Source organism: Dryocola clanedunensis subsp. sulfonylureivorans, from assembly GCF_016756775.1.
Classification (GTDB): domain Bacteria; phylum Pseudomonadota; class Gammaproteobacteria; order Enterobacterales; family Enterobacteriaceae; genus Dryocola; species Dryocola clanedunensis.
Window position 1 is genome coordinate 57,672 of record NZ_JAERMU010000013.1, and the last position, 57,671, is coordinate 115,342.

The following is a 57,671-nucleotide window of genomic DNA, read 5'->3' on the forward strand; positions in this document are numbered from 1 at the left end:
TAAAAGCAATCTAACTTTTCAAGAAGAGTGTTACTTGAATAAGTCTCAATTCTCAAACGACTATTCGTATAGGATAAAGGCGCATAGTTTGAAATTACAAGGCTCCCGCAAGACATCGCTTCAGCGCACGGATAATGAAATGCACCATCCTCAACCAGGCCTACAGCAATAATCAAATCATTACTGCGATAGAAATCAGCTAATTCTACATCATTATTCACACTAAAAAATTCATAAGGGATATTATGGTCATCAATTAATTTTCTTTGATTGTCATCTAAAAAAATTGCGATGTGTAGGATTACTTCGTCTTTTTTATTCCAATTCAAGATAGTATCAATTATTTCATTGGTGCCCTTATGTTTTTCTTTCCGTCCAACGACACCAATTGTTATCCTTTCCATTCGATTACTTTTTCTTTTTAAATAGAATATTTCCGGCTCAATTCCAGGAGGAACAATGGCAACATAGTTATTAACTTTTTTAGGGAGTAATCCTTCGTGATTGACAATTTTTTTTAACGGTAAAAGATATGTTAGGTATGCTATAACCTGTCGTCTCCATTTGTTAAAAAAAACAACTTCATAAGCCTGTATATAATAATACTTACTTACACCTGCCGGTAATAAAGCCACTAAATATGCTGTTAAATGGTAATTTGCTATAACAACATTAGCTTTTAGTCTTTTACATTCCCGCCACAAATAAAAAAAATTAAACAGAGAATTTAAGATTTTACACCGACTCTGAATTCTTTTGCTACGAACTATTTTGGCTGTTGTTTCATAGTAAGGACATGTATCTTTATCTGGTGCAACAAAATATACATCATGCCCATGCTTAATTAGTTCATTAGCTAATTTAGATAGTACGCGATAACCACCAGCCTTTCCGAAGCCAATAACTGGTATAACAATTTTCATTTATTCCTCATTTTTGTAAAAAAACCTGACATTAATAAAATTTGTAAATGTGAAAGCAAAAATAAAATATAATAAATAGTTAAACAAATAGGCAATATTTGCCCCTTGAACTCCAAATTGCTGTATTAATATATAAGCAAGTACGACAAAACTAAACGAAAATATAATTTCAGATATGATAAAAACCTTCACCCTACCCTGGGCTATAAGTGGATAAGCATAAATAAACCCTGCTATTTTTATTACATCACCTAAAAGTTGATATAAGAATAAATTTCTTGCCCCCTTGAATTCAGATGTAAAAAGCAAATTAAGGCTGAGATCACGGCAAAAGTATATAATAGCTGCCAAGCACGAAGTTAATATAATGATATATATACTTGTACTATTAACTTCCTTTTTAATTAATTTGCTGTCTTTTAAAATTGATAACTTAGGTAAAAAATATGTACTTAACGCTATTGTAACAACACCAAGGTATACCTCTGATATTTTCCACACGGCCTGCCACTGACCAGCAGAATTCCAACCAACCTCATTGATAAGTAATTTTCGGACCAAAAGGATCGCAGTTGGCATTGATAATGCAGTTACTAGCCCCATGAAAGAATAACCTAAGATATTAATAATATGCGTCTTGTATACAGGACCGAACCAATATTTATAATTGAACCATGCTTTTTTTATACAAAAAGAAATCAATACTATACCTGCAACTGCGCTATTAAGAGCGGTTGCCAACAATGCACCCTTTAAATTAAAGTTAACTATCAAAGCGATTAATATTAGAGTAGTAATAACAACTGACATCATACACAGTGATATATATTGCCTATATAATTGCTGTCCATTCAAAACAGAAGCAATTAATGTATTTGCTACTGCAAATGGTATGACACCACATGCTATAATTATAACCCATGCATATTGTTCATCCAAAAAAATACGCTTTGAAAGAAAGCCAGCATTGATAACTAAAAGCAATGAAATTATTACATATATTATAGATGATATTCTTAATGCGGCACGCCACCACGGAGCGCAGCTATCAAATCCCGAGAGATGATGCTCCGATGTATATCTTACAATACCAGAACCAACCGGTGCAGTTGCAATCCCATTTATTATGCCTATAACACTTTGTAATTGTCCCAGCATTGCGATACCGGCTGGTCCTGTGTATATAGCTACAATTTTACCTACGATAAAACCTAAACACATTCTTATTAAGGTTAATATTCCAGATAATATTGTAACTTTGAAGAACTGTTTCATTTTCTAATATTCGTTCATAACATTAATTATATGCTCAGTTTGCTCTTGACTCATTACCGGACTGAGTGGTAATGAAAGCACTTGATCATGGATCATTTCACTTATTGGTAGTTCAAGGGAGTTATATTTTTTATAAGCTTCTTGTTTATGCGGTGCAATAGGGTAATGAATTAAGGTCTGTATACCATTTTTCAAGAGATGGTCTTGTAATTCTTTGCGATTTTCGGTTCTGATTACAAACAAGTGCCAAACATGTGTCTCTTTACCATTAACATTTGGTAAAATGATTCTTGGATTTTTAATTTCATCAAGAAATTTTTCCGCAATAGCCTTCCGAATTTCAGTGTCATGATCCAAATGATTTAACTTTACATTTAAAAAAGCCGCTTGAATTTCATCCAAACGACTATTTACGCCACATATGATATTTTCATATTTTTTATGAGAACCATAATTTCTTATAGCACGTAATATCTTATCTAACTCTTTATCATTCGTAGTTATTGCTCCAGCATCTCCAAGAGCTCCTAAATTTTTACCGGGGTAAAAACTAAATCCAGAGGCATCACCCCATGCGCCAGATTTAACTCCCGCAATCTCTGCTCCATGAGATTGGGCAGAATCTTCAAGAATTAATAAATTGTATTTTTCAGCAAGGCTCTTAATCGTAGGCATATCACAAATTTGCCCATACAAATGTACAGGTAAAATCGCTCTGGTTTTACTTGTAATTGCTTGTTCAATTTTAGTCACGTCCAAATTGTATGAATCAAGACTTGGTTCTACAAAAATCGGTTGCAATCCATTTTCAGTAATTGCAAGAATTGAAGCTATATAGGTATTTCCAGGAACAATAACTTCATCTCCCTGTTCAAGTTTACCCATTTCTTTCCATGCCCTAATAACTAGTATTAAAGCGTCTAATCCATTAGCCACACCAATACAATGTTTAACACCACAGTACTTTGCAAATTTCGCTTCAAACTGTGAGAGTTCCTCACCCATGATGTACCACCCAGAATGTAACACGCGAGTAAAAGCCGCTTGTAACTCATCTTCATGTGCAATATTAATTTTTTTTAAATCTAAGAAGTCAATCTTATTCATCTTCATTAATCCATTCAACAATTTTTGCAGGATTACCTATGACAACTGCATTGGGGGGTACATCTTTGGTTACGACACTTCCAGCCCCAACAATAGCTTTCTCACCAATCTTAATTCCTGGTAAGACAGTCACATTTGCACCTATAGAAGCTCCTCTTTTGATAATAGTTTTAAGAAATGCCGATGGGTATTGTTTTGAGCGTGGCCTCTTATCATTTGTAAATGCCACACAAGGACCAATGAACACATTATCTTCAACAATTACTCCATCCCATATATATACCCCACTTTTAACTGTAACATTATTTCCTATGATAACGTCACTTTCAATTAAGCAATGAGCACAAATATTGCAATTGTCGCCTATAACGGCCCCATCCATGATAACTACAAATTGCCATACCTTTGTTCCCGCACCAATATTTTCACTTTTTACGTCACTGAATTTATGAATATTCATATTTTACCCCAACCAAGAAACTCCTGATAATTCCTTATATAATCCGACTCATCATATAAGTCATCCGCCAGCACCATCAAAATACAATCATTACTAAAATCATACATTTCATGCCATATGCCAGGTTCAATCATTAGCCCTTGTGCAGGATTATCTAATAAAATAGATTTTTTTTCGTTTCCATCATCAAACAAAAAAGTGCAAAATCCTTTCATAACGATTGCCAGTTGCCTTGTTTTTTTATGGGCATGGAAACCGCGCCTAATTCCTTGTAAAGTATCATACATATAATAGACTCGCTTAATATTAAACGGTATATTACGACCTTCTTCAAGAGCGACAAGCAGGCCACGTTCATCGCCATGCTGCTGTAAAGAAATTAATTCTATTTTCATATTATCTCGAACTATAAATATATCTACTTGACAATTGCAACATGAGTCACAACTTAATCATTTTTAAAAGATATTGCCCATAATCATTCTTTACTAATGGTGCCGCTAACTTTTTCACCTGCTCCGCATCAATGAACCCTTTCCGGAAAGCGATCTCTTCTGGACAAGCGACTTTCAGCCCCTGACGCAGCTCTATTGTTTGAATAAAATTACTCGCTTCGATAAGGCTTTGATGCGTACCGGTATCTAACCAGGCATACCCACGCCCCATCATGGCAACAGACATACGGCCCTGCTCCATGTAGATGCGGTTAATATCCGTAATTTCCAGTTCACCGCGTGGTGATGGGTTTAGGCCTTTAGCCATTTCTACAACGCTATTATCATAGAAATACAAACCGGTAACTGCATAATTACTTTTTGGATCAAGCGGTTTCTCTTCCAGAGAAATAGCTTTACCATCTTTGTCGAATTCCACAACGCCATATCGTTCAGGATCATGGACATGATAGGCAAAAACCGTGGCACCTGATTCTTTAGCAACCGCATTTTCAAGCTGTTTCTGTAAATCGTGGCCGTAGAAGATGTTATCTCCCAGTACTAGTGCGCAATCATCGTTACCGATAAACTCTTCACCGATGATGAATGCCTGCGCCAACCCGTCAGGACTTTCTTGTACTTTATACTGCAGGTTCAGACCCCACTGGCTGCCGTTGCCCAGCAGCTGCTCAAAACGAGGGGTATCTTGGGGGGTGCTGATTATCAAAATGTCACGAATCCCCGCCAGCATTAAGGTACTGATCGGGTAATAGATCATTGGCTTGTCATAAATAGGCAAAAGCTGCTTGCTGACGGCCATGGTTACTGGATACAAACGAGTGCCTGAACCACCAGCTAGAATAATCCCTTTACGCTTAGTCATATTAATATCTCAATTTTTATACCCAGAAGCAGGATAATTAACAATCGTTATTAGTTATTCGCTGCGGAAAATAACTCGGTAAGCATTCGCTTTACACCCATTTCCCATGCAGGCAAAGTCAGTCCAAAAGCCGCCTGGAACTTACTGGTATCCAGTCGTGAATTACTTGGGCGACGTGCTGGCGTTGGGTAAGAAGAGGTAGGAACTGGATTGGTTTTGTTCACAGCCAGGATCAAACCGGCCTGCTTTGCCTCCGAAAACACCAGATTGGCGTAATCAAACCAGGTTGTCGTACCGGAAGCAACTAAGTGATAAAGACCTGAAACCCGAGGATCTCTTCTCGCAGTAGTGATGGCATGCGCAGTGCAATCCGCCAGCAGTTCAGCACCGGTAGGTGCACCAACCTGATCATTAATGATCGATAGTTCCTCACGATCTTTTGCCAGACGCAGCATAGTCTTCGCGAAGTTATTGCCTTTCCCCGCATAAACCCAGCTGGTACGAAAAATGAGATGTTTTGTACAATATGTCTGTACAGCAATTTCACCCGCTAACTTTGTTTCGCCGTAGACATTTAGTGGCGCGGTGGAATCGGTTTCTTGCCAGGGTTTATCTCCATCCCCAGGGAACACATAATCCGTAGAGTAATGTATGAGCCAGGCGCCTAGTTTTTCAGCTTCTTTAGCGATGGCTTCAACGCTAGTGGCATTCAGCAATTGAGCAAAATCACGTTCGCTTTCCGCTTTATCAACAGCAGTATGAGCGGCTGCGTTAACGATCACCTCTGGCTTAATCCGACGTACCGTTTCAGCCACGCCCTCAGGATTGCTGAAATCACCGCAATACTCGGTTGAATGTACATCGACGGCAATAACATTACCTAAAGGTGCCAGGGAACGTTGCAGCTCCCAGCCTACCTGACCCGTTTTACCGAACAGAAGGATATTCATTATTTGCGTTCCCCATAGTTCTGTTCGATCCAGTTTTTATAAGAGCCGCTCTTAATATTCTCAACCCACTGCTGGTTAGCCAGGTACCACTGAACAGTTTGACTAATACCGCTCTCAAAGGTTTCCTGAGGTTTCCAACCCAACTCGCGGCTGATTTTATCTGCATCAATCGCATAACGTCGATCGTGACCCGGCCGATCAGCTACATAGGTGATTTGATCGCGATAAGAGTTGGCCTTAGGCACAATTTCATCCAGCAAATCACAGATGGTATGTACGACATCGAGGTTTTGCTTCTCGTTATGTCCACCAATGTTATAAGTCTCGCCAATCGCACCTTTGGTCACTACGGTATAAAGTGCACGTGCGTGATCTTCTACATAGAGCCAGTCACGAATCTGGTCGCCCTTCCCGTATACAGGTAGGTTTTTACCCTCAAGCGCGTTGAGAATAACGAGTGGAATCAGTTTTTCTGGGAAGTGATATGGGCCGTAATTATTAGAACAGTTGGTCACAATGGTCGGGAAACCATAAGTTCTTAGCCACGCACGTACCAGGTGATCGCTGGAAGCTTTTGAAGCAGAGTACGGACTGCTTGGCGCGTATGAAGTCGTTTCTGTAAACAGTGGCAATTCTTCGCCTGCTGGACGTTCATCCGGATGTGGTAAATCACCGTAAACTTCATCGGTGGAAATGTGATGGAAACGGAACGCCGCTATGCGCTTTTCATCAAGCTGTGACCAGTACGCTCTTGCAGCTTCAAGGAGCGTATAAGTGCCAACAATATTCGTTTCAATAAACGCTGCTGGCCCTGTGATAGAACGATCTACGTGGCTTTCTGCCGCCAGATGCATCACTGCATCGGGTTGATGTTTAAGAAAAATTTCTTCAAGCGCGCTTCTGTCGCAGATATCGGCCTGCACAAACGCGTAGCGCTCACTGTCGGAAACTTCCGTTAAAGATTCCAGATTACCTGCATAGGTTAATTTATCGACGTTAACGACGCTGTCTTGAGTATTATTTATAATATGACGGACGACCGCAGAACCGATAAAACCGGCACCACCAGTGACAAGAATTTTCACGAAATATTCTCTCTATAATTATGGAGTGATTATTTTCTTAAACAACATTTAAGATTTTAATCTTGAAGAAATGGAAATAGTAAAAATGGCTCGAAGGTGATTGCCCCACGCTACCGCCCCTGGCTCGACAGCTACCAGAGTACTGATTTTGTACATTCACAGATTTGGCCTCGGCAGGCTTCCGCTCGAGGGGAACACATTAGGATAAGTTATGTTACCTGTTGCTCATGACCTATTCTAATGGGCTCGAAGATAATCGGATAATGCTAACTTTTTAGCCAAAAAAAACGGCAGCAAGTCCCAACGAAGCCGCATTTCGCAAGCTTGTCGCCACTTTCCACTGCCGTTCTTCTCATCAGGCTTGTTCTGTCATTGACAGCTAAATCAACGAGCCAGCATCTTCTGGATGCTATCCCTGAACTTCTGCCCTTCTTTGTGGTTACGCAGGCCATACTGTACGAATGCCTGCATGTAACCCATTTTTTTACCGCAGTCGTAGCTGTCGCCCGTCATCAGCGCGGCTTCTACCGGCTGCTTTTCGTTCAGGGCGGCGATGGCGTCCGTTAACTGGATGCGGCCCCATGCGCCAGGTTCTGTATTTTCCAGTTCCTGCCAGATATCCGCGGACAGAACATAGCGACCGACGGCTGCCAGGTCTGAGTCCAGGGTTTGTGGCTGGTCTGGCTTCTCAACGAAGTTAACAATGCGGCTAACCTGGCCGTCGTTATCCAGCGGCTCTTTTGTCGTAATGACAGAGTACGCGGAGATATCTTCGTTAGGCATGTGCTTCGCCAGCACCTGGCTGCGGCCCGTGTCGTTAAAACGCGCCACCATAGCCGCTAAATTATAGCGTAGTGGGTCTGCGCTTGCGTTATCGAGCACCACATCTGGCAGTACAACCACAAACGGATTGTTCCCTACTGCAGGTTGTGCACACAGGATGGAGTGACCAAGCCCAAGCGGTTGGGCCTGACGGACGTTCATGATGGTGACGCCCGGAGGACAGATAGACTGCACCTCTGCCAGCAGCTGACGCTTAACGCGCTGTTCCAGCAGGGCTTCCAGCTCGTAAGACGTGTCGAAGTGGTTCTCAACGGCGTTCTTGGATGAGTGGGTAACCAGCACGATCTCTTTGATGCCAGCAGCAACGATTTCATCGACGATATACTGGATCATCGGCTTATCGACGATCGGCAGCATCTCTTTCGGAATCGCCTTGGTGGCGGGCAACATGTGCATTCCTAGCCCTGCCACCGGAATAACTGCTTTCAAATTAATCATATTCAGTCCCACCTCAAAATGGTTGAAGGATTATAGTCTTTTCGTGCTCTGATGCCAGCATGAATTGATCACCAAAATTTGTTCTTCATCTTATCCCCCCTGCAAGAGGAGATAAAATAGAAAAGCCCTTATTAGTTGCCATAAGGGCTCAGAAAACTCGCAAAGTCACTTGATTGATTATTTCCCCAACGCCGGTAGCGCAAAGTTCAGTCCGCTGGTGTTCACATGCACCTGATCTACCCGGTCGATGTCTACGGAGCTCTGCCCTTTCTCGTTGACGGCATGCACGTTGGCAAGCGACAACAGCGTGTCCTCCTTCGCCATGAAGCGGCCCCGCACGTCTTTGCGCAGGTCGAAGTGCAGCTTCAGCGCCGGGCCAACAGCGGCATGCTGCATCACGTTCACGTTTCTCAGGAACAGATGCTGCGGCTTGTTATGCAGCTCAAGCGTAGCGCCTTTTATCGTCATATTGGTGATGGCGACAAACGAGGTCGCATTTCCAGAAGAGACCTGAATGCCGCGAGCTTTATACGTCATGCGGGTGTTATCAAGGGTGATATTATTTAGTTTAAAATTTTGTGGGATAGATAAGTAATTACCTTTAATGGTGCCGTAACCAATCAGAAATCCCGCGCTATTGACCATATCGACATTATCTATGACGAAATTATCACAGCCGTAAATAGCCACCGTAGCGTTATCAATTCCCGCCTTCTTGCTAAATGTATGATTAATATTTCGCGCTTTCACATTGCGAATAATAAAATGTTTGCCGTTTTCGACGTGCACCAACTGCCGACAGTTGCTGCCGGTGATATTCGCCACAACAAAGTTTTTTACCGCCTGGTCTTCAGGGTAGTCATTGTTATAGGTGCTACCCGCAAGGCCGATACCGATACCCCAGTTGATCTTACCGTTGGTGCAGTCAATGTTATCAATCACGTGGTCGGAGATCAGCAGGTCGTGGTCGTTAATTGCCACGTTCCACTCGATAGCATCGCCCTGCAGGTGGCTGAACCGCCCGTTGGTGATACGAACGTTTTCCATGCGGTTATGGAAGCCCTGCCGCAAAATGCCGTAGTTGGCGTCATGAACGGTAATGTCATCGATGACCAGGTTACGCATGGTGCGTTTACCTCTGCCCCCAATGTAGATCTGCATCACCGGCACCAAGCCGCTCATGTCGATACCTTTAATGGTGATATCGGAGCCGCGCACGTCAAGGATGATGTTGTTGAACCTTCCGCCCTTTTCTCCCAGGATTTTACAGTCGTCCTGCAGGACAAAGCGCCCTTTACCGTTCCCCTTCAGGCCACCGGCAACTTTCAGCGTTTTGCCTTGCGGCATGAAGATAGCGGTATTGAAGTTGTCGCAAACCAGCCCGACCGGCACAACGACCGTGTCGGCAGAATCAAAGGCTTGTTTGAAAGCGGCGATCCAGTCGCCGCTGTAGAATTTCTGGACGTTGACCTCGCCTTTGCTGGCGGCCAGCACCGCGCGGGGTAACGCTAAAGGCACCGCGGCCAGCAAGGAGCTGGCCCATAACATCTTACGGCGGGAGGGGGAAAATGGCAGGATTGTGGATTCAAATCTTTTTCGCATACGTCCTCGTGAAGCTTCACTCGGTGGGTTTACAGCGTATGGAGCTGATGGGCTAACTGCTGGTAGATCGTTTTCTGGTTGAATTCGCTTTCGACTTTCGCCCGTGCCAGAGACAGCATCGGCCTGAGCTCGTGCTCTTCAACATCAGCAAAAGCCTGTAGCTGGTCTGCCAGGGCAACGGCGTCATACTCCGGCACCAGCCAGCCGGATTCACCGGCGTCGATAAGCTCGGGAATGCCGCTATGAACGGTTGACACCACGGGGATCCCCACCGCCATCGCCTCCATCAGCGCGACCGGAATGCCTTCCATATCGCCATCCTCACCGGTCACCGACGGCAGGAGAAACAGATCGGCTTCATCGAGCATCGCTTTGACTTCGTGGTTAGGTTTAAAGCCCGGCATGAAAACAACGTCGTCGAGCTGATTTTGCTCAATAAGCGTTCGCAGACGAATTTCCCACGGGCCAATGCCAAGAATGTTGTAACGAAATGGCACGCCGCGCTCTTTCAGCAGGCGGCAGGCTTCAATCGCCACGTGCAGCCCCTTCTTCTCGGTCAGTCTTGCAACGGAGATGATATCCAGCGTTTTTGCGGGCGCTTTTACCGGGCGCACCGAAAAGCGATCCATGTCCACGCCCATGCGAGAGACGGCGATTTTATGCGTCGGGCAGCCCATCTTTTCAAGCCGGCTGGCCCAGAGGTTGCTGATCGGCAGCATCAAATCGCCACGCGTAAACAGCTTCTGATACTCCGGCGTGTAGTGCGCCAGCGCCTCGCGCCCTGAAATATCAATGCCATGGAAAACGGTCGCTATTTTGCCTTTCAGCAGGCCCAGCTCCCGCAGTTTGGCGGCGGTAACGCCCGCCGGGCCAAAATGAGCGATATAAACATCCGCCTGTAAAGGCCGTGGATTACGCCCACAGATAGCAGACAGAATAAGATTGCGGGCCTCGTCACCGTAGCGCTTCGCATTCAGCGCGCGCCATGTGCGCGGGCGTAGCGATCCGCGCAGCGTATTCAGCGCGCGGGATTGTAACTTAGCGAGTTTGCCTGCCGGTTCGTCCATCAGCCAGGTGGTTTTCTCCGCCAGGCGATACTCCTTGAACGCCGCGTGGGTATTGGTCAAATCGCCCTTTTGTATCGCGACGATCTCCACCTCGTAGCCCATATCGATAAACGCCACGATCTGATTCAGGACGAAGGTTTCGGAAGCAACGGGAAACTTGAGCAGGAAGAAACCGACCTTCATTTCTCCTCCTTTACTCGCGCCAGCACGGACTCAACCATGCGCAGCCCGGTTTCACGCTCGGCCTGGACGGCAAGCGACAGGCGCTCGTTGATGGCCGGCAGCTGTCCCAGCACGTCGCTCACTACGCTCTGCAACGAACCATCCAGAAGCTGGCGGATATCAATGGCCATTTCCGGCATGCCCAGCTGCTGCATGATGCCCGCAGATTTGTGTTCGTAGTTGATGGCGATGGCTGGCGTACCAAAGTTCATGGAGATGATGGCGGAGTGCAGGCGCGTGCCCACGGTCAGCTCGCATTCGGCCAGAATTTTCCCCATCTCCAGGTCGTTCAGCTCATCCATCACCACGTGGTACTGGTCCGGCTGATTCACATACTGCCTGAGGTTGAGCGCGATCATGCGGTCATCTTTGTTATAGCTGTCGATGCCGGTACAGGTAGAGAGCGCCAGCACCTGATAGCCCTGTTCAATAACCCGGTTGACCACGGCGGCGAAGGCCTGCTCGTAGGCCTGCTGCGTTGTCCCAAGGCGTTTGTCGAAAGGTGCCAGTTCACGCAAGGTAATGGCGACGGTTTTTTTACGCTTGATCGTGTCAAACCAGTGGCGCACGGCGTAACTCGGTGCAAACGTCTCGTTGTGATGTTCAACCAGCCAGGCCGTATCTACCCCCATTTCAACTTTGCTGGTGTCGATATTGCTTTGCTTCATTAAGTCGAGGCTCACGGATTCACGCAGGATCAGCGTTTTTGCGTTACCGAACGCGTAGCTTGCCAGCTGGTTGAACTGAGGATCCTGAAACGGCCCAACGCTGTGGCCGATCATGTACACCGGTTTTTTCGCCATAAAGCTGCACAGCGCGTGTTCAAACTGAGAGACGCCGTACAGATCGACAAAGAACGAGCCGCCAACCTGGATAATCGCATCGTAGTTATGCAGCGATTTGACGAAATCAATAAAGCCCTGCGGAATGGAGATGTTGCGCAGGCGACCGCTTTCGGTGGCTTTTGCCATCAGCACCTGGTGCTGATATTTGCGGCGCAGCACCTTCTTCACGCGTCCCATCAGCCCAACGGCGTTGTTGTGCTGCTTCATCTGTTTGTAGAGGCCGTCGCCCAGAACCGGGCGGCCCAGCAGCCAGGCGGAACTCACCGGGTAGCGGCTCATCACATCCACCTGCACGCTGTCGTCAACGGTGGTAATGGCATCAATCAGGCCGCGTAAAATGGCGCTGTCACCGCGGTTCCCACAGGTGTGGTTACCCAGAATCAATAATTTCATACAGACCTCTTCTTTAAATTGGGTTCTTAGCTCGCGCGAAGAAGCGCCTTCAGGCGATCGCTGCGGCAAAACTGGCGCTTGAGCTCCACCACCAGCGCGTTGCGGGAAAGCGCGAGCATGACGATAAAAGCGGCGGCACCGGCAGCAATCTGCACGGCAAGCAGAGCGGCTAGGGGTAAATGGCCCTTCAGCGCCACGCCAAGTGCGGCGCTGACCACAAGCGTTGGAATCGACAGATAAAACGGCAGCCAGATGCTGGCAATGTACTGGCGATAACTCGATCCCAGCACCGGTTTAATCATGATGAAGTAGCTCAGCACCGTGTTGACCACCTGCACAAACAGGAAGCCCAGGGTCACGCCCAGCGCGCCGGCCAGGTGTCCGCCGACAATAATCGCCGGAATAAACAGGCAGGTTTTGAAGACGTTGAATTTAAAGCTGATGTCCATGCGTGCTTTCGCCATCAGCAGTGAGCCAATCGGGTTGCCGATGGAACGCAGCAGGCCTACCACGCACAGCAGCTGCAGGATGGGGGTAATGAAGTGCCACTTTTCGCCGAACACCAGCGGCACGAAGTTATTTGATACCACCAGCAGGCCCAGCAGCGCGGGGAAGTTAATAATGCCGACAATCGACAGCAGCTTGTAGAAGTTGATACGCAGCTTGTCGGTATCGTCCTGAATCTTGGCAAAGGCCGGGAACAGCACGCGGGTAATTATGGGGTTGAGCTTCATCGGCGGGATCACCGCCACGTTGTAAGCCAGGTTATACCCCCCCGCCACGCCCGCGCCGAGAATACGCGCCAGCACCAGGGTCGACAGGTTGGTATTCACATAGTTAATGATGCTGTCGGCGGTCAGCCAGGCACCAAATTTCAGGTTCGAGCCAACGGATTTCAGCGAGAAATGGAGGCCCGGACGGTAAATCTTGCGGCCAAAGAAGCCAAACAGAGAGGTACGCACCACGGTATTGACCAGATAGCCAATAATGGCCGTCATGGCGAACGGGTAGAACATCGCTGCACTCACCGTGACCGAAAAGCCCGCCATCACGGAGATAGTTTCAATAGAGCCAATCTTTGAAAACTCCAGCTCCTTTTGCATCAGCGCACGGAACTGCTGGCCGTGGGGAATGATGATAAAAGCAAACGACAGCGTTTTAACCAGCGGCGCAAGCGCGGGCGTATGCAGCACGGCGGCAATAAAATCGCTGAGCAAAAACACCACCGCAAAGACCACCAGCCCCAGCCCGACGTTCAGCCAGTACAGCGTGGTCAGCTCCAGGTGGCTTATCTCTTTGCGCTGGATAATCGAGTTGGCGATGCCGAAGTCTGACAGCGTATCCGCCAGCGCGATAATCACCAGCGACACCGTCAGCAGGCCAAACTCATGGTTATCGACAATTCTCGCCAGCACGGTCATCTGTACCAGCCCGAGGCTGATAATGATAACCGTGGCGATAGCAGACCACTTGGCGCCGCTGATGGTTTTTTCTCTAAGGCTCATGGCAGCTTCACTCAATAGGCGGCTTTGTTAACAAAGCCTTTGAAAATGGTCAGGAAAACGATTTTGATGTCGAACCACAGACTCCACTCGCGGATATACTCCAGGTCGAACTCGACGCGTTTCTCCATTTTCTCAAGCGTATCGGTTTCGCCGCGCCAGCCGTTGATCTGCGCCCAGCCGGTAATACCTGGCTTAACCTTGTGGCGCAGCATGTAGCCCTCGATCAGGGAACGATACTGTTCGTTATGGGCCACCGCATGCGGACGAGGGCCGACGATTGACATGCCACCCAGCAGCACGTTGATAAACTGAGGCAGTTCGTCAAGCGAGGTGCGGCGCAGGAAGTTGCCCACTGGCGTAATGCGCTTATCGCCTTTGGTGGCCTGCACCACTACCGCGTCGTTCTCCATCACCTTCATAGAACGGAATTTCCACACCTTGATAGGCTTGCCGTCCATGCCGTAACGCGTCTGACGGAAGATAACCGGGCCGGGCGAGGTCACTTTTACCGCCACGCTGATAGCCAGCAATACCGGGGAGATAAGCAGCAGGATCAGCGACGCCAGAACGATATCTTCCAGGCGTTTCAGGATGCGGTTAATCCCGTTGAGCGGCGTATCAAACAGCGGCACGACCGGCACGCCGTTGACCTCTTCGGTGCGGGCGTTGAGGATGTTGAACGTAAAGACATCAGGGATCAGCAGGACGGAACAGGTCGTATCCGTAAGGTCGCGCACCAGCTTCTTAATGCGGGACTCTTCGCTCATCGGCATAGCAATGTAAACGTTATCGATGCGGCCAGAGCGCGCCTCTTCAATCAGCTCGGCGAAGCTCCCGGCGTAGTCACCGTCTACCGTCTCAGGCTGCAAATCATCGAACACACCGATGACCTCGAAGCCTAACCACGGTTCGCCGCGGAAGCTGGACGCCAGCCTGCGCCCAACCGGCATTGAACCGGCGATAGCAATCCGGCGCGTGTTGTAGCCCATATTGCGCAGCCAGCCCGCGCCAAAACGAATAAACGAGCGGCAGACCACCAGACCGAAACCAGTCAGCACATACCAGGCCAGATACACCCAGAACGAGCCGTCAAAATCAGGGTTGAACGCCAGCAGACCGGCGCTGAAGATCAGCGCCAGGGTCCAGTTTTGCAGCAGCAGCGTCAGCTCGCTGGCAATTTTCACGCCGCGCCAGGAGCGGTAAAAATCGGTGATACCGCCAATCATCTGGAAGACAGCCAGCGTCAGCAGCGCCATTAACAGATGCATGTAGATAAACGGCAACGCGTTGACTTTGCACACTACCCACAGCCCGACAAACATGATGGTGATGTCGGAGAAACGCTGCACCATTGAGATTAACGATGCGTTCGTTTTTGGCAGCTCGCGCTTTGTTAGATTTGTCATCGTTTTACCTTTATTGAAAGGATCCCGGCTATCTCTGCGCTTCGACGTAGGGTGGATAAGCGACGTGCCATCCACCTCCGCTGTTCCCGAAAGCGGCGGATGGCGCAAGCTTATCCGCCCTACAAAAATCGCGAGATTGCCGATCCCAAATTACTGATTCAACAGCGCCATGATTTCCTGCGTTCGCGCCTGCATCAGCTGCTCGTTGCTGCGGGACTCCACGTTCAGGCGCACCACCGGCTCGGTGTTCGAGCTCCTCAGGTTGAAGCGCCAGTCGCCGAACGCCATGCTCACGCCGTCCGTGTTGTCGATTTCGTCGGCGTGCGGCGCAAAGTGCTGATGTACGCGCTCAATGGCGACTTTTGGGTCAGCCAGCTTGCTGTTGATTTCTCCGCTCGCGGGCCACGCCGCCATGCGGTCGCGCACCAGCTCGCCCAGGGTTTTCCCCTTCAGGCACAGCAGCTCCGTCACCAGCAGCCACGGGATCATCCCGCTGTCGCAGTAGGCGAAGTCACGGAAGTAGTGGTGGGCGCTCATCTCGCCGCCGTAAATCGCGTCTTCCTGACGCATGCGCTCTTTGATAAACGCGTGGCCGGTTTTCGACATCACCGGCGTGCCGCCCGCGCGCTCCACGATATCCACCGTGTTCCAGGACAGGCGCGGGTCGTGAATGATTTTTGCGCCCGGCTGTTTCTCAAGGAACGCCGCCGCCAGCAGGCCAACGATGTAGTACCCCTCGATAAACTGCCCTTTCTCGTCGAACAGGAAGCAGCGGTCGAAATCGCCGTCAAAGGCGATGCCCATGTCCGCACCGTGTTCGATGACCGCGCTGCGGGTGTCGTCGCGGCACTCCGGCAGCAGCGGGTTAGGAATGCCGTTCGGGAAGTTGCCGTCGGGCGTGTTGTGCACCTTGATGAAGGTCAGCGGCACGTTCATCGCCTTAAAGCGCGCTTCGATGGCATCAACGATCGGGCCGGCCGCGCCGTTGCCGGAGTTAATCACCAGCTTCAGCGGCTTAATGTTCTGCACGTTGATGTAGGAGAACAGGTGGTCGATGTAGGCCTCCACCACGGAAATCTTCTTGTAACTTCCGCGCTTCGCTTCGTTCACCGGCGGGAAGTCGTTCGCTTCCGCCAGGCGCTGCACGTCGCGCAGGCCGGTGTCGCCGCTGATTGGGCGCGCGCCCTCGCGCACCAGCTTCATGCCGTTGTAATCCATCGGGTTGTGGCTGGCGGTCACTTCAATGCCGCCGTCAACGTCCAGATGCCAGGTGGCAAAGTAAATCTCTTCGGTGCCGGACAGGCCGATATCCAGCACGTCCACGCCCGCATCCTGTAAGCCGCGCGCCAGCGCCAGCTTCAGGGATTCACTGGTCAGGCGCACGTCGCCGCCCAGCACAATCGTTTTCGGCTTCAGGTACTCGCCGTAGGCCCGGCCAATGCGGCCCGCTATTTCTTCGTTCAACTCTTCGCCCAGGCGGCCACGGATGTCGTAGGCCTTAAAACAAGTTAACTTTTCCATGATTACCCCTTCTTCAGGCAACGGTTCGCCCTGACCCCGCAGGGCCATATTGAATAAATTCGTAGGTCGGATAAGCGCAGCGTCATCCGACAAAGTCGGTAAAGGTCAGACGCGCCCGTACCGGTCTTTGAAACGGACGATGTCGTCTTCTTCGAGGTAGGTGCCGGAACGCACTTCAATCAGGTCGAGCGGGATCTTGCCGGGGTTTTCCAGGCAGTGGGTCATGCCCAGCGGGATGTAGATGGATTCGTTTTCACCCAGCAGCTTGATCTCGTCGCCCAGCGTCACTTTTGCGGTGCCCGCTACCACAATCCAGTGCTCGGCGCGGTGATGGTGCATCTGCAAAGACAGCCCCTCACCCGGCTTCACGGTGATGCGCTTCACCTGATAGCGCTCGCCGGAATCAATCGAGTCGTACTTGCCCCACGGACGGTACACTTCGCGATGGTTGTGGTGCTCGTGACGGCCATCGTGTTTGATCTGCTCGACGACTTTCTTCACGCTCTGCACGTGGTCGCGGTCGGCGATCAGCACGGCGTCTTTGGTCTGCACAACGATCAGGTCTTTGACGCCAACCGTGGTCACCAGGCCGGACTCGGCGTAGATATAGCTGTTTTCGGAATCAACGCTGATCACGTCGCCGTGGTGCACGTTACCCTCATTCGTTTTAGCGCTGATGTCCCACAGGGAGGACCAGGAGCCCACGTCGCTCCAGCCCGCGTCCATCGGCACCACCACCGCATCGGCGGTTTTTTCCATTACCGCGTAGTCGATGGATTCGTCCGGACAGGCCAGGAACGCGGCTTCGTCCACGCGCACAAAGTCCAGATCCGGGTCGACGTTCGCCATCGCGTTTTCGCAGGCCTGGAGAATATCCGGGCGGTATTTGCCCAGCTCTTCCAGGTAGCGGCCAGCGCGGAACAGGAACATGCCGCTGTTCCAGTAGTATTCACCGCAGGCCACGTACTCTTCGGCGGTTGCCAGGTCCGGCTTCTCAACAAACTGCGCCACGCTGAACGCCAACGCGTCCACACCCGCAGATTCGGCCTGCCCGCGACGGATATAGCCGTAGCCGGTTTCCGGCTGGTCAGGCACGATGCCAAAGGTCACCAGCTTACCCGCCTCGGCATGCGGCAGCGCGTTACGCACCGCGTCACGGAAGGCATCTTCGTTCTGGATAACGTGGTCGGCGGCGAGGATCAGCATCAGCGGATCGCTGTCCGGCTGGTTGCGTAATGCGGCAAGCGCCGCCAGCGCAATAGCGGGCGCGGTGTTACGACCGGCAGGCTCCAGCACGATGTTCTCAGTCAGCTTGTTAAGCTGGCGCAGCTGTTCGGCAACGATAAAACGGTGCTGCTCGTTGCAAATCACCACCGGGCTTTCGCATTCCACGCCGTTCAGGCGATTAATGGTGGTTTGCAGCATGGTCAGCTCCCCTTTCAGGCAAAGGAACTGTTTCGGATAGAGGACGCGGGACAGCGGCCACAGGCGGCTGCCGTTTCCGCCAGCCATAATGACCGGATAAAGCTGGGAATGACTCATGGTTTAACCCCGACATCTGGTGCTGATAAGGCAGCGATAAATTGACTCAGCACGTTCTCTTTCTCGAGCGTGCGTTCGGCGTATTCACGGGCGATGGCGTTGTCAGCCGGCAGCTGCAGGCAGCGAACGATGCCGTCGCTCAGCGCGTCGGCGGATTCAGGCTCCACGCAGACGGCAATTCCTGGATACAGCTCGCAAAGCTGGCCGAGCTCGGTTTCCGGCTCTGCGGTAATCACCGCGTTTCCGCCCACGGCCAGAATGTTCGTTAGCTTGGACGGCAATACCGCATCGGCAGCGCCGCGACGCTGGATAACTAAATGGCAGTCCGCCAGCTTCAGCAGCGCGGGCAGCGCGTCATACGGCTGCAGCGGATGGAATACCACGTTGTGCAGATTGCGATCGGCCACCAGTTTTTCGAGGCGGGTTTTGCCGCCGCCCTGGCCGACAATCACGAACAGATAAGGCTGGTCGCTGAAGCGGGCAGCGACCTCAATCACCGTCTCCAGGCCCTGCTTTTCGCCGATGTTGCCTGAATAAAGAATGATTTTTTTGTCGGCTGGCAGCCGCAGGCTTTCACGCACGGCCTGCACGTCCTGCGGCGCGATGTCGCGAAAACGCTCTACTTCCGACCAGTTCGGGAAGAAGATCACGCGCTTTGGATCGACGCCTTTCTCGATGGCTTTGTTCATCATCGAGCGGGAGATGGTCGACACGTTGTCGACGTTGTGCAGGCAGCTTTGTTCAAAGCGCTGGGCGAGCTTCGCCACTTTGCTCGTGCTGCCGCCCGCCATGCCGAGGCCCAGCATCGCGTCAACTTCGTAATCCTGAACGTGCAGCAGCGTGCGCGCGCCGCTCAGTTTTGCCAGCAGGCGCATGCCCGGGACGCAAAAGAGCGTCGGCACCACGCCAATAATTTGGTCCGGCTTCCAGCGGCGCTGCGCCATCAGCGGGAAGAAAGAGCTCAGGGCAAAGCTGCCCAGGTGGATCAGACGCTTTAAAGTTGAAGGCTGCTTTGGAACGTAAAGCGGGCAGCGCCAGACGGTAGCCGCGCCCTGCTCTTTTTTGTACTTCCAGCCCGAGTAGTCAGGATGCACTTCCCAGACCGGATAATATGGCGGTGCGGTGATGACCCGCACTTCGTGGCCCTGGCTGGTCATCCATTCCACCATCTCACCCGTGTATTTCCCGATGCCGGTGAGCTCCGGTGAGTAGTTAATGCCGTAGACCAGAATCTTCATAATCCGATTACCTTATCTGCCGGCTCCGCGAGGAAGTAGGCACGGCTGTTGTCGTGCACGTCTTCGCTTTCCAGCAGTTCCGCGGCGCTCTGCCAGCGGTATTCATTGTGCTGTTCCATCGGCAGCTGCAGCTCGTCCGCATTCACGCGCAGGCGGAAGCCCAGCACGACGTAGTGCGTGGAGAAATCCTGCCCGGAGAAGTTGTCGTCGTAGAAATGCTGCCAGACGCCGTAAAACTCTCCGTCCTTTAACGTAAAGCGCTTGCCTAATTCTGCTTCGGTTAAACGCGCAAACGCGTCGGCAAGCCGCTCGTCTTTCTGCACGCGCCCGCCCGGCACGAACCAAAAGCCCTGGGCAGGGCGATTGGTTCGTAAACCAAGCAGGTATTCACCCGCCTGGTTTTCGACGACCAGGTCAATGGAAATCAGCGGCGTAGAACGCACTACGGTGGTGAAATCTTCATGACTCAGGAACATGCTTACCCCCGGAACCGGGACTGGTTTTCGAGGAACCACTGGTAGGTGCTGGCAAGGCCAAGCTCCAGGGCAATCTCGTGATACCAGCCGAGGCGGCGCAGGCGGGTGACGTCCAGCAGCTTGCGCGGCGTGCCGTCAGGCTTAGAAGCATCGAACACCACGCGGCCACGGTAGCCCGTCACTTTCGCGATGGTCTGCGCCAGCTCGCGGATGGTGCAGTCCACGCCGGTACCGACGTTAATATGCGACAGCATCGGCTCGGTGTTTTCGCCCCACACTTCCGGGTCCAGCTCCATCACGTGAATGCTGGCCGCGGCCATATCATCCACGTGCAGGAACTCACGCATCGGCGTACCGCTGCCCCACACCACCACGTCCGGCGTGTTCTGCTCGGTTGCTTCATGGAAGCGACGCAGCAGCGCAGGAATCACGTGCGAGTTGCTCGGGTGGAAGTTGTCGTGCGGCCCGTACAGGTTGGTCGGCATCACCGAGCGGTAATCGCGGTCAAACTGGCGGTTATAGGATTCGCACAGCTTGATCCCGGCGATTTTGGCAATCGCGTACGGCTCGTTAGTTGCTTCAAGCGTGCCCTGCAGCAGTTCGCTTTCGGCAATCGGCTGCTTCGCCATCTTCGGGTAAATGCATGAGGAGCCGAGGAACAGCAGCTTATTCACGTTGTGCGTGTGCGCGCTGTGAATAATGTTGCTCTCGAGAGTCATGTTCTCGTAGATGAAGTCCGCCGGGAAGCTGTTATTCGCCACGATGCCGCCCACCTTGGCGGCGGCCAGGTAAACCTGGTCGATTTCCGCTTCGGCAAAGAAGGCGTTCACCGCCGCCGCGTCCAGTAGGTTCAGTTCATCACGGCTGCGCAGCACAAGCTCAACGTCATCGCGCTGCTCAAGCTGGCGGACGATGGCCGATCCGACCATCCCGCGGTGGCCGGCAACAAAGATACGTTTCTTATTCATGCTCAGGACTCCAGCGCGATGGCGACCTCGTAGCCGTGGGACTTCAGCAGGGAGTGCTTCTTCGCCGCTTCCAGGTCTTTGGCAACCATCTCGCCGACCATCTCCTGCAGGGTGATCTCTGGTTTCCAGCCCAGTTTTTCGTGTGCTTTGGTCGGGTCGCCCAGCAGGGTTTCTACTTCGGCAGGACGGAAGTAGCGCGGGTCAACGGAGACAATCACGTCGCCTGGCGCAACGCCCGGTGCATCGTGACCGGTGACGGAAACCACAATGCCCTTCTCGTCAACGCCGGTGCCTTCAAAGCGCAGTTTGATACCCAGCTGCGCGGCAGCCATTTCCACGAACTGGCGAACGGAGTACTGCACGCCGGTGGCGATCACGAAATCTTCCGGGTTTTCCTGCTGCAGCATCATCCACTGCATTTTCACGTAGTCTTTGGCATGGCCCCAGTCACGCAGGGAGTCCATGTTGCCAAGGTACAGGCATTTTTCCAGGCCCTGAGCGATGTTGGCAATCGCACGGGTGATTTTGCGGGTCACGAAGGTTTCGCCACGGCGCGGGGATTCGTGGTTGAACAGGATGCCGTTACAGGCATACATGCCGTAGGATTCACGGTAGTTAACGGTGATCCAGTAGGCGTACAGCTTCGCTACCGCATAAGGAGAGCGCGGGTAGAAAGGCGTAGTTTCTTTCTGCGGAGTTTCCTGTACCAGGCCGTAAAGCTCGGAGGTGGACGCCTGATAGAAGCGGGTTTTCTTCTCGAGGCCCAGGAAGCGGATAGCTTCCAGCAGGCGCAGGGTCCCCATCGCATCAACGTCAGCGGTGTATTCCGGGGATTCGAAGGAGACGGCAACGTGGCTCATCGCGCCCAGGTTGTACACTTCGTCCGGCTGCACTTCCTGCAGGATACGGGTCAGGTTGGAGCTGTCCGTCAGGTCACCGTAGTGCAGGTGGAATTTCGGGTTGCTCGTGTGCGGATCCTGATAGATATGGTCCACACGCTCGGTGTTAAAAGAAGAAGCGCGGCGCTTAATGCCGTGTACTTCATAGCCTTTTTCCAGCAGGAGTTCTGCCAGGTAGGAGCCGTCTTGTCCGGTTACACCCGTGATGAGCGCTACTTTAGTCATAATGGATATTTCCTCTGTTAAACCTGTTTCTGATTTGTGGATCTGTAGGTCGGATAAGCCTGCGCCATCCGACGTTACGGTGGATGACACTGCGTTTATCCCCCTACGCACCTACATACCTACAAAGCTCGATCGCGTATTTTTACAGCTGGGTTTCCCCGGCAAACGGCATTTGCCGGTAATGATTTATAAACGCTGCTGCGCGCGCCGACGACGGTGCCGTCATTAATCGTTACGCCGGGCGAAACGAAGACGTCGGTGGCCAGCCAGCATTTTTCGCCAATAACAATGGGCGTGGCAGTAATATCAAAATGGTTGCTCATATAATCGTGCGAGCCGGTACATAAATAACACTTTTGTGACACAACAGAATTTGCACCAATGGTTATTTCACCCAGGGTATATAACACCGCGTCATCGCCTACCCAGGCATAATCACCGAGCGTTAATTTCCACGGATAGGTTATTTTTACCGAGGGGCGAATAACCACTCCCTTACCAATCTTTGCCCCAAACAGACGTAATAAAAAGGCGCGCCAGCGGTATAAAACCTGCGGCGACCAGGCAAACAATGTCGCCTGCACCGCCCACCAGAGCTGGACTTTTATTCCGTTTGCGCCGCGAAAACCTTTCGGTACTGAGAAACCACTTAATTCCTGCATAAGCATCTCTTATTTCTTATTGCCGGATGACGCTTGCGCTTATCCGGCCTACAAATTAATTTGCAGTTGCGGGGATGGATCATTCACCTTACGCTTTGTTATATAACGCTTTGGCTTTGCCCGTGGTACGCATACGAAGTTTATATGACAGCTCGGCAATAAATCCCGGAACACCTAATATTTTGCGCTGAACCTTTCTGGCATCATGGCATAGCTCAATATTATTGCTGGTGGAAACACCGCCCATCGAAAATTCAGAGACCAGCCCTTTAATGCGTTTGAAGGCGTAGCCGCTTTTATACATTTTGGCCGCCAGCGCGTAATCAGAGGAGACTTTGTACTGCAAATCGTAAGGGTATTTGCGAAGGCCAGACAGCGGGAAAAATATCGCCTGATGGCTGGCCGGCAGGCTGTGATAAATATACCAGCCCTGCTTTGCCCGGCGTTCGATTTTTGTGCCGTCGCCGAAATCCAGTAACGCATCGCCAATAATCATGGCGTTATCTTTGGCTGACGCAGAGGCTAACTGGTGTACCACGTTTGCGATATCCTGATGGAAGATATCACCGGAGTTAAGGAACAGTGCATAGCGCCCCTGCGCCATGGCAATCCCCTTATTCATCGCGTCGTAGATGCCGTTATCTTTCTCGCTGACAAAGCGTAAGCTGTACTGACCGTTGAGGTTTTCCAGGAACTCGGCGGTACCGTCCTGCGAGTTCCCGTCCACCACAATCCACTCAAAAGAGATGTCATTTGCCCGCGCAAGGTGTGCCAGAGACTGCCAGGTTTTCTCGATACCGGCTAAATTTTTCCAGGCGACCGTAATAACACTTAATAACATGATTGTGGACCTCAATAATCAGGTATGTGTAATCTTGAGTGCCTTGCGCAAAATAAATGGACAAACAATCAAGAAAGCATATTCCGGGCTAAAAATTGAACCGGTAAAAAACAGTGATACGGGCGTAAAAAGCCAGAGCTGTACGCGGAAATTTTCATTATTCCCAAAGGCCGTACGCATCATTTTAAAGACTTTCCACATATACCAGACTGTCAATAACACTGCGAACCATGAGAAATAAATAATCAGCAGATACAGACCATTGTCTACTGTTTTACCGACATCCGCACCGTTAAAGATTCCGAATGATGCAACATATTCATATAAAGATCCGAAGCGCACCACACCGTCAACATTGGTCAGAGAATATCCCACCATAGCCAATGGGCCGATAATACGATAATACGATGACGAACCTTCCGTCCCTAAATCACCCAGTCGTGTAGCGATATAAGGGAAGGCGAAAATCAACCCTACTAAAAACACGGATAATGAGATAATAGCCAGCGGCAACTTTTTCTTTATTGCACTTTTATTAAGATACTGGAACGCCCATTCGAGAAGATAAAACAGGATAAACGTCATTACCCCTGAGAACGACCCGGAGAGGATTATCCCTAAAAGAATCATACCATCTGTTTTCGGGGTTTTGATACCAAACTGTTTGATGCTGAGCCAAATTGAGATTAGTGCCAAAGCAAAAAACGCCGGTTCAAAATAAAGAGCCGTAGTACGCTTACCACCGAAGCTAATAAAGTTCAGAACATAGCTGTTGCTGTAAATAAGAAACTTCGAAATTTTTTCAATCAGGCTGCTGCCGCCGGTGAGAATAATCTGTGCCATTTCCGCTGCGGCGATAGTCACGATAATTCCCACGACGATAAAAAATAACCGCAATATTTTTCGGTGATTACGCGCAGAGATTGTTTTGAAGCGGCAGCTCCAGGTCATCGCCAGAATCAGCACGATATAAATAAACAGCAGCGTCGAGGTGACGTACTTGCTGGGATCGAGCGACTGGCCAAAGATATAGTTGAACGCCGTCAGCACCGCCCCCACGCCAAGAGCAATCATCAGCTTCTTGACGCTGATGCGCTCGATATACAGAAACAGAATGGCGGGCAGGAAGGTCACGATGGTGATGGGGAAACTTTCTCCCAGCGAGGCCAGCTTGACGTTCACCACCAGGTAGATAAACGGCAGCAGCAGATAGCTACAGATTCTGATAGAACGAGACATACTCCTCCAGCATCTGTTGTCCACTGAATGATTTGCGGCTGGCGGCTTTAAAAGTCGGCAAGTCCATGGCAAAAACCTGCTGCGCCAGCTCGGCCTTTGCCATTTTCACCAGCTCAGGCACCTGCGCCTCGGTGAACGTTTTACCGCCTACTTTGCGCAGCACTTCGTCCGCCGCGTCGCTTTGAGTGGCGATAACCGGAACGCCAATGGATAACGCCTCACAGAGAATCAGCGGGTAATTATCCACCCGCGAGCTGAACACCAGCGAATCCATTTCGTTAAGCTCGCTCATCAGCGCTTTTTTATCGGTCATGTAGCCGTGGTTAACCACGTTCGCCCCGTTGAACGGCGAAAACTTGCCGAAGGTATGCAGCTCAATGTCATCCCCCAGCGCCATCAGCGTCTCAACCAGCTTTTGATTGGTTTTGCCGTCGTAGCGCAGGTCATGGGCGACCACCGCCACCTTCGGTCGGCCGTTGCTTTTCTGGGTTAACGGCAGTTCGGCGAGAATGGCTTCCGTCGCCACGTCGATACCGTTGTTGATGATCTTGCAGCGCCCTGCCCCGTAGATATGGTTGAACGCGTCGGCAACGTGCTGGCTTGGCGAGATAAACTGGCAGCCCAGCACCAGCATTTCACGCAGCAGCTGGCGCTTGGTGTCTACCAGCAGGTGCGCCCGGTCGACCTTAACGGGCGGATAGTTGTTCAGCGACGGACATTTTCCGCAGCCGGTCTTCCAGCCTTCGCAGCCGTCGGTAAACGCGCAGCGGCCGGTGATGCTCCAGTGGTCGTGAAGCGTCCACACGAAAGTGACATCATTTTTGTGCGCCTTCACGCGCAGACAAAACTCAACCATCTTTTCAAGATTGAGCCAGTAGCTGTGCACAACGTGGAAGTGCAGCACAACCGGGCCGTTCTGGCGGGTGATTTTACGATAGAGGTTATTCAGGTTGCCGAACGGGTCGCGGTTAAAAAAGCGGAACAGCACGATGTTGGCAATGGAGGTCAGGCGCGGCGTATGTTTCTCGACGGCCTGATACTTATCGTGGCTGGCGCTTTTTTTACCGCCCTTACCGTAACCATAAATAAAGCGGGAGGACATTCCAGCCAGGCGGGCGCGCTGATGAAGATCGAGCGCCACGCCGGCAGCCCCGCCCTCAGCCAGCCGCACGTTGAATTGCATGATATTCATTTAAGTACCTTTACTCGCGCTTTCTCACCTACCACCAGCGCGTTGTCCGGCACGCTGTCCAGCACGACGCTGCCCGCGCCAACGGTGACGTTATTCCCTAACGTGATATCGCCAATAATAATGACGTTGGCCCCCAGCTCGACGCCGTTGCCGATAACCGGACACGCCAGGCTCTGCCCGCGGTTACCGATGGTCACCCCGTGGCGAATAGTGAAATCGTCTCCGGCAACCACGAACTTGTTGATGACCACGGCGTAACCGTGGTGGATCACAAAACGACGTCCGATAGTCGCTGCCGCCTGAATTTCATAGCCAAACAGGCACTCGGTGATAAAGCGATAGGCCAGCAGAACGGGAGCCGCCCACAGATTATTCATGACGTTTTTTTTGCGCCATACCGAACAGAAATGGGCGATGCGGTAGGCCAGTACCATGCAGCAGGGGCGCAGGCTCCAGGAGTTGGCTCGCAGATCTTCCAGCACCATTATTTCCCCCGCAGCCCGTCAGCCAGGCGCTTGGTGTTACGCACGGTCAACAGCGCCATCAGCGTGCGCAGCGACATGCGCTTGTTGCGGATCTGATAGAGGGTAAACAGCTGGTATTTCTTGCTGGCGCGGTCAAATTTATCTTTATGTTTGCGGTAGAAATGGAAGTAGCCGGCAAATTTTTTCGGGGATTTGGTTATCTGCATTTCACCGTGGTTGATGTGCAGGATCTGCGTGGCCTCTTCGACCTTCCACGGCTGGCCGAACTCCACCACCATGCGCAGGAAAATATCGTAGTCCTGAGCGGCCGCCAGATGCGTATCGAACAGGCAGTGCTTAAAGCGCTCGGCGCTGGTAAAGACCTGGTTGCCGATAATATTGCGCTTGTAAAACAGCTTCAGGGAAAACGGTGATTTCGGGTACAGCGGCAGGCTGGTCGGCTGGGAGTAGACCTGCCCTTCGCAGACATAGTCATTGGCATACAGAAACGCATGGGTGACCAGCTGATGTTTGTGCGCAAGGAACACGGACAGGCGGTCCGGCGTCCATTCGTCATCGTCATCGATACCGGTAATAAACTCTCCGCTCGCCTGCCCAATCGCCTGATTGCGTACCGCGCAGGCGCCGGAGTTAAAGTCATTGCGGGTATAGCGCACACGCTTATCACCCAGCTCTTCGACAAACTGCTGAAGCTGCTCGTAAGAGGAGGAGCAGTCATCGACGATGAACATTTCCCAGTTATCGAAATCCTGGCGCAGCACCGATTTAATGGCGCGGATCGCCAGCTGCTGGCGATTCCAGGTCGGCATATAAATAGAAATTAACGGGCGCGATGCGGTGGTATTCATGACAGTCCCCAAAAAAGTCTCGTTGATGAGAAAAGTACAGCGCTGCTGTCTGATGGTGGATGGCGCTGTCGCTTATCCACCCTACCAGTGCGAAACTTAGGGCGGATAAGCAGCGCGTCATCCGCCGCCCGGCACAGGCTTATTTAGAGTCAGATTTATATTCGTACTCGTAGTAACCGTAATCCTGATACCCCGTCGCACGACGGAAGATGGAGTTCAGGATCACCCCGCGCACGTGGATGCCATTCTGTTCGAAGCGGCTCATACTGGTTTCGACTTCTTTAAGGGTATTCACCGCGTAGCGCGCCACCATCAGCGTGGTGCCCGCGTGGCGGCCAACTATGGCGGCGTCGGTAACGGCCAGGATTGGCGGAGTATCGATCAGCACCAGGTCATAGTTCTGGCTCGCCCATTTCACCAGCTCGCCGAAACGGTCGCTCATCAGCAGTTCTGAAGGATTCGCTGGCACCTGGCCACGCGGGATAAGATCGAAGTTCGGTACCGAGGTTTTTTGCGTACAGCGCGTGATATCTCCCAGGCCGGAAAGCACCTCCGCCAGTCCGTTGACATTGGTCGTTCCCAGCAGCTCATGGGTGTAGCCCTTACGCATATCGCAGTCGATAAGCAGGACGCGCTTATTGGTCTGGCTGATGACCGCGGCAAGGTTGGCACAGACAAACGTTTTACCGATGGACGGGCTGACCCCGGTCAACATCAGCACGTTGTTCGAGGCCTGCATCATGGCGAAGTGCAGGCTGGTACGCAGGCTGCGGATGGCTTCAATGGCCAGATCCGTCGGGTTACCCACCGCCAGCAGCTGGCTTTGCTTGTTACGTCTGGCCCCTTTGACGCCCAGCACCGTGGCGTTGTCGCGGGATTTCTGCCATTCGGACAGCGGGATGCTGGCATAGACGCTAAGACCCGCCTCTTCCAGTACCGCCGGGCTTTCAATGCCACGGTTGAACAGGGAGCGCAGCAGCACGCCGACAATGGACAGAATCAACCCAAGAATAATGGCCCCAAGAATGATTAACGCCTTTTGCGGCTTCACAACCCCTGGCTGAGTAATCGCGGAGTCGACGATGCGGACGTCCCCGACCGTGCTGGCCTCGGTGATTTTCAGCTCCTGCTGTTTGTTCAGCAGCTGCATATAAACCTGCTGGCCGGACTCCACGTCGCGGGTCAGACGCACGATCTCCTGCTGCGTTTTTGGCATCTGGGTGACGCGGCCGTTGAGACGAGCTTTTTCATCTTCCAGCGTCTTACGCTTTTCCAGCAGCGTGCGGTACGCCGGGTGCGCTTTGGTGTAGAGCTTGGAGATTTCGGCCTCTTTGAAGGTCAGCTCGTTGAGCTGGGCATCAATGTTGACCATGGTGTCGAGAACGGATTTGGCCTCAAGGGAGAGATCCACCGAATCCTGCTGCTGGCGGTAGGCGTTCAGCTTGTTCTCCGCGTCGTCAAGACGGGTGCGGACGTCCGGCAGCTGCTCGGCAAGGAACTTAAGGCTCTTCGCCGCCTCTTCGGATTTGCGCTGAACGTTCTGCTCGAGGTAGTTGCGGGTAATGCTGTCGAGGATAGCGCGGATCTGGTCTTTGTCTTCACCGGTATAAGAGAGGCTAAGCACGCCCGTATCTTTGCCGTTTTCAGCCACGGTCAGGTTGCCCTGAAGCTGGTTTATCATGCCCAGCGTGGAGTATTTAGTGACGGTAAAGGTATCACCAACCTGAGCTTTAATGGCGTCAACCGCCATCGAAATGCCCGCTTTTTCCAGCGGCTGGCCAACCTGGCCTTTGGCGCTGAAGCCGTTATCGCTGGTCAGCAGGTACTGGGTCGGGCTAAGCACTTCGACGGTAAAGGTGTCTTTGCCCATACCGGCGGGCAGATTGAAGCTGCTGACCTTTACCGTGTCGTTCTGGCGCCCGTGCAGGCGATCCCAGCCCGCGCCAAACAGCCAGAAGGTGTTTTTGACGACCGAAATATCCAGGTTAAGGTCATCAACGGTTTTGCCCATCACCAGGCGCGACTGGATCAGCTGCATTTCGGCAGCGGACGCAGGCGGCTTGTTGGAGAGCGCCGAGTTAATGTCGTTAACCAGGGAATTCCCGGCGTTCTGTTCGATCTGCACCAGCGCATCCGCTTTATAGATAGGCGTAGCAAACAGAGCATAAACCGCGGCCAGCAGTGCAAATACCGCAGTAATGCCCAGCACCCACCAGCGGGCTTCAAGCACGGTGCCAAACAGACGGCCAATATCAATTTCGTCGTTGCCCTCGGTCGAGGCGCTCGAACGGTGTACTTTGTCAGTCATTGTTATCCCTGATGAGCGTTGAGTGCGTTAGCCCACTTCTGGGCGGAAAGGTCGAGAAGCTCGTAAACCGCTTCGAAAGCGTCGCGGCTTTTGCGATACGGGTCCGGGATCTCCCGCTCCGCATCCCAGTGACCAAACAGCATCACTTTGCCGCGCATCTCGGGCGCCATTTCGCAGATGGCGGAAATATGACGCTTCTCCATCGTCAGGATCAGGTCGTAATCGCGGCACATACGGCCTGAGACCTGGCGGGCGCAGTGCCCATCCAGAGAGAGATTGTGCTGCTGCGCCACGCGAACGGCACCGTCATCGGCCCCCTTCCCGACCAGCGCACCAAGCCCCGCAGACTCGACGGTCAACCCGGGCTGATACGTCCTGAGCAGGCGTTCTCCCGTAGGGGAACGGCAAATGTTCCCCACACACACCACAAGAATTTTGTTAAACATAGCGCGTTACCATGTATGCAGATCGCTGGCGGTATCCGTCATATAACGAACGCCGCTGATGGTTGGCAGCAGCTGGTTGATCAGGCGGTTCCAGCGGGTGACCGGTGCGGTCGTGACATAGACGACGTCGTACGGCTGCAGCTGGAACTCGGTGCCCATCACCAGCGATGTCGCATCGGACATATCCAGCTGATAGATATTGGCGATTTTGCCGCCCTGCTTCTCTTTCAGCGGTCGAATCACGAAGATGCCGCTGGCATTGGAGGCGGTCATGTCCAGCCCTTCCGCTTGCCCCAGCGCTTCGGTCAGCGTCATGCCGCTGAAGTCCATCTTCAGGGTGGTCTGTTTCTTCACTTCACCCATCACGAACACTTTCAGATCGTCGTTGCGCGGCACAAACAGGATATCGCCCGGATAAAGCAGGTGGTTCTGGCTCAGATCGCCGTTCTGCATCAGGGCCTGTAAAGAGATGCGTTTTTCCTGCCCGTTGTGGGTCAGCACCACGTTGCGCCAGTCGGCGAGATCGGTCAGGCCGCCTGCGGCGTTAATCGCATCCAGAACCGTTAACGGCACGTTGGTAATAGGCTGTTGGCCAGATTTGTTTACCTGACCTGAGACATAGGCTTTCTGTGAGCGGAAGGCGGCGATATTAACGTCCACCTGCGGGTCAGCAATGTACTGCGCAAGGCGGCCGGTAATATCACTACGGATCTCGGCAAGGGTTTTGCCGGTCACTTTTATCTTGCCCACGTACGGGTAGAACACGGTGCCGTCGGACTGCACCCAGTTACCCGCATCGCTTGAGCTGCGGTACTGACCGGCAGGCGTGGTCAACTCAGGGTGGTCCCAGACGGTGACGCTCAACACGTCACCCGGCCCGACGCGATATTGATATTGGGAGATTTCCTGATCCAAAGACATATTCGGCTGTGCGACGGCAGGACGCACGCGTAATTGCTCAACGAGACGCGGCGTGAGGGGATAAACATTAACCATGCGATCCAGATCGAAATCTGCATCCTGTTGCTTAATCACATCTTTCCCCATCGTGGACATATTGCTTCCGGGAAGAACTGTGCAACCGCTCATCAGGGTTACGGATACCAATAAAGGCATCAATTTAAGTTTGTATTTTATCATTGAGTATTTATCACTATGGCAGAGTAATTATCCTGAGCGAATAAAATATGCGACCCATTATCTCGCGGACGCACCAGAAAATTGAACATACTGACCGCAAAAAATAACGGGTATCAGTCTTAAATCTCGCTTATTTCCTGACATCTTATAGACAGAATAATTGAGGCGTAAACTCTGGCTGTCAGGCAGGCTACCGCCCTTGGCTTACAGTCACCAAACTACTGAAAAGAAAGCAGATAATAAGAGGACTCCGAAGCTAAGATAAATCTGTAGTATTTATCTGCCCGCGGGAGTTACGAGTCATGAAGCGCTTAAGTGCCACACCAATTAATTATAAAAAATACATTCCTTACCAGACACTGATATCGATTGTTACAGCTAAGCCAGGGACAGGCAAGGCAGCAAATGACAAGAAACAGACTTTTAAGATTAATATTAAGCTCGCAAAACCTGTGTTTTAAGATTTTCTTTATATTGACAGCCTTTATATTAACAAGGGCATGGCCTTATACAGATATATCTTATATATATAACAAGCCGCATTATTTATTTAGCACCACAAGAAGTGTTCATTTTTTAATTATTTACCCTGGTTATTGCGCGGGAATATAAAAAACTCCGGCTCATTAATGCATCTTTATAAGATTAATCGCAGGGTGATATTGCATTTTAGTGAAGGGTTATCCATTCTTTCATTGTGGCAAAGCCTGGAAAACATCCGCTCGCCGCTGTGTTTCACTCACGACTTTGAGGATGCAAAACGCCGTATGGAATGGATTGCCGATCCTTCAATCTGGGCAGGCCTGGTCACGCTGATTGTTATCGAGCTGGTACTGGGTATCGATAACCTGGTATTCATTGCGATTCTTGCCGAAAAGCTCCCGCCCGCCCAGCGGGATAAAGCGAGGGTGACAGGGTTAGTGCTGGCGATGCTGATGCGCCTGCTGCTGCTGGCCTCCATCTCCTGGCTTGTCACCCTGACGAAGCCGCTGTTTCAAATAGCCAGCTTTGGCTTCAGCGCCCGCGACTTAATTATGCTCGGCGGCGGTCTGTTCCTGATATTTAAGGCGACCGTAGAGCTGAACGAACGGCTGGAAGGCAAAGACAGCGAAGCGCAAAACCAGCGCAAAGGGGCACGATTCTGGCCCGTCGTGGCACAAATTGTGATTCTCGACGCCGTATTTTCACTGGATTCGGTGATCACCGCGGTGGGGATGGTTGACCACCTGGCGGTCATGATGGCGGCGGTGATTATCGCCATCAGCCTGATGCTGCTGGCCAGTAAATCGCTCACGCGCTTTGTGAACAATCATCCAACGATTGTGATCCTCTGCCTGAGCTTCCTGCTGATGATTGGCTTTAGCCTTGTTGCGGATGGCTTCGGCTACCACATTCCAAAAGGCTATCTGTATGCCGCCATTGGCTTCTCGGTGGCGATTGAATCCTTAAACCAGCTGGCGATTTTCAACCGCCGTCGTTTCCTGTCGGCAAATCAGTCGTTACGTCAGCGCACCGCCGAGGCGGTTTTAAGATTGTTGAACGGGAGAAAAGAAGAGGCGGAGCTGGATGCGCAAACGGCCTCGCTGATTGCTGACCACAGCCCGGAAGAGGACATCTTTAACCCGCAAGAGAAGCTGATGATAGAACGCGTGCTGAATCTTAACCAGCGTACGGTCAGCAGCATCATGACCTCGCGTCACGATGTCGAACATCTGAAGCTGAGCGATTCAGAAGCTCGCACTCGCGAGCTTCTGGTAAACAATCAACATACCCGCATTGTGATAACCGACGACGGGGATGAGATCCTCGGCGTGGTACATGTTATTGATTTACTCACCCAGTCGCTCAACGGTGAGCCACTCAACGTCGAAACGTTGATTCGTCAACCGCTGGTCTTCCCGGAAATGCTGCCGCTGCTGCAGGCGCTGGAGCAGTTCCGCAACGCGCGCACGCATTTTGCTTTTGTGGTGGATGAGTTTGGTTCAGTGGAAGGCATTGTCACCTTAAGCGACGTAATGGAGACTATCGCGGGCAACCTGCCGAACGAAGTCGAAGAGATAGATGCCCGGCACGATATTCAGAAAAATGCGGACGGCAGCTGGACGGCGAACGGCCATATGCCGCTGGAGGATTTGGTGCAATACATTCCCCTGCCGCTTGATGAAAAACGCAGCTATCACACCATTGCAGGCTTGCTGATGGAGTACCTACAGCGCGTACCGGCTGCCGGTGAGGCGGTTAAGGTGGGAAGCTTTGAGCTGAAAACCCTGGTGGTTGAAAGCCACCGGGTGCAGAAGGTGCAAATTGTCCCGCTGGATGACGAAGAGAGCGAGTGGGAATACCCTTAACGGCCTCCCCGCTCGTTGTTTAGCTGGTCTTCCCTGCCTCATCAAGCCAGGGAAGAAGTAAACCGGCATCTTTGCGGATCGACAGTATGTTGTACCAGGCATCAAACCTGCTGGAGATTGCGTTAACCTGATTATTGTAGTGGTCGGTCTCGGCGATCAGCACATCCAGCAGGCTACGCTTCCCCAGGTGATACCACTGTTGAAAGAACATCCAGCGGATCTTGTCGCTCTCCACGGCAAGATTTGCGTACGCAGTGGCCCGCTTGCTGTATTTTTCCACCTCACGGTACTGCGTTTTTACACGATACTCCGTGCGGCGCAGTAAATCTTCACGCGCCTGTTTATAAGCTTCAGCGCTATGTACCGCAGAAGAAACTTTCGCCATGCCTGAAAAGCCGCTGAAGATATCCCAACTGATTGAAAACCCGACCTGTAGATCGCTTTCTTCGCCGTAGTTTGCTGCGGCAAACCCTTTATTGGCAACAAGGTCAAGCTGGGGGAGCTGCTTTGCCTTCTCCTCTTTTGCGCTGGCAAGCCATGCCTGATATTGCGCCTGCGCCTCGCGCATCATCGGCGTCGCCTGCAAATTGCTTAGCGCACTGTTGGCATCCGGCATTTGCATATCCCAGAGGCTGTCGATGGGGATGGGATGACGTGGAGCGTCGCCAAGCCACTGGTTAAGCGTGACGGTCAACGTTTCTATTTCTGCTGCGGCATCGTCACGGGCTTCTTCAGCCTGCAACAGACGGGCCTGCGCCTGCACCAGCTCGCTCTGGCGCCCGGCATCCGTTTCAACTATGCGGCTTAGCATCGTCACCAGCTCTTCCATTCGTGAAGAGTAGACCTGAGCCGTTTGCAGAATTGCCCGCTGCTTTCCCAATTTGACTTCCGTGCTCGTGACGTCAAATGCCAGCTCATCGAGCTGCGAAAGATACTTTTGCGCCGCTGCCACGTTGCGGTATTCACGGTTTTTGATGGCGCTTGCCAGCCGGCCCCAGTCGAACACCGGCATCGATAACGACGCGGAAAAATCCCCGTCGTTCGCGTACCGCTTGTAGCGCCCATTTCCCTCGCTAACGGGCATCGCCACGGCACTGACATGAAGCTGCGGCCAGCGCTCACCTTTAACATCGTCAATATCATCCGATGCGGATTGCCACTGCTCGTAAAGCTGACGAAGCTGGTAGTCACGGGCAATGGCAATGTTTACCTCCCGGCTAAACGCCCCGCTAACAGCAATACTCTTTTTCATTATGGCCGCTGACGGATGCTGCTCGGAGGGTGACAGGGCGGGCGCATCTGCCTTTAATGAAGATTCGGCCCAGCTACACGGAGCTGCAGAAACCATGACCGCCGCGCACAGCAGAACATCCCTGAAATGCATCATATTTATCTTTCCCTGAACGCTTCACGCGATTTCAGCACCGGTTTAAGCAGGTAGCTGAGAATACTTTTCTCACCCGTTTTGATCTCAACGGAGGCGGTCATACCGGGAATAATTGGATGATCTTTTCCCCCCGCGGTCAGCACGCTTCGCGTTGAATGCACGCGAATTCGATAATATGTCGTCTCTTTCTGCGCCCCGCTGCGCGGGTCTTCTTCCAGCGTATCGGCGCTGATGTAGGTCAGCGTTCCGCTTAAACCGCCATAAATGGCGTAATCATAGGCGGTGAGCTTTATCGTGACGGGCAGGCCCGGGCGCAGAAAAGCCACATCTTCAGGACGGACTTTGGCTTCAACCACCAGCTCATCCTCGAGCGGGATCAGCGACATGATGTCTGCACCTTGTGGAACGACTCCGCCGGGGGTAGTCAGGCGAATATTCTTCACCACCCCGCGAGCGGGGGCGACAATCGTCGTGCGGGAGAGCAGATCTTCTTTCGCCTGAGTACTCTTCTCGCTTTGCGCCAGCTCCGACTCGGATTTGACCAGTTCGGCGTTGGCCTCCGCGTGATAACGATTCTGACGCTCGGTGATTTGCAGGCGCAAATCATTGGCCTGCCGCTTCATCCGCAGGAGTTCAACCTCTGACATCAGCCCCTGCGCGACCAGAGGAGCGGACATATTGATCTCTTTCTCGGAGAGCTGGAGGCTCCGTTTCAGCACCGCGACACCCTCATCAAGCGCCTTTTTCCTTGCCTGATAAGCCTTCGTTTCGTCCTGGATAATGGACGGCCACTCCTGCAGAGTTTTCGGAAACACCAGCGGTGTGCCATAAGCTTCAGCCCGCAAACGGGCAACTGACCCTTCAAGCCCTGCAACTTTAGAGGAGGTTTCCTGCCAGGCCGAGCGAGCCTGAGTGGCATTAAGCCTGAGCAGCACCTGGCCTTTTTCGACGATCTCCCCTTCGTGCACCAAAAGGCTAGCCATAATGCCGCTATCCAGGCTCTGAATGACCTGCTCGCGGCTGGCGGGAATGACTTTCCCCTGCCCTTTCACAACCTCTTCTACCTGCGCCAGGGCAGCCCAGATGCCGCCCACAACAAGTACGATAATAATGAGCCATAGCACCAGTAGCGTGCCGGGCGTTGACTGATTAAGCAAAGCCGCACGGGCATCGGCCATGAATTCGCGATCGATGGGTTTGACGGGGAGCCCGGCGTTTTTTTTCTCGTTCGCCATGCTATTCCCCTCCCATTTTCGGTTCTTTGAGCGATTTTCCCTGCGGGTCGTTTTGGCTCAGCCTTGCCAGAACGTCTGCTTTTGGCCCATCAAGAACCACTTTTCCCTCTTCCATCACGATGATGCGATCAACCTGATTGAGCACGGAGAAGCGATGGGTAACGACAACCAGCGTCTGATGATGGGTTGCCGCCGCAAGGCGTTTCAGGAACAGCGTTTCGGTCTGGGTGTCCATCGCGCTGGTTGGCTCATCCATCAGCAACAGCTTCGGCTGGGCGAGCAGGCATCTGGCCAGCACTACCAGCTGCTGCTGCCCACCTGAAAGCCCCTGCCCGTTTTCACCAATGGGCATTTCATAACCAAGCGGATGGCGCTGGGCCATTTGATCCAACCCGGTCAGACGACAGACGGACAAAAACGCTGACGAGCTACAGCCGGGATGGCCTATCTGGATGTTCTCCCGCAGCGTACCGTAAAATAGCCGCGAGTCCTGGCCCACAAAACCAACCTCGGCGCGCCAGTCCGCCGGATCAATCTGCAATGCGTCCAGCCCATCCATCAATATCTGGCCCTGGTTTGCCTGATACAGCCTCGCCATTAGCCGTAACAGCGTTGATTTACCGCTGCCAATTCTTCCCAGAATGGCGACTCGCTCACCGGGATTGAGCGTCAGGCTGACGTTGCTGATTGCCGCGGGCCGGGGAATGCCGTCACTGGCAGGCCAGCTAAAAGAAATGTTTTTAAGCGTCAGAGCACCGTTAAGCTGCGGGGCGGCCAGATAGCGGCGCGAGCGGTCTCTGTCAGTGGGCTTGCGCATGAGTTCATTAATGGATCTCATGGCCGCACGAGCCTGCTGGAAACGGACGGCAAGCCCCACGATTTGCCCTAACGGGGCGGTAATTCTGCTGGAGAGAATAACGGTGCCGATAAGCCCGCCCATCGACAGATCTCCGTCTGCTATCAGGTAAACGCCCCAGCAAACCAGCGCCACCGTTTGCAGCTGTTGAATCGTGCTCACGGAATTCGACGCCAGCCCGGAAAGCAGACGCGACTTCATTGAAGTTTTGGAGATAAGCGCGCTGTATCTGTCCCAGCGAAGCTGCATAAACCCTTCGCCTCCCGCCGCTTTTAATGACTCCAGACCGTCGACTGACTCAATAAGAATGCCCTGCTTAATAGACCCTTCACGCAGGTTTTCCTTCATTAATCTGGCAAGCGGCCACTGGATAAGCAGGCTGACAATAATAATTAAGGGGATTGCAGCCAGAGGAATAAACGCCAGAGGCCCGCCGATACCGGCAATAATGATGGTGAACAGCAACACAAAAGGCAGATCGCTCAGGGTCACTAAAGTGGCGGAGCTGACAAAATCACGCACCGTTTCATATTCACGCAGCTGGTTAGCAAAAGAGCCGGAGGAGGCAGGTTTATGCTCCATGCGCAGGGACATTGCGTGACGAAACAGGCGTGAACCGATGATTAAATCGGCCTTCTTTCCCGCCATATCCAACAGCCAGGCACGGATATTACGGGCGATAAATTCAAAGACAATGGCCAGCATGACGCCTGTTGCCAGCGACCAGAGGGTAACGAAAGCCTGGTTGGGCACCACGCGATCGTAAACATTCATGGTAAAGAAGGTGCCCGCCAGCGCCAGAACGTTAATCAGCATGGCGGCGAGCACGGCGTTGCCGTAGTAGCGCCGAAAACGCCAGAGCGTGCCCCATAGCCAGTGTTCGGAGGTGTCGATTTCCTGCTCCCCCAGACGATTATCAAGCGGGGGCCGGGGTTTCACCAGCAGCGCGTAGCCGCTGTACTGTAGCTTCAGCTCCTGCGCGCTGAGTTCAATCTGTCCGTTGCCCGCTTCGGGAGCCAGCAGCGTGAAAAGCGTCTCTCCCTGCGCATTCACCTGTGAATCTGACAGAATAAAAGCGCCACCATCGTGACGCAGCAAAATAGCGGGAAACAGCCAGGGCGAGATTTCAGTGACTTCCCGTAAGATCAGCGATGAAGCAATACCCACTCTTTCTAAAGCTACCCCCGCCATTTGCGGAGTCAGTCGGTGCTCAATGGGCAGACCGCTAAGGAATACCTTTCGACTGACCGGCTGGCCGTGATATTGCGCAACCCAAAGTAGCGCTTCAACCAGCGTATCCTGCTGCTGAATGGAGACGGCGATCTCATCTGCGGTGTTTTCTTGCGATGCATACATGCTGGGGTTTCACTTTCCTGAACAACGCTGCATAAATAGATATAAGCAAAATCGGATGATGAAGATGACAATAAAATAACTCCCCGGGCCAGCCGGGGAATTAAATAAATATAATTAATTTATTAAATAATATTGACGTGGACGTTATCTTCAACCAGAACAGCCGCACCCTGGCTATTGGTATATGCCTGGTAATTGTGACCTTCATATTGAACTGCAATATGTGAATCACTCCAGCCATGATTGGCATCAACGAGATTCAACACATCACTTTCATCGCCATTCACCACGACTTTTTGCTGGAACATATTCGTCACCAGATCTTTGCTACCCAGTTCAATCACATCATCCAGGGATAACGTCAGTGACTGGTGACCTTCGGCAGACAGGTCGAATACTTCGATGGAATGCAGAGCATGATTTGTTTCGCTGACGTTCAGCGCGGTACCTTCACCTGTCAGGGAGATTTTATCAAAGGTAAAGTCGGAGCCAATAATCTGACCATCGTGACCCAGTGAAGCAATATCCTGCTCAGTAAGCGCATACTCCATGTGCAACGGCATCTCTGAATTCAGGGAGAACTTGGAAACCTGCAGTGAGAATTCGTCGCTCATGGCGCTTAATTCACCGCTGCTGTTTTCAGACTGCACGGTGAGGTGGTGCTCCATTAGCACTTCGGATGAGCCCATCGCCGGGGCCGCCAGCGCTTGCTCTGGCGTAAATGACCAGCTGCCGTACTGGTCAGCATGGGTTTCACCAATCAGTACACCGTTATCGTAAACGTGTACCAGGCTGTTGGCTTCTGCTACGCCCTGCAGCGTAGGCTTGCCGTCATCGGTTTTCTGGTGGTTATAGACGCGAACTTCGTCGCCATGCTCATTGTTGACTTTATCAACCGCAAAGTAGATGGCCGGATTATTGTCTGGCTGCGGCTGCGGGTCTGGCTGTGGTTTTGGTTCTGGCTGCGGTTCAGGTTGCGGCTGTGGTTCTGGCTGTGGTTCTGGCTGCGGCTCAACGTCCTGATCTGCAGGCTTCGAGCCTGTATCAAGGTTATAAACAAAACTTACTGGCTCTGGCGTCAGAGACGCTCCAGTAGTATCTACAGACTGCAGGGTAATAGTGTGCTGGCCATTTTCCATCGAAGGCATCTGGAAATTCCACAGGCCGTAAGAATCAACGGTCACCTCACCAATCTGCACGCCATTATCATAAATACCGATGTGGTTACCTGGCTGTGCAGTACCGTTAAGAAATGCATTTTGCGAGTGAACGACTTCCTGCGGATTAGTCATGGTCTTATAGGCACCATCATAAACGCTATCAATCGTAAAGTTCTGAGGAGTGACCGTATCACCTGCATTATTATTGGTCGAGTAAGTTTTATTTTCCATTCTTTCCATCCATGATTAATTAATACCTGAGCCCTGTCTGATATCGATAGGGCTCATAATTTTTTATTTTTCATTTCGCAGCGAAAAATAAGTTTCATATTAAACGCGGAGATACGGAGCAACAACAGGAAAACACAGGCCCGACTTCAATTAAGAATCGAACCAAAAGCATTCACACAATGAATATTAATACCCGGTGAACCTCATGGAGATAATCCCTAATAGAATGCTCAACAATATCGCTGGAAGAAATAAGACGTATCGGGGATGAGAAGAGAAGATATAACAGATGATAAAAACTCACCGGCTGTCGGCCGGTGAGTCAATAACAACTTACTCTAACAGTTTTTTAAGATCGTTAGCTTTAGGGTTACTGGAGTGCTTATCCGCCCACTCTCTCAGACGACGCTTCGCCTCGTCCTGCATCTGGTTACGCAATATATCATCCACCTTGAGGCTGTAATTCAGCTTCTGCCATGGGCCGTATACGCGCACCGGAATCGGGGTGTTTTTAAGCATAGTAATCAGCTTGTTATCCCCATCCCAGCCACCTTTCACCGTGACGTTAAATCGGGTATCACAATCCTCTTTCACCAGGTCCATTGTGCCTTCGCCGGTCAGGTCCAGTACCGCTGAGTTACCGAGCATATTCGTCAGGTCAAGCTCACCATTGTTCAGCGTTGCCGCCGCGCTAAAGTGTTCCAGCACGGTAACATTGTCATAGTCCTGTTTCGCTTTAATGCTGCTGTTGCTGCGCTCAACCGCCTGCTGAATCATCTGCTGGAAGTTCATGCCCTGCAGGTGAGAATCCGCCATTGTTACGTTGGCTTTACCCTGCCAGGAGCGACGGAATGCATCAGAATTCAGGCGGTCGCCAGTAAACTGGCCCTGCATGGAAAGCTGGCCCGTTAAGGCGATAGGATAATCGAAGGCGGTGAGTATCGGGGCAATCTCGATATTGTCGATTTGCGGCTGGAAATGCAGGCGCGGCTCATCCTTACGCGCATCCAGCTCGCCCGGCAACGACATGCTTCCTTTGCCAAACTGACCCGTTAACGCTGCTATCTTCAGCAGACCATACTCATTGGTAATATCAGAGCGCACATGCGAAAAATTCAGCCCACGCCAGCGAACGGCTTCCGCGGCCACTTTCACCTGGGCGCTAAAGCCGCGAAGATTACGGTAAGTGGTATCTTCAACGCCCGTGGCAATAATCGGGCGGGGTAAAGTGTTCTGCTGCTGGCCACGCTGTGGAACGGCGGTATTCGTCACCGCCGACGCGGCGACCAGATTATCCAGATTCAGTTTCTTCGACTGCACATCGACAACCCACTGCGGTTTATCGCCTAGTGTCACGCTGGCGCTTCCCTGCAGGTCGCTTTCGTTAGCCGTGAGCTGTATCTGGCTCAGCTCAAGTTTGTGGCTCGGTTGCAGCCAGCTAATCCGAAGCGTGCCGCTGCCGCTGATACCCTGCTTCGGTAAGTCGGCGCCAATAAATTTGTAATCCAGCTGTGAGAAGGTCGCATCGAGTTTCTGCGGATAATCTCTGGCATTGAGGTCAGCGACGAACGATAAGGAGAGGTCGCGCTGATCCCGGTTGATACGGCTATTGAACTCGATGTGCGCCTGCTTGTTATCATCCTGCTCCATTTGCAGATTGATATTACGCACCGTGACCTGTTCGTCATCATCATGCTGGAAGACCAGTACGCTATCCGCAACTTTGAGCTTAGCGATATCAAATGACCAACCCTGTTCTGGTTCCGGAGCAGGATTGCTGCCGGATGGCCCAACAGGGGCGTTTTCTGGTTTGCGCGCCTCTGTTTCTGGGGTCAGCTGAACAACCGCGCCTTTCAGCATCACCTGCTGAACCTGCAGCTGGTGGGAAAGCAGAGGCAGCAGCGCCACATCAAGACGCATGTTTTCTGAACTGACAATCGGCTGCGTCGCGCCAGGTGCGGTCAGCGACATTCTGCCGGATAAGATGCTCAACTGCGGCCAGACGTGCCAACGCAGCGGCCCGTCCAGCCTGAGCTGGTATCCGCTACGCTGTTCCACCTGGTGCACCATATAAGCGCGAAAATCATTGGGATTGACCAACAGCACCAACGCAGAAAGGCCAGCAACTATCACGACCAGCAAAATCATCAGCGTGGTTAATAATCGTCTCATTGGATCCTCAGCTCAAAAATCGGGGTACCCGGTCAGTCTTTATCGATGCGGCTGGCAACGGCACCTTGCTGATCGCGATACTTTGCATCCTGACGGCGGTTATAAGGCCGTGCAGCAGGGCCTGAGAGCGGCTCGAAGCTCAGCGCACCAATCATCATACCTGGACGCAAAGCCAGCGGCAGTTTACCGGAGTTATAAAACTCCAGAACGATACAGCCGTGCCAGCCCGGATCGATACGATGAGCCGTGACGTGAACCATTAACCCCAGTCGGGCAAGAGAGGAACGTCCATCCAGCCAGCCTACGAGATCGGAGGGAATGGTGACCGACTCAAGCGTGACCGCCAGCGCAAGCTCCCCCGGATGAAGGAAAAAAGCGTCCCCTTCATCAAGCACGATTTCGTCACTCATCACCCGCTCAAGGGAAGCGGTCACTTCGTCTTTAGGCCCGCTCAGGTCGATAAACGGTGCGGTATGACCACTAAAAGTGCGGAATTTATTACCCAGACGTACATCAACGGTTGCGCCATTAATACGCTCAACCGGCGGGCGTGGCGTAATAGTTAATCGCCCGTCATCAAGCCAGGCTTCTATATCGCGGTCACACAAGCGCATCGCAGATTCTCCTTATCAGGCAGTTTTGTTTACCCTGCCATACCGGGCGGTAGATAGCCACGGATGGGCAGATAATTACTTGTATTTCATTGTAACTTGCGAGCACACCCCAAAAACGTACGCACGCTTCTTTATTCAAAGAACTGGCTGATTTTCGCTTTCAGAATATCGATAGCAATGCGGTTTTTCCCCCCACGCGGCACAATGATGTCGGCGTGCTGCTTCGAAGGTTCGATAAACTGCAGGAACATAGGACGCACGGTTTTCTGATACTGCGCCATCACCGAATCCATTGAACGACCGCGCTCATTCACATCGCGCTTCATGCGGCGCATCAGGCAGATATCTAGCGGGGTATCAACAAAGATGGAGAAATTCATCTCTTCACGCAGACGGGCATCCGTCAGCAGCAGAATACCTTCGAGAATAATGACCTTCTTCGGGACCAGATGCACCGTATTTTCAGTACGAGTGTGTTCGACATAGCTGTAAACCGGCAGCTCAATAGCCTGTCCTGATTTCAGCATCTGCAAGTGCTGGAACAACAAATTGTGATCCATGGCGCTTGGATGGTCGTAGTTAGTTTTGACTCGCTCTTCCATCGACAGATGGCTTTGATCTTTGTAATAGCTGTCTTCTGGAATAACACCAATGTTTTCATCACCTACCTGATCGCGGAGTTCACGATACAGCGTACTGGCAATTAGACTTTTCCCTGAGGCCGATGCGCCGGCGATCCCAATGATGACGCATTGATGAGACTTGTCAGTCATGTTGTAAACGAGCCTTGTTGACTTAATGTGAAGGAAGGGCGACGCCAAAGCGTCAAACGCGCCAATTATAGGGAGTTCCGGCGGGTGATACCAGAGTAATGCTGATTCACTTAGGATTTAGCTTAAGCCAGAAAAATACGCTGCTCACAACATCAACGATATGGGGGCTTTCAGAGGAGAATGTCATAAATGAAAATAAGCGGCATCACGCGGCATTTTTATAACACGTTGATGTTAAATTATGATCGTACAACATAGGAATTGTAAAATGTTTGTACTAGCATGAACCGAAACAATTCATTTTTTGCATCCGGGCGTTGTACCTGGCGGCACTGCCTTAACGGATGTTGTGGGAATGACCAAAACTAAAACAGATAATATTGCCGCCATGCCTCTCCTGTTACTTCTTGTAGGTTTGGGTCTGCTGAGCTTCGTTTTTACGCTCTATTCCCTCGAATTAACGTTGCTCGGTACCGTTCTTGCTCCGTTGTGGTTCCCTACCTCCATCATGATGGTGGCTTTTTTTCGTCATCCGCGCCGCCTGTGGTTCCCCATTATTGTTGCCTGCTCCCTCGGCAGCCTCGCTGCGGCAGTCGTCCTCTTTCCGATTACCGAGATAAATTTAGGCTTCACGGCTATCAATATCCTCGAAGCCCTGATTGGCGCAATATTGATGCGCCGTTTCCTGGCGCAAAAAAACCCGCTGCAAAACCTTAATAGCTGGGTGCGACTTTCATTGTGCAGCGCAGTGGTGCCTCCTCTTATTGGAGGAGCATTTGCCGTCTGGCTTGCTGGCCCGGAAGGCGGATCTGCGGCAAAGACCTTTTTCGTCTGGGTATTGTCCGAAGCCATTGGCGCATTAGCTTTGCTGCCAACAGGATTACTTTTTAAACCTCACTATCTGCTGCGCACCCGCAATCCAGAACAGCTGCTGGAAACCGCGCTGACGTTGATTGTCACTCTGTTGCTGAGCTATTTTGTGCTGCGTTTTATGCCGTGGCCTTTTACCTTTATTATCGCCTTCCTGATGTGGAGCGCTATCCGCCTCCCCCGCCTGGAGGCTTTCATTATCTTCCTCGGTACGTTGATGGTCGTTTCTGCCATGATGGCCACCAATAATGTCTCAATGATAACGCCGCATGCCACGGTGGTGGATAACGCGCCGTGGCTGCCGTTCTTAATGATCCTGCTTCCTGCCAACGTCATGACCATGGTCATGTATTCGTTTCGTGAGGAGCGCAAACACATCACGGAAAGTGAAGCGCGCTTTCGTAACGCCATGGAGTATTCTGCCATCGGTATGGCGCTGGTCTCCATTGAAGGTCACTGGATTCAGGTCAATAAATCGCTGTGCAAATTCCTGGGCTATACGCCTGCTCAACTGCACGCACTGACCTTCCAGCAGATTACTTATCCCGAAGACCTTCATGCGGATTTGATTCAGTTAGACAAACTGGTTTCCGGCGAGCTGAACAGCTATTCCATGGAAAAACGCTATTACACCAGCAAAGGTGAGGTTGTCTGGGCCCTGCTGGCCGTTTCAGTCGTGAGAGATACCGATGGCTCCCCGCTCTACCTCATCGCCCAAATCGAAGATATAAACGATCTTAAGCACACCGAGTGGGTCAATAAACGCCTGATGGAGCGCATCACGCTAGCCAATGAGGCTGGCGGTATCGGCATCTGGGAATGGGACCTGACAAGCGACGTGATCAGCTGGGACAGAAGGATGTTCGATCTTTATGAGGTCGACACCCACATCAAACCAACCTATCAAATTTGGGCCGAGTGCCTCCTGCCGGAAGACCTGCCCGCGGCAGAGAGCGTGGTGCATGAATCGCTGCGTGCCCGCATGCCGTTTAAAATGGAATACCGCATCAAGGTGAAAGACGGTATTCGCCATATCCGCTCGCTGGCAAACCGGGTGCTGAACAAAAATGGCGACGTTGAGCGCCTGCTTGGCATCAATATGGATATGACGGAAGTTAAACAGCTTAATGAAGCGCTTTATCAGGAAAAAGAGCGTTTACACATTACGCTGGACTCCATCGGCGAAGCGGTAATTTGTACCGACATCGACATGAATGTCACCTTTATGAACCCGGTGGCAGAGAAGCTGAGCGGCTGGCCGCAGGAGAGCGCTACCGGCCAGCATATCTTGTCGATCCTGCGCATTACCTTTGGCGATAACGGCCCGGTAATGGAGAACATCCACAGCGGTGATTTTTCCCGCATGGCAATCGAGCAGGACGTGGTGCTGCACTGCCGTAACGGCGGCAGCCACGACATCCATTACAGCATCACGCCGCTGACAACGCTGGACGGTCATAGCATTGGCTCCGTGCTGGTCATACAGGACGTCACCGAATCGCGCAAAATGCTCAAACAGCTGAGCTACAGCGCCTCCCACGACAGCCTGACCCATCTTGCCAACCGGGTGAGTTTTGAAAACCACCTCAAGCGTTTGCTGCAAAGCGCAGGAGAAAACAGACAGCGCCACGCGCTGGTGTTTATCGACCTCGACAAATTCAAAGCGGTCAATGACAGCGCCGGCCACGCTGCGGGGGACGCGCTGCTTCGCGAGCTGTCCTCGCTGATGTTGAGCATGCTGAGAACCGGCGATGTCCTTGCGCGTCTGGGTGGCGATGAATTTGGTCTGCTGCTGCCCGACTGTTCTGTCGAGAGTGCTCGCCATATCTCCGAGCGCATTATCAAGAGCATCAACGACTATCACTTTGTCTGGGACGGCAGGCTGCATCGCATCGGTGCCAGTGCGGGTATCACCCAGATAGACGCGGACAATCAAATTGCTTCTGAGGTGCTTTCTCAGGCCGATATTGCCTGTTATGCCTCCAAGCACAGCGGTCGTGGGCGCGTCAGTGTCTATGAACCGCAGCAGCTGATGCAGAACAACCGCCCCCTGCTGCCGCCTGAAGAGCAGTGGCGCATCATCAACGACAACCCAATTCTGATGATTGCTCAGGCAATTGCGCCGCCACGCGTTCCTGAATCCACCAGCTTCTATCTTCTGCAGCTGAAATTCTGGAGTAGCGAAGGGGAAGTGCTGGATGAAAAAGCCCTTCGCAGCGGCATAAACGATAATGAACTGCACCACGCTCTGGATCGGCGCGTATTCAGCGAATTCTTCCGGGAGTTTGCCCCGCAGATAGCGCAAAAAGGTTTTGGCGTGGCGCTCCCGATCTCCAGCGCGGGGCTGGCCAGCGACAGCTTTGTTGATGAACTGCTGACACTGCTTGAGCGCAGCCCGCTGCCTGCAAGGCTTCTGCATTTGCAGATTGGCAGCCATGTGTTAGTGATGGAGGATGGAAGCCTTCATGCAAACCTGCGCCGGCTGCGTGAGTACGGCTGCCAGATGGTGCTCACCCAGCCGGGCCGCGACCTGGATATTTTTGATAAAATTCGCCGCCATGACTTCAGCTACATCGTCATCGACCAGGACCTGATCCAGAACATCCACTGCAATCTGATGGATGAAATGATGGTCACCATTATTCACGGTCACGCCCAGCGGTTGAAAATACAAACCATTGCCGGGCCAGCGGACATGCCGCAGGTGTTTGATACCCTGTCCGGCATCGGGACCGACCTGATATACGGTGAAACGATAGGCCAGCCGCAACCGCTGGGAATGCTGCTCAGCACCAGCTATTTTGCGATTAACTGATCCGGCTCCCAGCCGTCGCTGTACCAGATATGCAACAGGGCATACGATCGCCACGGGTGCCAGCGCTCGGCGTAGCGGCGGATCTGCGCAGGCGTCATACCGGGGAAACGTTGTTTTATCAGGTAGTCGTCAGGTAAAAAGACGTCACTCGCCTGCCAGCCGCGCAGCGCGAAATAGTTTGCGGTCCAGCGGCCTATCCCCGGCAGCGTAATGAGCTGCTTTACCCCCTGCTCAACATCCTCAGGCAGCGTGAGCGGAAACTCGCCCGCAGCGACCAGCCGCGCCAGGTTAATAATCGACTCACCGCGCTTAAGCGGCATACCTAACGCTTTCAATTCCTCCGGGTTCAATGCGGCGAGCCGCTCGGGCGCGGGGAAAAGACGCCATTCGGGAAAACCTGCCAGGGGCACCCCAAACTGCTCCGCCACTTTCCCCGCGAGCTTTGCCGCCATCGCGACGCTCACCAGCTGCCCCAGAATTGCGCGCACCGCCTGTTCGAACGCATCCATACAGCCGGGCAAACGCAGGCCGGGGCGGGCCACAGCAAGATCGCCCAGGCTAGCCAGCACGGGCAGTGGTTGACGGCTAAGATCCAGTAACTGCTGGACTTTTATCAGCACTTCATCCGCTACCGGAAGCAGCCCTTCGGTTAGCGTCACCTTCAGCACATGCCGCTCTTCGTCAGGCTGCAGGGCGATCAGCCCGCCATGCTCGCCAACGGCAAAACTGCGGCAATACTGCTTTTCATTGACGCTCTCAATACCGTAAACCGCACGGGCGGCGAGAAAGCCAAACATCCACTGCCAGTCATAGGGTGGCATGTAGTTAAGTTCGAACATGATCGATTCCCTTTTCTTTTGATGGGCTTAGCATAATCGCAAATACCTTATTGCGCCTTGCTTTGATATTCAGTTGCCCGCAGAGACGCATTCGGCTAAAGTCGCCCCCCTTCTCACCGGCATGGGGATATTTATGCAATTTATAGGCTTTGATTATGGTACGGCAAACTGTTCCGTTGCGGTGATGCGCGATGGTGCGCCTCAGCTTCTGGAAATGGAAAATGGTGCTTCCCTGCTTCCTTCTATGCTGTGTGCGCCAACGCGTGAAGCGGTGAGCGAATGGCTCTATCGCCACCATCAGGTGCCGGCAACCGGCGACGAAACCCAGGCGCTGCTTCGCCGTGCGGTCTCATTTAACCGCGAAGAAGATATCGACGTGCTGCCCGGCAGCGTGCAGTTCGGGTTAAGTTCGTTGCGCCAGTATATGGAAGATCCGGAAGAGGTTTACTTTGTTAAATCGCCGAAGTCCTTCCTCGGTGCCAGCGGACTGAAGCCACAGCAGGTCGCGCTGTTCGAAGATCTGGTCTGCGCCATGATGCTGCACATCCGCAATAAGGCCCAGACCCAGGTCGCCGAGCCGATTAACCAGGCGGTGATTGGCCGTCCGATCAACTTCCAGGGCTTAGGCGGCGAAGAGGCCAACACGCAGGCGCAGGGTATTCTTGAACGTGCTGCTCACCGCGCCGGGTTTGAAGATGTGGTATTCCAGTTTGAACCCGTCGCCGCAGGGCTGGATTTTGAAGCCACGCTGACCGAAGAAAAGCAGGTGCTGGTCGTGGATATCGGCGGCGGGACAACCGACTGCTCCGTTCTGTTGATGGGGCCGCAGTGGCACGCCAGACGCGACCGCGAGCATAGCCTGCTGGGCCACAGCGGCTGCCGCGTCGGGGGTAACGACCTTGACATCATGCTGGCGTTTAAACAGCTTTCTCCGCTCTTAGGTATGGGTGGGCAAACTGAAAAAGGCATCGCCCTGCCCGTACTGCCGTGGTGGAATGCGGTGGCCATCAACGACGTGCCTGCGCAAAACGAATTCTACAGCAGCGCCAACGGCAGAATGCTGAACGAACTGGTGCGCGATGCTCGCGAGTCTGAAAAAGTCGCTTATCTGCAAAAGGTCTGGCGTCAGCGCCTGAGCTATCGCCTTGTGAGGGCCGCAGAGGAGAGCAAAATTGCGCTCTCCGACAGCGAGCAGGTGGCCACGCTGCTGCCTTTCATTGCCAAAGAGCTGGGCTGCGAAATCACCCAGCCGGAGCTGGAAAGTGCCATCAGCCAGCCGTTGCAGCGCATACTTGAGCAGGTAAGCCTTGCGCTGGAGAGCAGCGACGTGAAGCCGGATGTGATTTACCTCACCGGCGGCAGCGCCCGCTCACCGATGATCAAACAGGCACTGGCTCAACAGCTGCCGGGCATTGAGATTGCAGGCGGCGATGACTTCGGCTCAGTCACCGCGGGCCTTGCCCGTTGGGCCGACGTAGTGTTTCGCCGCTAACCTCTGAATCGAGCCAGCCGTCACGCCGTGAAGAGATTCACGGCTTTTCCAGCTGGATGTGCTTTACGCCGTCAGGGAAATCGATTTGCAGGGAGAGCGTGCCGCCCAGCGCTTCAATGTAGCGTTTGAGCGTACCGAGCTTTATCTCGTTCCCCCGCTGTTCAATGGCGGTTACCGCAGGCTGGCTGATACCCATCGCCTCCGCCAGCTGCTTCTGCGACCAGCCCATTTCTTCGCGGATCATGTGCAGGCAGGTTTCAAGGATAAGTGCCTGGGTGCCTTCTGCGACCCGCTTTTGCCTCTCCGGCGGCAGGGAGGCAATAATTTCTTCAAGCGTTCTGTAATTTTTCAATGCTGTTCCTCCAGTGAACTCAGCCAGGCAATAAACTCTCTATCAGCGATTGCGATCATCGATTCGTAGAAACGTTTGTCTTTTGATTTATCCCCGGCACAAAGCAGAATTGCCTGCCGTGAGTAATCAAATGCATAGAAAACGCGAAACGGCCTGCCGTAGTGCCGGATCCTCAACTCTTTCATATTGGCAAAGTGCGATCCCTTCACCGTATCGGCATAAGGTCGCGGTAGCCCCGGCCCCATAAACTGTAAGTTTCCTATTGCGTGCAGCGTTTTATCCTGTAACACCTCACTCTGAACGTCAAACCAGTTATCAAAGCATCTTGTTGTCAATACCGTCCATGTCATAGCCACTCCGTTATAAACTATAGTTTATATTTTTTAGCGAAACCACAGTTTATTGCTGGAATTTTGAGCTGGATATCATTTCGTTTCCCCCTTGCGAGACGCCTCGAAGAAAACCGTTTAATCAGAGTTATCCATACAGTATTCCTTTTTTCCTCCATTTTTCAGGGCTGCCGGGTCACTACACTAGTATCATTGGCTATATCGTTTCAGGAAGAGAAGACGTTTAACTATGAAAGGTACGCACACCACCCGTTGGTTCTGGATTGCAGGGGCGATTATTGTTGTCATCGCAGCCGTTTATTTCTGGCGCAGCGGCTCAGTCAGTGAGCCTGGCGCTCAGCAAGCAGCCCAAAAACAAGGCGGTGGACGCCGCGGTATGCGTGGCGGTGCTTTAGCTCCGGTTCAGGCTGCAACGGCAACCAGCGAAGCCGTACCACGTTACCTTACAGGCCTCGGTACCATTACAGCGGCGAATACCGTTACCGTGCGTAGCCGGGTAGATGGCCAGCTGCTGGCGATTCACTTCCAGGAAGGCCAGCAGGTTAAAGCGGGTGATTTACTGGCGGAAATTGATCCAAGCCAGTTCAAGGTCGCGCTGGCTCAGGCCCAGGGGCAGCTGGCTAAAGATCAGGCCACCCTTTCGAATGCGCGTCGCGATCTGTCTCGCTATCAGCAGCTGGTGAAAACGAACCTTGTCTCCCGTCAGGAGATGGACGCACAGCAAGCCTTAGTCAATGAATCCGTCGGCACCGTAAAAGCAGATGAAGCCTCCGTTGCCAGCGCCCAGCTGCAGCTGGACTGGAGCCGCATTACCGCCCCGATAGACGGACGTGTTGGCCTGAAACAGGTGGACGTGGGGAATCAGATCGCCAGCGGCGATACTACCGGCATTGTGGTTCTGACCCAGACGCACCCTATCGACCTCATCTTTACGCTGCCGGAAAGCAATATCGCCACCGTCGTTCAGGCCCAGAAGGCCGGTAAGACGCTGAGCGTAGAAGCCTGGGACCGCACCAATAAAATGAAGCTGAGCAGCGGTACGTTGCTCAGCCTCGATAACCAGATCGATGCCACTACCGGCACCATCAAGCTTAAAGCCCGCTTTACCAACGAAGACGACGCGCTGTTCCCGAACCAGTTCGTTAACGCCCGTATGCTGGTCGATACCCAGCAGGACGCCGTTGTTATTCCGGCTGCAGCGCTGCAGATGGGCAACGAGGGTAACTTCGTCTGGGTACTGAACAGCGAAAATAAAGTCAGCAAGCACCTGGTGACAACGGGGATTCAGGACAGCCAGAGAGTGGTTATCAGCGCGGGCCTGTCAGCCGGTGACAAAGTCGTGACGGACGGTATCGACCGCCTGACGGAAGGCGCAAAAGTTGAAGTCGTGGAGGCGCAGTCAGCCACGGCCAGCGCGGCGGATGAGAAAGCTGCCGCTAAACCTCACGGAGCGAAATCCTGATGCAGGTCTTACCTCCCAGCGCAACGGGCGGCCCGTCCCGCCTGTTTATTCTGCGTCCGGTCGCCACCACGCTGTTGATGGTGGCCATCCTGCTGGCGGGGATCATCGGCTATCGTTTTCTGCCCGTCTCCGCGTTACCGGAAGTCGATTACCCGACGATTCAGGTCGTCACGCTCTATCCTGGCGCCAGCCCCGATGTCGTGACATCGGCGATCACCGCCCCGCTGGAGCGCCAGTTCGGGCAGATGTCCGGCCTCAAGCAGATGTCCTCGCAGAGCGCAGGCGGCGCGTCGGTTGTCACCTTACAGTTCCAGCTAACCCTGCCGCTGGATGTTGCCGAGCAGGAAGTGCAGGCCGCGATTAACGCCGCCACCAACCTGCTGCCGAACGACCTGCCGAACCCGCCCGTTTACAGCAAGGTGAACCCGGCAGATCCACCAATCATGACGCTCGCCGTGACGTCTACCGCCATTCCGATGACCCAGGTCGAAGACATGGTGGAAACGCGCGTGGCGCAGAAAATCTCCCAGGTGTCCGGCGTGGGTCTGGTGACGCTTGCTGGTGGGCAGCGCCCTGCGGTACGCGTGAAGCTTAACGCCCCGGCGATTGCCGCTCTCGGCCTGACCAGCGAAACTGTTCGTACCGCCATTACCAGCGCCAACGTCAACTCTGCAAAAGGGAGTCTCGATGGCCCGGAGCGAGCCGTTACGCTGTCCGCCAACGACCAGATGGAGTCGGCGGAAGAGTACCGCAACCTGATCATCGCTTATCAAAACGGCGCGCCGGTTCGTCTGGGCGACGTGGCTACCGTTGAGCAGGGTGCCGAAAACAGTTGGCTCGGCGCATGGGCCAACAAGCAGCAGGCGATTGTCATGAACGTGCAGCGCCAGCCGGGCGCTAACATCATCGACACCGCCGACAGCATCCGCAAAATGCTGCCGACGCTGACCGAAAGCCTGCCGAAATCGGTGGAGGTGAAGCTGCTGAGCGACCGCACCACCAACATCCGCGCGTCGGTAACCGATACGCAGTACGAGCTGATGCTCGCCATCGCGCTGGTGGTGATGATCATCTATCTGTTCCTGCGCAACGTCCCGGCCACGATTATTCCCGCCGTCGCCGTGCCCCTCTCGCTGATAGGCACCTTTGCGGTGATGGTGTTCCTGGACTTCTCCATCAATAACCTGACGCTGATGGCGCTCACCATCGCCACCGGCTTCGTGGTGGACGATGCGATCGTGGTTATCGAGAACATCTCGCGCTATATAGAAAAGGGAGAGAAACCGCTGGCGGCAGCGCTGAAAGGCGCGGGTGAGATCGGCTTTACGATTATCTCGCTGACCTTCTCGCTTATCGCAGTGCTGATCCCGCTGCTGTTTATGGGTGATATCGTCGGCCGCCTGTTCCGGGAGTTTGCCGTCACGCTTGCCGTCTCTATCCTTATCTCGGCGGTGGTCTCGCTGACGCTGACGCCAATGATGTGCGCGCGCATGCTGAGCCATGAATCGCTGCGCAAACAGAACCGCTTCTCAAGGGCCAGCGAGCGCTTCTTTGAGCGGGTCATTGCCGGATATGGCCGCATCCTGACCAAAGTATTACACCACCCGTGGCTCACGCTCGGCGTGGCTTTTGGCACCCTGGCCCTCACCGTTCTGCTGTGGGTTTTCATCCCCAAAGGCTTCTTCCCGATTCAGGACAACGGCATTATTCAGGGTACGCTTCAGGCCCCGCAGTCCGTCTCCTTTGCCAGCATGGCCCAGCGCCAGCGGCAGGTAGCGGATGTCATTCTCAAGGATCCGGCGGTAGAGAGCCTGACGTCGTTTGTCGGCGTGGACGGCACGAATCCATCGCTTAACAGCGCCCGCCTGCAAATCAACCTTAAGCCGCTGGACGACCGCGATGACCGGATCAAAGCCGTTATTGCGCGGCTGCAAACCGATGTCGCGAAAGTACCCGGCGTGCAGCTTTATCTGCAGCCGATCCAGGATCTGACGATTGATACCACCGTCAGCCGCACGCAGTATCAGTTTTCTCTGCAGGCCACTTCGCTGGATGAGCTGAGCAGCTGGGTGCCAAAACTCACCGAAGAGCTGAAAACCCTGCCGCAGCTGACGGAAGTGAGCAGCGACTGGCAGGACCAGGGGCTGGTGGCCTACGTCAACGTCGACCGTGCCAGCGCCAGCCGCCTCGGTATCTCGATGTCGGACGTGGACAACGCCCTCTATAACGCCTTCGGCCAGCGTCTGATTTCCACCATCTACACTCAGGCCAACCAGTACCGCGTGGTGCTGGAACACGATACGTCCACCACGCCGGGTCTGAGCGCGCTGGACAACATTCGCCTGGCAAGTAGCGACGGCGGCAGCGTCCCCCTTACCGCGATTGCCAAAGTCGAACAGCGCTTTGCGCCGCTGACGGTGAACCATCTCGACCAGTTCCCGTCGACGACCTTCTCGTTCAACGTGCCGGATGACTATTCGCTGGGCGAAGCCGTAGAGGCCATTACCCAGGCGGAGAAAGATCTGGCGCTGCCTTCGGACATCACAACTCAGTTCCAGGGCAGCACCCTCGCCTTCCAGGCCGCACTCGGCAGCACCATCTGGCTGATCGTTGCCTCCGTCGTGGCGATGTATATCGTGCTGGGCGTGCTTTATGAAAGCTTTATCCATCCGATTACCATTCTTTCCACGTTGCCCACCGCGGGAGTTGGCGCGCTGCTGGCGCTGATGCTGGCGGGAGCCGAGCTGGACGTGATTGCGATCATCGGCATCATCCTGCTTATCGGCATCGTGAAGAAGAACGCCATCATGATGATCGACTTCGCGCTGGCGGCAGAGCGTGAGCAGGGGATGGCACCTTATGAGGCGATTTATCAGGCCTGCCTGCTGCGTTTCCGCCCGATTCTGATGACCACGCTGGCCGCCCTGCTCGGCGCGCTGCCGCTGATGCTCTCAACGGGCGTGGGCGCGGAGCTGCGCCGTCCGTTGGGTATCGGCATGGTGGGCGGCTTAATGGTCAGCCAGGTATTAACCCTGTTTACCACGCCGGTTATCTACCTGCTGTTTGACCGCCTGTCGCACTATACGCGCAACCGTTTTGGCCGCCGTGAAGAGGAACTGCCGTGAAATTCTTCGCGCTGTTTATCTACCGTCCGGTCGCGACCATCCTGCTGACCGTTGCCATCACGCTGTGCGGCGTGCTCGGCTTCCGGCTGCTGCCCGTGGCCCCGCTGCCGCAGGTAGATTTCCCGGTGATCATGATCAGCGCCTCGCTGCCGGGGGCGTCGCCTGAAACAATGGCGTCGTCGGTGGCAACGCCGCTTGAGCGGGCGCTGGGGCGAATTGCGGGCGTCAGCGAAATGACGTCTTCCAGCTCGCTTGGCAGCACGCGCATTATTCTGGAATTCAATTTCGACCGGGATATCAACGGGGCCGCCCGCGACGTACAGGCGGCCATCAACGCCGCGCAAAGCCTGCTGCCCAGCGGCATGCCGAGCCGTCCGACCTATCGCAAAGCCAACCCGTCAGACGCGCCGATCATCATTCTGACGCTGACATCGGACACCTTATCTCAGGGCCAGCTCTACGATTTCGCCTCCACGCAGCTCGCGCAAACCGTCTCGCAGATTGACGGCGTTGGCGACGTTGACGTCGGCGGCAGCTCGCTACCGGCGGTGCGGGTGGATTTGAATCCTCAGGCGCTGTTTAACCAGGGCGTCTCGCTGGACGCAGTGCGCACCGCTATCGACAACGCTAACGTGCGCCGTCCGCAAGGGGCCGTCGAAGAAGACACGCGTCGCTGGCAGCTGCAAACCAACGACGAGCTGAAAACCGCCGCGGAATATAAGCCGCTGATCATCCACTACAACAACGGCGGCGCGGTACACCTGAGCGATGTGGCAAACGTCACCGACTCTGTGCAGGACGTGCGTAACGCGGGGATGACCAACGCCAAACCCGCCATTTTGCTGATTATCCGCAAATCGCAGGAAGCGAACATTATCGAAACCGTGGACCGCATCCGCGCGAAGCTGCCGGAGCTGCGCGAAACCATTCCCGCCGCCATTGATTTACAGGTCGCCCAGGATCGCTCGCCAACCATCCGTGCCTCGCTCGCCGAAGTTGAGCAGTCGCTGGTGATCTCCGTGGCGCTGGTGATCCTCGTTGTCTTCCTGTTCCTGCGTTCGGGCCGCGCCACGCTGATCCCGGCCGTTGCCGTTCCCGTTTCGCTGATTGGCACGTTCATCGCCATGTACCTGTGCGGCTTCAGCCTGAACAACCTGTCGCTGATGGCGCTGACCATCGCTACCGGCTTCGTGGTGGATGACGCCATCGTGGTGCTGGAGAATATCTCCCGCCACCTCGAAGCGGGAGTAAAACCCTTGCAGGCCGCTTTACAGGGCGTTCGGGAAGTCGGTTTTACGGTGCTCTCCATGAGCCTGTCGCTGGTGGCGGTGTTCCTGCCGCTGCTGCTGATGGGCGGTCTGCCGGGGAGATTATTTAAGGAGTTTGCCGTCACGTTGTCGGTGGCGATTGGCATCTCACTGGTCGTCTCCCTGACCCTGACGCCAATGATGTGCGGCTGGCTGCTGAAGAATAAACCCCAGCACACCCCAACCCGTAAACGCGGCTTTGGGCGTCTGCTGGTCGCGATGCAGGAAGGCTATGGGCGTTCGCTGAAATGGGTGCTTAACCATACGAAGCTGGTTGGTCTGGTGCTGATTGCCACCATCGCGCTGAACGTCTGGCTGTATATCGCCATCCCGAAAACGTTCTTTCCGGAGCAGGATACCGGGCGGCTGATGGGCAATATTCAGGCGGACCAGAGCATTTCGTTCCAGGCGATGCGCGGCAAGCTGCAGGACTTTATGAAGATCATTCGTGAGGATCCGGCGGTGGATAACGTCACCGGCTTTACCGGCGGCTCGCGGGTGAACAGCGGCATGATGTTTATCTCCCTTAAGCCGCTGAGCGAACGCAAAGAGACCGCGCAGCAGGTGATTGACCGCCTGCGCAAGGCGCTGGCGAAAGAGCCGGGAGCCAGCCTGTTTCTGATGGCGGTGCAGGACATCCGCGTCGGCGGGCGTTCGGCCAACGCCAGCTATCAGTACACACTGCTTTCCGACAGCCTGGCTGATTTACGCACCTGGGAGCCGAAAATCCGTAAGGCCTTCGCCAGCCTGCCGCAGCTTGCGGACGTCAACTCTGACCAGCAGGATAACGGCGCGGAAATGGATCTGATCTATGACCGGGAAACCATGTCGCGGCTGGGCATCAGCGTCTCGGACGCCAACAGCCTGCTGAACAACGCCTTCGGCCAGCGGCAGATTTCCACCATCTATCAGCCGCTTAACCAGTACAAAGTGGTGATGGAAGTTGACCCGCGCTATACCCAGGACATCAGCTCGCTGGATCAGATGTTCGTCACCAATAGCGAAGGCAAGCCGATTCCGCTCTCCTACTTTGCGAAATGGCAGCCTGCTAACGCCCCACTGGCGGTGAACCACCAGGGGCTGTCGGCGGCCTCCACCATCTCCTTTAACCTGCCTACCGGCACTTCGCTCAGCGAGGCAAGCGACGCCATCGACCGTATGATGACCTCTCTTGGCGTGCCGTCCACGGTGCGCGGCAGCTACGCGGGGACCGCGCAGGTCTTCCAGGACACCATGAAGTCGCAGGTGCTGCTGATCATCGCGGCTATAGCCACCGTCTACATCGTGCTGGGGATTCTTTATGAGAGCTACGTTCATCCGCTGACGATTCTCTCCACGCTGCCTTCCGCCGGGGTGGGCGCGCTGCTGGCGCTGGAGCTGTTCGGTGCCCCGTTCAGCCTGATTGCGCTCATCGGGATCATGCTATTAATTGGCATCGTGAAGAAAAACGCCATCATGA

The 57,671-nt window shown here is 53.2% G+C and carries 44 protein-coding genes and 2 pseudogenes (2 of these 46 cut by a window edge); 6 read left to right on the forward strand and 40 right to left on the reverse strand.

What is annotated here, in order from left to right; all coding sequences use genetic code 11:
* The 30 genes and pseudogenes from HYQ67_RS14770 to HYQ67_RS14910 form a co-directional block, all read right to left on the reverse strand.
* Positions 1–923: the 5' portion of a glycosyltransferase gene (locus HYQ67_RS14770; protein ID WP_202304573.1), read on the reverse strand. Its footprint begins 112 nt before the window's first position; 923 of the gene's 1,035 nt are visible here — the first part of the coding sequence; its start codon is at positions 921–923; the stop codon falls past the left edge of the window.
* Positions 924–2,198, reverse strand: coding sequence for an O-antigen translocase (locus HYQ67_RS14775; RefSeq protein WP_202304574.1), 1,275 nt, complete (start codon positions 2,196–2,198; stop codon positions 924–926).
* Between the two features lie 3 nt (positions 2,199–2,201).
* Positions 2,202–3,305, reverse strand: coding sequence for a DegT/DnrJ/EryC1/StrS family aminotransferase (locus HYQ67_RS14780; RefSeq protein ID WP_202304575.1), 1,104 nt, complete (start codon positions 3,303–3,305; stop codon positions 2,202–2,204).
* 16 nt (positions 3,306–3,321) lie between these two features.
* Positions 3,322–3,552, reverse strand: a pseudogene (locus tag HYQ67_RS24410) (acyltransferase); the annotation flags it as partial.
* Positions 3,541–3,765, reverse strand: a pseudogene (locus HYQ67_RS24415) (LbetaH domain-containing protein); the annotation flags it as partial. The pseudogenes HYQ67_RS24415 and HYQ67_RS24410, both read right to left, overlap by 12 nt.
* Complete coding sequence (locus HYQ67_RS14790) at positions 3,762–4,160, reverse strand: sugar 3,4-ketoisomerase (protein WP_202304577.1); 399 nt, start codon at positions 4,158–4,160, stop codon at positions 3,762–3,764. The pseudogene HYQ67_RS24415 and the gene HYQ67_RS14790, both read right to left, overlap by 4 nt.
* Positions 4,161–4,206: 46 nt before the next feature.
* Entirely contained in the window at positions 4,207–5,082 is an 876-nt protein-coding gene (gene rfbA / locus HYQ67_RS14795; protein WP_202304578.1) for a glucose-1-phosphate thymidylyltransferase RfbA, read from the reverse strand.
* A 50-nt stretch (positions 5,083–5,132) separates the two neighbouring features.
* Positions 5,133–6,032 carry a dTDP-4-dehydrorhamnose reductase gene (gene rfbD / locus HYQ67_RS14800; protein ID WP_202304579.1) on the reverse strand — a complete coding sequence of 300 codons (900 nt, stop codon included), beginning with the start codon at positions 6,030–6,032 and terminating at the stop codon, positions 5,133–5,135.
* A complete protein-coding gene (gene rfbB, locus HYQ67_RS14805; RefSeq protein ID WP_202304580.1) occupies positions 6,032–7,117 on the reverse strand; it encodes a dTDP-glucose 4,6-dehydratase in 1,086 nt (361 codons plus the stop codon). Before rfbB ends, rfbD begins: the two co-directional genes overlap by 1 nt.
* Before the next feature lie 384 nt (positions 7,118–7,501).
* Positions 7,502–8,398: a UTP--glucose-1-phosphate uridylyltransferase GalF gene (gene galF, locus HYQ67_RS14810; RefSeq protein WP_202304585.1), complete on the reverse strand. Its 897-nt coding sequence runs from the start codon at positions 8,396–8,398 to the stop codon at positions 7,502–7,504.
* 177 nt (positions 8,399–8,575) lie between these two features.
* Entirely contained in the window at positions 8,576–10,000 is a 1,425-nt protein-coding gene (gene wcaM, locus HYQ67_RS14815) for a colanic acid biosynthesis protein WcaM (protein ID WP_202304586.1), read from the reverse strand.
* 29 nt (positions 10,001–10,029) lie between these two features.
* Entirely contained in the window at positions 10,030–11,250 is a 1,221-nt protein-coding gene (wcaL, locus tag HYQ67_RS14820; protein ID WP_202304588.1) for a colanic acid biosynthesis glycosyltransferase WcaL, read from the reverse strand.
* Positions 11,247–12,527 carry a colanic acid biosynthesis pyruvyl transferase WcaK gene (gene wcaK, locus HYQ67_RS14825; RefSeq protein WP_202304591.1) on the reverse strand — a complete coding sequence of 427 codons (1,281 nt, stop codon included), beginning with the start codon at positions 12,525–12,527 and terminating at the stop codon, positions 11,247–11,249. The genes wcaL and wcaK overlap by 4 nt, the downstream gene beginning before the upstream one ends.
* 26 nt (positions 12,528–12,553) lie before the next feature.
* A complete protein-coding gene (locus tag HYQ67_RS14830; RefSeq protein ID WP_202304593.1) occupies positions 12,554–14,032 on the reverse strand; it encodes an MOP flippase family protein in 1,479 nt (492 codons plus the stop codon).
* Positions 14,033–14,043: 11 nt separating this feature from the next.
* Positions 14,044–15,438, reverse strand: a complete 1,395-nt coding sequence (wcaJ, locus tag HYQ67_RS14835; RefSeq protein WP_202304596.1) for an undecaprenyl-phosphate glucose phosphotransferase — start codon at positions 15,436–15,438, stop codon at positions 14,044–14,046.
* 150 nt (positions 15,439–15,588) lie between these two features.
* Positions 15,589–16,959, reverse strand: a complete 1,371-nt coding sequence (gene cpsG, locus HYQ67_RS14840; RefSeq protein ID WP_202304597.1) for a phosphomannomutase CpsG — start codon at positions 16,957–16,959, stop codon at positions 15,589–15,591.
* A 105-nt stretch (positions 16,960–17,064) separates the two neighbouring features.
* Entirely contained in the window at positions 17,065–18,501 is a 1,437-nt protein-coding gene (gene cpsB / locus HYQ67_RS14845) for a mannose-1-phosphate guanyltransferase (protein WP_202304598.1), read from the reverse strand.
* Positions 18,498–19,739, reverse strand: coding sequence for a colanic acid biosynthesis fucosyltransferase WcaI (gene wcaI, locus HYQ67_RS14850; protein ID WP_202304599.1), 1,242 nt, complete (start codon positions 19,737–19,739; stop codon positions 18,498–18,500). The genes cpsB and wcaI overlap by 4 nt, the downstream gene beginning before the upstream one ends.
* A complete protein-coding gene (locus HYQ67_RS14855; protein WP_202304600.1) occupies positions 19,736–20,215 on the reverse strand; it encodes a GDP-mannose mannosyl hydrolase in 480 nt (159 codons plus the stop codon). Before HYQ67_RS14855 ends, wcaI begins: the two co-directional genes overlap by 4 nt.
* Before the next feature lie 2 nt (positions 20,216–20,217).
* Positions 20,218–21,183 (reverse strand): GDP-L-fucose synthase, encoded by a 966-nt coding sequence (fcl, locus tag HYQ67_RS14860; protein ID WP_202304601.1) that lies wholly within the window; start codon positions 21,181–21,183, stop codon positions 20,218–20,220.
* 2 nt (positions 21,184–21,185) lie between these two features.
* The gene (gene gmd / locus HYQ67_RS14865; RefSeq protein ID WP_202304602.1) at positions 21,186–22,307 is read right to left on the reverse strand and encodes a GDP-mannose 4,6-dehydratase; all 1,122 of its coding nucleotides are present in this window, start codon (positions 22,305–22,307) and stop codon (positions 21,186–21,188) included.
* Between the two features lie 119 nt (positions 22,308–22,426).
* A complete protein-coding gene (wcaF, locus tag HYQ67_RS14870; protein ID WP_202304723.1) occupies positions 22,427–22,969 on the reverse strand; it encodes a colanic acid biosynthesis acetyltransferase WcaF in 543 nt (180 codons plus the stop codon).
* Positions 22,970–23,057: 88 nt separating this feature from the next.
* Positions 23,058–23,810 carry a colanic acid biosynthesis glycosyltransferase WcaE gene (wcaE, locus tag HYQ67_RS14875; RefSeq protein WP_202304604.1) on the reverse strand — a complete coding sequence of 251 codons (753 nt, stop codon included), beginning with the start codon at positions 23,808–23,810 and terminating at the stop codon, positions 23,058–23,060.
* An 18-nt stretch (positions 23,811–23,828) separates the two neighbouring features.
* Entirely contained in the window at positions 23,829–25,049 is a 1,221-nt protein-coding gene (wcaD, locus tag HYQ67_RS14880) for a colanic acid polymerase WcaD (RefSeq protein WP_202304724.1), read from the reverse strand.
* Positions 25,024–26,241, reverse strand: coding sequence for a glycosyltransferase (locus HYQ67_RS14885; RefSeq protein WP_202304606.1), 1,218 nt, complete (start codon positions 26,239–26,241; stop codon positions 25,024–25,026). The genes wcaD and HYQ67_RS14885 overlap by 26 nt, the downstream gene beginning before the upstream one ends.
* A complete protein-coding gene (gene wcaB / locus HYQ67_RS14890; RefSeq protein WP_202304727.1) occupies positions 26,238–26,723 on the reverse strand; it encodes a colanic acid biosynthesis acetyltransferase WcaB in 486 nt (161 codons plus the stop codon). The genes HYQ67_RS14885 and wcaB overlap by 4 nt, the downstream gene beginning before the upstream one ends.
* A gap of 2 nt (positions 26,724–26,725) precedes the next feature.
* The gene (gene wcaA / locus HYQ67_RS14895) at positions 26,726–27,574 is read right to left on the reverse strand and encodes a colanic acid biosynthesis glycosyltransferase WcaA (protein ID WP_202304608.1); all 849 of its coding nucleotides are present in this window, start codon (positions 27,572–27,574) and stop codon (positions 26,726–26,728) included.
* Positions 27,575–27,713: 139 nt separating this feature from the next.
* Complete coding sequence (gene wzc / locus HYQ67_RS14900) at positions 27,714–29,882, reverse strand: tyrosine-protein kinase Wzc (RefSeq protein ID WP_202304613.1); 2,169 nt, start codon at positions 29,880–29,882, stop codon at positions 27,714–27,716.
* 2 nt (positions 29,883–29,884) lie between these two features.
* Complete coding sequence (gene wzb, locus HYQ67_RS14905) at positions 29,885–30,328, reverse strand: low molecular weight protein-tyrosine-phosphatase Wzb (RefSeq protein WP_202304619.1); 444 nt, start codon at positions 30,326–30,328, stop codon at positions 29,885–29,887.
* Positions 30,329–30,334: 6 nt separating this feature from the next.
* Complete coding sequence (locus HYQ67_RS14910) at positions 30,335–31,468, reverse strand: polysaccharide export protein (protein ID WP_202304621.1); 1,134 nt, start codon at positions 31,466–31,468, stop codon at positions 30,335–30,337.
* Positions 31,469–32,235: 767 nt separating this feature from the next.
* Here HYQ67_RS14910 and HYQ67_RS14915 point away from each other — a divergent pair.
* On the forward strand, positions 32,236–33,816 hold the full coding sequence (locus HYQ67_RS14915; RefSeq protein WP_202304728.1) for a TerC family protein: 1,581 nt from the start codon (positions 32,236–32,238) through the stop codon (positions 33,814–33,816).
* Positions 33,817–33,835: 19 nt separating this feature from the next.
* On the opposite strand, the gene HYQ67_RS14920 is transcribed toward HYQ67_RS14915, so the two are convergent.
* The 7 genes from HYQ67_RS14920 to udk all read right to left on the reverse strand — a co-directional run bounded on the left by HYQ67_RS14920 (position 33,836) and on the right by udk (position 43,600).
* Entirely contained in the window at positions 33,836–35,068 is a 1,233-nt protein-coding gene (locus tag HYQ67_RS14920) for a TolC family protein (RefSeq protein ID WP_202304623.1), read from the reverse strand.
* A gap of 137 nt (positions 35,069–35,205) precedes the next feature.
* On the reverse strand, positions 35,206–36,438 hold the full coding sequence (locus tag HYQ67_RS14925; protein WP_202304625.1) for a beta-barrel domain-containing protein: 1,233 nt from the start codon (positions 36,436–36,438) through the stop codon (positions 35,206–35,208).
* 1 nt (position 36,439) lies between these two features.
* On the reverse strand, positions 36,440–38,650 hold the full coding sequence (locus HYQ67_RS14930; RefSeq protein ID WP_202304627.1) for a type I secretion system permease/ATPase: 2,211 nt from the start codon (positions 38,648–38,650) through the stop codon (positions 36,440–36,442).
* Positions 38,651–38,772: 122 nt separating this feature from the next.
* Positions 38,773–40,041, reverse strand: a complete 1,269-nt coding sequence (locus HYQ67_RS14935) for an Ig-like domain-containing protein (RefSeq protein WP_202304630.1) — start codon at positions 40,039–40,041, stop codon at positions 38,773–38,775.
* Positions 40,042–40,374: 333 nt separating this feature from the next.
* Positions 40,375–42,213 carry an outer membrane assembly protein AsmA gene (asmA, locus tag HYQ67_RS14940; RefSeq protein WP_202304632.1) on the reverse strand — a complete coding sequence of 613 codons (1,839 nt, stop codon included), beginning with the start codon at positions 42,211–42,213 and terminating at the stop codon, positions 40,375–40,377.
* 32 nt (positions 42,214–42,245) lie between these two features.
* Positions 42,246–42,827, reverse strand: a complete 582-nt coding sequence (gene dcd / locus HYQ67_RS14945) for a dCTP deaminase (RefSeq protein ID WP_202304634.1) — start codon at positions 42,825–42,827, stop codon at positions 42,246–42,248.
* Between the two features lie 131 nt (positions 42,828–42,958).
* Entirely contained in the window at positions 42,959–43,600 is a 642-nt protein-coding gene (gene udk, locus HYQ67_RS14950; protein WP_202304636.1) for a uridine kinase, read from the reverse strand.
* Between the two features lie 355 nt (positions 43,601–43,955).
* Between udk and HYQ67_RS14955 the strand changes: the two genes are divergently transcribed.
* Positions 43,956–47,285, forward strand: a complete 3,330-nt coding sequence (locus tag HYQ67_RS14955; protein ID WP_202304638.1) for a diguanylate cyclase — start codon at positions 43,956–43,958, stop codon at positions 47,283–47,285.
* On the opposite strand, the gene alkA is transcribed toward HYQ67_RS14955, so the two are convergent.
* Positions 47,267–48,124 carry a DNA-3-methyladenine glycosylase 2 gene (alkA, locus tag HYQ67_RS14960; protein WP_202304640.1) on the reverse strand — a complete coding sequence of 286 codons (858 nt, stop codon included), beginning with the start codon at positions 48,122–48,124 and terminating at the stop codon, positions 47,267–47,269. The genes HYQ67_RS14955 and alkA overlap by 19 nt on opposite strands.
* 133 nt (positions 48,125–48,257) lie before the next feature.
* Here alkA and yegD point away from each other — a divergent pair, with 133 nt between their 5' ends.
* Complete coding sequence (gene yegD, locus HYQ67_RS14965; RefSeq protein ID WP_202304650.1) at positions 48,258–49,616, forward strand: molecular chaperone; 1,359 nt, start codon at positions 48,258–48,260, stop codon at positions 49,614–49,616.
* 37 nt (positions 49,617–49,653) lie between these two features.
* Here yegD and HYQ67_RS14970 read toward each other — a convergent pair whose 3' ends face one another.
* The gene (locus tag HYQ67_RS14970) at positions 49,654–49,968 is read right to left on the reverse strand and encodes a helix-turn-helix domain-containing protein (RefSeq protein WP_202304652.1); all 315 of its coding nucleotides are present in this window, start codon (positions 49,966–49,968) and stop codon (positions 49,654–49,656) included.
* Positions 49,965–50,318, reverse strand: a complete 354-nt coding sequence (locus tag HYQ67_RS14975) for a type II toxin-antitoxin system RelE/ParE family toxin (protein WP_202304654.1) — start codon at positions 50,316–50,318, stop codon at positions 49,965–49,967. Before HYQ67_RS14975 ends, HYQ67_RS14970 begins: the two co-directional genes overlap by 4 nt.
* Positions 50,319–50,547: 229 nt before the next feature.
* Here HYQ67_RS14975 and HYQ67_RS14980 point away from each other — a divergent pair, with 229 nt between their 5' ends.
* The 3 genes in view from HYQ67_RS14980 to mdtC are tightly spaced (each overlapping or abutting the next) and all read left to right on the forward strand, a layout consistent with a single transcriptional unit that may run on beyond the window.
* Positions 50,548–51,780 carry an MdtA/MuxA family multidrug efflux RND transporter periplasmic adaptor subunit gene (locus HYQ67_RS14980; RefSeq protein WP_202304655.1) on the forward strand — a complete coding sequence of 411 codons (1,233 nt, stop codon included), beginning with the start codon at positions 50,548–50,550 and terminating at the stop codon, positions 51,778–51,780.
* Positions 51,780–54,905: an MdtB/MuxB family multidrug efflux RND transporter permease subunit gene (locus HYQ67_RS14985; protein WP_202304656.1), complete on the forward strand. Its 3,126-nt coding sequence runs from the start codon at positions 51,780–51,782 to the stop codon at positions 54,903–54,905. Before HYQ67_RS14980 ends, HYQ67_RS14985 begins: the two co-directional genes overlap by 1 nt.
* Positions 54,902–57,671 carry the 5' portion of a multidrug efflux RND transporter permease subunit MdtC gene (gene mdtC, locus HYQ67_RS14990; RefSeq protein ID WP_202304657.1) on the forward strand. 311 nt of this gene lie beyond the right edge of the window, so only the first 2,770 of its 3,081 coding nucleotides appear in the window; it begins with the start codon at positions 54,902–54,904; the stop codon falls past the right edge of the window. The genes HYQ67_RS14985 and mdtC overlap by 4 nt, the downstream gene beginning before the upstream one ends.

Excerpts from the sequence above, each read along its gene's own strand:
- HYQ67_RS14775 (WP_202304574.1), bottom strand. The coding sequence starts at position 2,198 with ATGAAACAGTTCTTCAAAGTTACAATATTATCTGGAATATTAACCTTA.
- HYQ67_RS14780 (WP_202304575.1), bottom strand. The coding sequence starts at position 3,305 with ATGAATAAGATTGACTTCTTAGATTTAAAAAAAATTAATATTGCACAT.
- HYQ67_RS14790 (WP_202304577.1), bottom strand. The coding sequence starts at position 4,160 with ATGAAAATAGAATTAATTTCTTTACAGCAGCATGGCGATGAACGTGGC.
- rfbA (WP_202304578.1), bottom strand. The coding sequence starts at position 5,082 with ATGACTAAGCGTAAAGGGATTATTCTAGCTGGTGGTTCAGGCACTCGT.
- rfbD (WP_202304579.1), bottom strand. The coding sequence starts at position 6,032 with ATGAATATCCTTCTGTTCGGTAAAACGGGTCAGGTAGGCTGGGAGCTG.
- galF (WP_202304585.1), bottom strand. The coding sequence starts at position 8,398 with ATGATTAATTTGAAAGCAGTTATTCCGGTGGCAGGGCTAGGAATGCAC.
- wcaM (WP_202304586.1), bottom strand. The coding sequence starts at position 10,000 with ATGCGAAAAAGATTTGAATCCACAATCCTGCCATTTTCCCCCTCCCGC.
- wcaL (WP_202304588.1), bottom strand. The coding sequence starts at position 11,250 with ATGAAGGTCGGTTTCTTCCTGCTCAAGTTTCCCGTTGCTTCCGAAACC.
- wcaK (WP_202304591.1), bottom strand. The coding sequence starts at position 12,527 with ATGAAATTATTGATTCTGGGTAACCACACCTGTGGGAACCGCGGTGAC.
- HYQ67_RS14830 (WP_202304593.1), bottom strand. The coding sequence starts at position 14,032 with ATGAGCCTTAGAGAAAAAACCATCAGCGGCGCCAAGTGGTCTGCTATC.
- wcaJ (WP_202304596.1), bottom strand. The coding sequence starts at position 15,438 with ATGACAAATCTAACAAAGCGCGAGCTGCCAAAAACGAACGCATCGTTA.
- cpsG (WP_202304597.1), bottom strand. The coding sequence starts at position 16,959 with ATGGAAAAGTTAACTTGTTTTAAGGCCTACGACATCCGTGGCCGCCTG.
- cpsB (WP_202304598.1), bottom strand. The coding sequence starts at position 18,501 with ATGAGTCATTCCCAGCTTTATCCGGTCATTATGGCTGGCGGAAACGGC.
- wcaI (WP_202304599.1), bottom strand. The coding sequence starts at position 19,739 with ATGAAGATTCTGGTCTACGGCATTAACTACTCACCGGAGCTCACCGGC.
- HYQ67_RS14855 (WP_202304600.1), bottom strand. The coding sequence starts at position 20,215 with ATGTTCCTGAGTCATGAAGATTTCACCACCGTAGTGCGTTCTACGCCG.
- fcl (WP_202304601.1), bottom strand. The coding sequence starts at position 21,183 with ATGAATAAGAAACGTATCTTTGTTGCCGGCCACCGCGGGATGGTCGGA.
- gmd (WP_202304602.1), bottom strand. The coding sequence starts at position 22,307 with ATGACTAAAGTAGCGCTCATCACGGGTGTAACCGGACAAGACGGCTCC.
- wcaF (WP_202304723.1), bottom strand. The coding sequence starts at position 22,969 with ATGCAGGAATTAAGTGGTTTCTCAGTACCGAAAGGTTTTCGCGGCGCA.
- wcaE (WP_202304604.1), bottom strand. The coding sequence starts at position 23,810 with ATGTTATTAAGTGTTATTACGGTCGCCTGGAAAAATTTAGCCGGTATC.
- wcaD (WP_202304724.1), bottom strand. The coding sequence starts at position 25,049 with ATGTCTCGTTCTATCAGAATCTGTAGCTATCTGCTGCTGCCGTTTATC.
- HYQ67_RS14885 (WP_202304606.1), bottom strand. The coding sequence starts at position 26,241 with ATGAATATCATGCAATTCAACGTGCGGCTGGCTGAGGGCGGGGCTGCC.
- wcaA (WP_202304608.1), bottom strand. The coding sequence starts at position 27,574 with ATGAATACCACCGCATCGCGCCCGTTAATTTCTATTTATATGCCGACC.
- wzc (WP_202304613.1), bottom strand. The coding sequence starts at position 29,882 with ATGACTGACAAAGTACACCGTTCGAGCGCCTCGACCGAGGGCAACGAC.
- wzb (WP_202304619.1), bottom strand. The coding sequence starts at position 30,328 with ATGTTTAACAAAATTCTTGTGGTGTGTGTGGGGAACATTTGCCGTTCC.
- HYQ67_RS14910 (WP_202304621.1), bottom strand. The coding sequence starts at position 31,468 with ATGATAAAATACAAACTTAAATTGATGCCTTTATTGGTATCCGTAACC.
- HYQ67_RS14915 (WP_202304728.1), top strand. The coding sequence starts at position 32,236 with ATGGAATGGATTGCCGATCCTTCAATCTGGGCAGGCCTGGTCACGCTG.
- HYQ67_RS14920 (WP_202304623.1), bottom strand. The coding sequence starts at position 35,068 with ATGAAAAAGAGTATTGCTGTTAGCGGGGCGTTTAGCCGGGAGGTAAAC.
- HYQ67_RS14925 (WP_202304625.1), bottom strand. The coding sequence starts at position 36,438 with ATGGCGAACGAGAAAAAAAACGCCGGGCTCCCCGTCAAACCCATCGAT.
- HYQ67_RS14930 (WP_202304627.1), bottom strand. The coding sequence starts at position 38,650 with ATGTATGCATCGCAAGAAAACACCGCAGATGAGATCGCCGTCTCCATT.
- HYQ67_RS14935 (WP_202304630.1), bottom strand. The coding sequence starts at position 40,041 with ATGGAAAATAAAACTTACTCGACCAATAATAATGCAGGTGATACGGTC.
- asmA (WP_202304632.1), bottom strand. The coding sequence starts at position 42,213 with ATGAGACGATTATTAACCACGCTGATGATTTTGCTGGTCGTGATAGTT.
- dcd (WP_202304634.1), bottom strand. The coding sequence starts at position 42,827 with ATGCGCTTGTGTGACCGCGATATAGAAGCCTGGCTTGATGACGGGCGA.
- udk (WP_202304636.1), bottom strand. The coding sequence starts at position 43,600 with ATGACTGACAAGTCTCATCAATGCGTCATCATTGGGATCGCCGGCGCA.
- HYQ67_RS14955 (WP_202304638.1), top strand. The coding sequence starts at position 43,956 with ATGACCAAAACTAAAACAGATAATATTGCCGCCATGCCTCTCCTGTTA.
- alkA (WP_202304640.1), bottom strand. The coding sequence starts at position 48,124 with ATGTTCGAACTTAACTACATGCCACCCTATGACTGGCAGTGGATGTTT.
- yegD (WP_202304650.1), top strand. The coding sequence starts at position 48,258 with ATGCAATTTATAGGCTTTGATTATGGTACGGCAAACTGTTCCGTTGCG.
- HYQ67_RS14975 (WP_202304654.1), bottom strand. The coding sequence starts at position 50,318 with ATGACATGGACGGTATTGACAACAAGATGCTTTGATAACTGGTTTGAC.
- HYQ67_RS14980 (WP_202304655.1), top strand. The coding sequence starts at position 50,548 with ATGAAAGGTACGCACACCACCCGTTGGTTCTGGATTGCAGGGGCGATT.
- HYQ67_RS14985 (WP_202304656.1), top strand. The coding sequence starts at position 51,780 with ATGCAGGTCTTACCTCCCAGCGCAACGGGCGGCCCGTCCCGCCTGTTT.